This window comes from Streptomyces sp. CBMA152, from assembly GCF_014596475.1.
GTDB lineage: Bacteria > Actinomycetota > Actinomycetes > Streptomycetales > Streptomycetaceae > Streptomyces.
The window spans coordinates 569160-626830 of record NZ_MECJ01000033.1 but is presented as its reverse complement, the minus strand read 5'-3'; the positions used below and the strand labels follow the sequence as shown (position 1 = coordinate 626830).

The following is a 57671-nucleotide window of genomic DNA, read 5'->3' as shown; positions in this document are numbered from 1 at the left end:
CCCTCCCAGGGGTCGCCGAAGCACATCGACAGATAGCCCCGGACATGGACCTTCTGCTCCTTGGCGCGGGCCACGACCGGTGCGAACACGGCCAGCGACTCGTCGACCGTACGGTTCAGATTGGCCTTGGCGAACGACTCCGTGGCGCTGGCGAACACCGCGATCCGGCGGGCGCCGAGCGCGAGCGCCCGGTCCAGGCCCCGCTGGTTGGGCACGAGGACGGGCAGCGCCACGCCCTTCATGTCGTCCAGCATCGGGAACAGCTGCTCGGCGTCGGCCAGTTGGGGCACCCACTCAGGGCGTACGAAACTCGTCGCCTCGATCGTGGTCAGGCCCGCCTCGGCCAGGCGGTGGATGAACTCCGCCTTGATCTCGGTCGGGATGACGCCCTTCTCGTTCTGCAGGCCGTCGCGGGCCCCGACCTCGTGAATGCGCACCGAGGCGGGCAGATCCTGCGCCGGTACGACCATGGGCAGCGTCACTGCTCCTCCTCCTTGGGCTCCGGGCTCTCTTCCGGGGTCACCACGGCCAGGACCTGGTCCATGGCGACGGTCGAGCCGGGCGAGACGTCCAGCTCGGTGACGGTGCCGGCGTGTGGGGCGGAGATGACGTGCTCCATCTTCATCGCCTCGACCACCAGCAGGCTCTGGCCCGCCGCGACCTGGTCCCCGACCGCCACCTTGACGACGGTGACCGTGCCGGGCATCGGTGCGGCCAGCGTGTCGACGCCACCGCGCGCGGTGCCGCTGAGCGCGGCCTCCACCGGGTCGTGGTCCAGGACGTGCCAACTGTCGCCGTCGCGGCCGAGCCAGGTCCCCTCCGGGGAGGGGGCAGTGGTGAAGGTGTGGGTGACACCGTCGAGCTCCACGGTGACGTGGTCGGGGGTGACCCGTCCGGTCGTCCCGCCGCGCACCACGTGAGTAACGGGTTCGAGTCCCGCGATACGGAACGGGAAGGCCAGCGGGGCCGGTTCGCCTCCGAGGCGCCAGCCGCTCACCGCCGAGAACGGGTCCTGCCAGGCACCCGTGGGCGCGGGGCGCAGCGCCTCCTGCCGCACCGCGGCGGCCGCCGCGTACACCTCGTCCGGCACCCCCTCGGGCACCAGCCCGTCGGCCTCGCGCTCGACCAGGCCCGTGTCCAACTCGCCCGCGACCACGGCCGGGTGGGCGAGCAGCCTGCGCAGGAACCCGGCGTTCGTGGGCACGCCGAGCGTGACCGTGTCGGCGAGCGCCGCCCGCAGCCGACGCAGCGCGGTGGCGCGGTCCGGCCCGTACGCGATGACCTTGGACAGCATCGGGTCGTACAGGCTGCCGACCTCCGTGCCCTCGCTCAGCCCCGAGTCGGTGCGCACCCCGTCGCCCTGCGGCTCGTGCAGCGCCAGGACCGTACCGCCCGAGGGCAGGAAGCCGCGCGAGGGGTCCTCGGCGCAGATGCGGGCCTCCACGGCGTGGCCGGTGAGGGTGATGTCGTCCTGTCCGTACGGCAGTTCCTCGCCCGCCGCGACCCGCACCTGCCACTCCACCAGGTCCAGGCCGGTGATGAGCTCGGTGACCGGGTGCTCCACCTGGAGGCGGGTGTTCATCTCCATGAAGTAGTACGAGGACGGGTCGTTGCCCGGGACGATGAACTCGACCGTGCCCGCGCCCGCGTAGCCGCAGGAGCGGGCCGCCTGGACCGCAGCCTCGCCCATCGCGGCCCGGGTCTTCTCGTCGAGCAGGACCGAGGGCGCCTCCTCGATGATCTTCTGGTGGCGGCGCTGGAGCGAGCACTCGCGCTCGCCGAGGTGCACCACATGGCCGTGGCCGTCGGCCAGGACCTGGATCTCGATGTGGCGCGGGCGGTCGATCCACCGCTCCACCAGGAGCGTGTCGTCGCCGAAGGAGGCGCGGGCCTCGCGCCGGGCGGCGGCGATCTCGTCGGCCAGCGCCGCCTCGTCGCGCACCAGGCGCATGCCCTTGCCGCCGCCGCCCGCGCTGGGCTTGAGGAGCACCGGCATGCCGATCTCCCGGGCGGCGTCGGCCAGTTGGGCGTCGGTGAGGCCGCTGCCCGAGGAGCCGGGCACCACCGGGACACCGGCCGCCTTCACGGTCTCCTTGGCCCGGATCTTGTCGCCCATCAGGGAGATCGCGTCGGCCGGGGGCCCGATGAAGACCAGGCCCGCCTCGGTGCACGCGCGCGCGAACGCCGCGTTCTCCGCGAGGAAGCCGTAGCCCGGGTGGACCGCCTGGGCGCCCGACTTGGCGGCCGCCTCCAGGAGCCGGTCGACGCGGAGATAGCTCTCGGACGCGGCCGCCGGGCCGATCCGGACGGCGGTGTCCGCCTCCCGTACGTGCTTGGCGTCCGCGTCGGCGTCGCTGAACACCGCGACCGAGCGGACCCCGAGGGCGCGCAGGGTGCGGATCACGCGGACCGCGATCTCGCCGCGGTTGGCGACGAGGACTGTGTCGAACATCGTCATGGTCCGCCTCACATCCGGAAGACGCCGAAGCCGGGCGCCGAGAGGTCCCGCTGGGGGAGGGGGGCGTTGGCACAGGCGGTCAGGGCGAGCCCGAGGACCTGGCGGGTCTCCATCGGGTCGATCACCCCGTCGTCCCACAGCCGGGCCGTCGCGTAGTAGGCGTTGCCCTGCTGCTCGTACTGGGCGCGGATGGGGTCCTTGAAGGACTCCTCGGCCTCGCTCGGCCACTGTTCGCCGCGCGCCTCCAACTGGTCGCGCTTGACGGTGGCCAGCACGGATGCGGCCTGCTCGCCGCCCATCACCGAGATCTTGGCGTTGGGCCACATCCACAGGAAGCGCGGCGAATAGGCCCGGCCGCACATCGAGTAGTTGCCCGCCCCGTACGACCCGCCGACGATCACCGTCAGCTTGGGCACGCGCGTGCTCGCCACCGCCGTCACCATCTTGGCGCCGTGCTTGGCGATGCCGCCCGCCTCGTAGTCCCGGCCGACCATGAAGCCCGAGATGTTCTGGAGGAACACCAGCGGGATGCCGCGCTGGTCGCACAGCTCGATGAAGTGAGCGCCCTTCTGGGCGGATTCGGAGAACAGGATGCCGTTGTTGGCGACGATGCCGACCGGGTGGCCGTGGATCCGGGCGAAGCCGGTGATCAGCGTCTGCCCGAACTCGGACTTGAACTCCTGGAAGCGCGAGCCGTCCACCACGCGCGCGATGACCTCGCGTACGTCGTACGGAGTGCGCGAGTCGACCGGCACCGCGCCGTACAGCCCGTACGGATCGACCTTCGGCTCCTCGGCGGGCTCGACGCTCCACGGGAGCTCGCCGCGCGCGGGGAGCGTGGCCACGATGTTGCGCACGATCCGCAGCGCGTGCGCGTCGTCCTCGGCGAGGTGGTCGGTGACGCCGGAGACGCGCGAGTGCACCTCGCCGCCGCCCAGCTCTTCGGCGGTGACGACCTCGCCGGTGGCGGCCTTCACCAGCGGCGGGCCGCCCAGGAAGATCGTGCCCTGGTTGCGGACGATCACGGCCTCGTCGCTCATCGCGGGCACATAGGCGCCGCCCGCAGTGCACGAGCCGAGGACCGCGGCGATTTGCGGGATCCCCGCGCCCGACATCCGGGCCTGGTTGTAGAAGATCCGCCCGAAGTGGTCGCGGTCGGGGAACACCTCGTCCTGCATGGGCAGGAAGGCGCCGCCGGAGTCGACCAGATACAGGCAGGGCAGCCGGTTCTCCAGGGCGACTTCCTGGGCGCGCAGATGCTTCTTGACGGTCATCGGGTAGTACGTGCCGCCCTTGACCGTGGCGTCGTTGGCCACGATCACGCACTCGCGGCCGCTGACCCGCCCGATCCCGGCGATCACACCGGCGGCGGGCGCCTGGCCGTCGTACATCCCCTCGGCCGCCAGCGGGGCCAGCTCCAGGAAGGGCGAGCCGGGGTCGAGCAGCGTGTCCACCCGGTCGCGGGGCAGCAGCTTGCCGCGCGCGACATGGCGCTCGCGGGCCCGCTCACCGCCGCCGAGCCGGGCCGCCGCGAGTCTGGCGCGCAGCCCGTCGCCGAGCGCGCGGTGCGCCTCCTCGTTGGCCCGCCACGCCTCGGACGCGGGATCGGCCGCGCTCCCAAGGACCGGTGCCTGCTGCATCGTGTCGAGCCCCCTTGCCCGTACGCCGTGGTTCCCACGGCCCGATGTCCGTACCGCGATGTTAATGAGCGTTAACATCGTTTCCTTCAGGTTAACGAGCGCTAACCGCGTTGTCTAGAATGAATTTCCATGAGCACCCGCACCGATGCCCCGACCCGACGCGAGCAGATCCTGCGCGAGGCCGCGCGCCTCTTCGCCGAGCGCGGCTTCCACGGCGTGGGCGTCGACGAGATAGGCGCGGCCGTCGGCATCAGCGGCCCCGGCCTCTACCGGCACTTCGCTGGCAAGGACGCGATGCTGGCGGAGCTCCTGGTGGGGATCAGCGGGCGGCTCTACGACGGCGGGCGCAAGCGGGTCGCGGCGGCCGACGGCGGCCCGGAGGCGGTCCTCGGCTCGCTCATCGACGGCCACATCGACTTCGCGCTCGACGACCGGGCGCTGATCACGCTCCACGACCGCGAGCTGGACCGGCTGCGCGAGAGCGACCGCAAGCTGGTGCGGCAGTTGCAGCGGCAGTACGTGGAGCTGTGGGTCTCCGTGGTGCGCGAGCTCTACCCGGACGGGTCCGAGGCGGAGACCCGCGCGGCCGTCCACGCGGTCTTCGGCCTGCTCAACTCGACGCCGCACCTGGGTTCGTACGGTCTGGGCCTGCCGGGCCGCGCGGCCACCGAGGAGCTGCTGCGGCGGCTCGCGCACGGGGCGTTCGCGGCGCTCGCGAACCAGTCGGCGAACTAGTCGGCGTACCGGGGGCGCACGCGCGCGTGGACGCGTCCAGTGCGCGGGACGGCGGGGCCCCGCGCCCCGCACCGGGGCAGAATGGGCGCATGCCGATACCCAGCCGTGCCGCTCTCGTCGACCACCTCGTCCGCACCCGTATCGCCGGAGACGTCGCCACCCCCCGCGACAACAACCTCTCCCACTACCGCAAGCTCGCCAACGGCGACCGCCACTACTGGCTGGGCCTGGAGCTGGGCGAGCGCTGGAGCGACGAGCAGGACGTGCTCGCGGTGATGGCCGAGCGCTGCGGTGTGGTGGACGACCCCGAGTACCGCACCGGCCAGGACACCATCGACCCCGAGCTCACCGTCGACGCGCTCGACCGGATGGCGGCGCGGCTGCGGAAGGCCGCGGCGGGGCGGGAGCGGGTGCTGTTCGCGACCGGGCACCCCGGGTCGCTCATCGACGTGCACAGCCGGACCGCGGCCGCGCTGCGGGCGGCGGGGTGCGAGATCGTGCGCATCCCCGACGGTGTGCGGGCCGATGAGGGGTGTGTGGTGCAGTTCGCGGACGTCTCGCTCTTCGAGCGTGGTGCGTCGCTGTGGCACACGCACTCGCCCGCGCCGATGGCCGCGATTCTGGACGCGCTGGCGGGGGAGGGGCGGCCGCTGCCGGATCTGGTCGTCGCGGACCACGGGTGGGCGGGGTGTGCGGCGCAGCGGGGTATCGATGCGGTGGGGTATGCGGACTGCAACGATCCCGCGTTGTTCCTTGCGGAGGCGGAGGGGACGCTTCAGGTTGCCGTCCCCATGGATGACCATGTTGCTGATCCGCGGTTCTACGAGCCGATGACGGAGTATCTGCTGGGTGCCGCCGAATTGGTCTGAGGTTTCGGCTGCGGACCGTGGGTGGCTGGTCGCGCAGTTCCCCGCGCCCCTTAAGTTGCTCGGGACCGCAGCGCGCCGCCACACGTGAGTGGCTCCCGACAGCTGCGGACCGTGCTGGGCTTGTCGTGCAGTTCCCCGTGCCCCTAAAGACGGCTTACCGGGGTACTCGCACAACCCCCTCCTGGATCACCGTTACCGCCAAGTTGCCCGCCTGGGTGTAGATCCTTGCCTGGCCGAGGCCCCGGCCCGCCGAGGCTGATGGGGACTCCTGGTCGTAGAGGAGCCATTCGTCGGCTCGGAACGGGCGGTGGAACCACATCGCGTGGTCCAGGGACGCGCCGACCACGTCGCCGACCGCCCAGCCGCCCCGGCCGTGGGCGAGCAGGACCGAGTCCAGGAGCGTCATGTCGGAGACGTACGTGGCGAGCACGACGTGCAGCAGGGGGTCGTCCGCGAGCTTGCCGTTGGTGCGGAACCAGACCTGGGAGCGCGGCTCGCGCGGGATGCCGACGCTGCCCCACGGCGGGACCTCGGCGTAGCGCAGGTCGACGGCGGCGCGGGCCTCGATCAGCCGCTGGGCGATGTCCGGCGGCAGATGGCGCGGCAGCATCTCGGCGGCCGTCGGCAGCGACTCCGGGTCGGGCGCGGCGGGCATCTCCGCCTGGTGCTCCAGGCCCTCCTCGTACGTCTGGAACGACGCCGAGAGATGGAAGATCGGCTTGCCGTGCTGGACGGCCACCACCCTTCGGGTGGTGAAGGAGCGGCCGTCGCGGATGCGGTCGACCAGGTAGACGATCGGCGCGCCGGGGTCGCCGGGGCGCAGGAAGTACGCGTGCAGGGAGTGCGGCGTGCGGTCCTGCGGGACGGTGCGACCCGCGGCGACCAGCGCCTGGGCCGCCACCTGGCCGCCGAACACCCGGGGCACCAGCGCCGAGCGCGAGCTGCCCCGGAAGATGTCCTGCTCGATCCGCTCAAGGTCGAGCAGATCGAGCAGGGCGTCGAGGGCCTGGGTCACAGACCCATGTCCTTGGCGATGATCGTCTTCATGATCTCGCTGGTGCCGCCGTAGATCCGGTTGACGCGGTTGTCGGCGTACAGCCGGGCGATCGGGTACTCGTTCATGAAGCCGTAGCCGCCGTGCAGCTGGAGGCAGCGGTCGATGACGCGGTGCGCGACCTCGGTGCAGAACAGCTTCGCGGACGCGGCCTCGGCCGGGGTCAGCTCGCCCGCGTCCAGGGCCTCCAGGGCGCGGTCGGCGACGGCCTCGGCGGCGTCCACCTCGGCCTGGCAGGCGGCCAGTTCGAACTTGGTGTTCTGGAACGTGGCGACCGGCTTGCCGAAGACGGTGCGCTCCTGGACGTACTCCTTGGCGAACCGGACGGCCGCCTTGGCCTGCGCGTACGCGCCGAACGCGATGCCCCAGCGCTCGGAGGCGAGGTTGTGGCCGAGGTAGTAGAAGCCCTTGTTCTCCTCGCCCAGCAGGTCCTCGACGGGGACCTTGACGTCGACGAACGCCAGCTCGGCGGTGTCGGAGGTCTTCAGGCCGAGCTTGTCGAGCTTGCGGCCGATGGAGTAGCCCTCGGACTTGGTGTCGACGGCGAAGAGGGAGATGCCGTGGCGGCGGTCCTCGGCGGTCGGCGCGGAGGTGCGGGCGCAGACGATGACGCGGTCGGCGTGCACACCGCCGGTGATGAACGTCTTGGCGCCGTTGAGGACGTAGTGCGTGCCGTCCTCGGAGAGCTTCGCGGTGGTCTTCATGCCGGCGACGTCGGAGCCGGTGCCCGGCTCGGTCATCGCGAGCGCCCACATCTCCTCGCCGGAGACGAACTTCGGCAGGAAGCGCTTCTTCTGCTCGTCGCTCGCCAGCATCTGGATGTACGGCAGGCCGAGCAGGACGTGGACGCCGGAGCCGCCGAAGTTGACGCCCGCGCGGGCCGTCTCCTCGTACATCACGGCTTCGAACTTGTGCGAGTCGATGCCCGCGCCGCCGAACTCCTCGTCCACGCGGATACCGAAGACGCCCAGCTCACCGAGCTTGTAGTAGAAGTCCCGGGGCGCCTGGCCCGCCGCGTACCACTCGTCGTAGACGGGCACGACCTCGGCCTCGATGAAGGCCCGGATGGTCTCCCGGAACGCCTCGTGGTCCTCGTTGAATACCGTACGGCGCACGGGACGCCCTCCTCACAACCAGTGGCTAAGCGCTTGCTCAGATTGAATAATGAAGTTACCCGGCGGTCACTCGCACTGTCCAGAGTGAGACTCAGCACTCCCGCCCGCACCCCGGAGCGCCAGCCACAGCTCGGTGCGTACGTCCATGTCGTCCAGGTCGGCGTCGAGCAGGGCCGCGCAGCGGGCCAGGCGCTGGCGCACGGTGTTGCGGTGCACGCCGAGCGCCACGGCCGTGCGGTCCCAGCTGCCGTGCAGCGAGAGCCAGGTGCGCAGGGTCGTGAGCAGCGGCTCGGAGAGCGGCGCGAGCAGCTGACGCGCGTACGCGGCGGCTTCCTCCGGATCCACCAACGAGGCGTATCCGCCCGTGCGATGGCGCACCAGCGCGGTCCGGGCGGCCTCCGCGCGGCGCAGGGCCCGGGCGGCCTGGGCGTCGGCGGCGGCCAGGCCGTCGGCCGCCACGGGCGCGCTGACGCCGAGCGTCCAGCCGGGGCGCGGGCCCACCTCCTGCCCGCCGGGGACGAGCACGCGCGCGTGGCCGTCGTCCGCGTCCACCAGAGGGCTGCCGAGATCGGGCGGGGCGCCCTCACCGCGCGCGTGGACGACGGTCCAGGGCGCGGCCCCGAGCAGCGGCGCCACCTCGCCGGGCGCGGCCCCGAGCAGCAGCCGTACGAGCGCGGCCGAGCGCGCGGCCTCGCCCGCGCCCTGGCGGGGTGCGGTGAGCAGCGAGAGCAGCACGGAGGCGACCCCGGCGATGGTGTGGTCGCCGGGTTCACGCCCCTCGGCCACGATCCCGAGCACCAGGCCCTGCGGCCCGGCCAGCGCGTACGCGGCGAGGTGCGCGTCCGCGCTCGTGTCGGTGGCGGACGCGGGGGAGCCGGGGGTGCCCGGGGCGACCACGGCCGCGAGGTGGCGCAGCGCCGCCGACGCGCGCGGGGACGGGTCCCGGCCCGCCGCCTGGAGGGCCGCGCCCTCGGGGGCGAGCAGCCCCGCCCAGCCGCCGAGCCGGGTCGCCAGCTGGTGCAGGACCGCCGGAACGGGGTCGGGCCGCGCGGCCGCCGAGGCGAGTCCCTGCTGGGCCTGCGAGACCCGGCGCAGCTCATGGTGGCGGGCCTGCGTCATCAGGCCCCACACCGCACGGGCGATCGCGGTGAAGGTGGTGGTCGGCGGCACTTCGAGCAGCGGCAGCCCGTGCCGCTCACAGGCGTCGACAAGCGCCGCCGGGACCGTGTCGTACACCGGCGTGACACCGAAGCCGAGCGCCGCCGCACCCGCCTCCGCGACCCGCGCCGCGTACCGCTCCGGGTCGGTGAGCTGCACGCCCGCCGTCAGCAGCAGCTCCCCGCCGAGGAGATACGGATACGGGTCGGCCATCTCCGAGGTGTGCACCCAGTGCACATCGGCCTCGGGCGGCCCGGCGATCTGCCGCAGGCCGAGATCCGTGCGGGCCAGCAGGGCGGAGAGCGGGACGGGAGTGGTGGGTGGGACGGGGGTGTCCGGCATGGTGGATGGTCCATCCATCATCGGCGTCAGGAGTGTGCGAAACGTACACTTCAATGTCGCCTTTCGGCCACCTATCGTCGTGGTGAACTGCAGGAAGTGCATGAAATACGTGAACGGCACAAACTGCATGAATCGCTGAAACGAAGGGCAATTCACATGAGCAGCAACGAAACGCCGCGCGGTCCGATCGACTCGTCCCGCGTCCCGCGGTACGCCGGGCCCGCGACCTTCGCCCGGCTGCCGCGCCTGGACGAGGTCGGCACCGCCGATGTCGCCGTCATCGGCGTGCCCTTCGACAGCGGGGTCTCCTACCGCCCCGGCGCCCGCTTCGGCGGCAACGCCATCCGCGAGGCCTCCCGTCTGCTGCGCCCGTACAACCCGGCGCAGGACGCCTCGCCCTTCGCGCTCGCCCAGGTCGCGGACGGCGGCGACATCGCCGTGAACCCGTTCAACATCAACGAGGCCGTGGACACGATCGAAGCCGCCGCCGACGACCTGCTCGGCACCGGCGCCCGCCTGATGACGCTCGGCGGCGACCACACCATCGCGCTGCCGCTGCTCCGCTCGGTCGCCAAGAAGCACGGCCCGGTCGCGCTGCTCCACTTCGACGCGCACCTGGACACCTGGGACACCTACTTCGGCGCCGAGTACACCCACGGCACCCCGTTCCGCCGCGCCGTCGAGGAGGGCATCCTCGACACCGAGGCGCTCTCGCACGTCGGCACGCGTGGCCCGCTCTACGGCAAGCAGGACCTGACCGACGACGAGAAGATGGGCTTCGGCATCGTCACCTCGGCCGACGTCTACCGCCGGGGCGCCGACGAGATCGCCGACCAGCTGCGCCAGCGCATCGGCGACCGCCCGCTCTACATCTCGATCGACATCGACTGCCTCGACCCGGCGCACGCCCCCGGCACCGGCACCCCCGAGGCCGGCGGCATGACCTCGCGCGAACTCCTGGAGATCCTGCGGGGCCTGGCCTCCTGCAACCTGGTCTCGGCCGACGTCGTCGAGGTCGCCCCGGCGTACGACCACGCCGAGATCACCTCGGTGGCGGCGTCCCACACCGCGTACGAACTGACGACGATCATGTCCCGGCAGATCGCGGCGGCCAAGGCGTCCAAGTGACCCATGACCACGACGTGGTGCTGCGCCCGACGGCGGCGCAGACCGCGGCCGCGTTGAACCCGCCGCCGGGGCGCACCGGCGGTGACCTGGTGATCGAGACCCTCCAAGGCCTCGGCGCCACCACCGTCTTCGGGCTGCCCGGGCAGCACGCGCTCGGGATGTTCGACGCGCTGCGGCGCTCCGATCTGGACTACATCGGGCTGCGGATGGAGAACAACGCGGGGTTCGCGGCCGACGCGTACGGCCGGGTCACCGGGGAGGCGGCCCCGCTGCTGCTCTCCACCGGGCCCGGCGCGCTGACCTCGCTCGCCGCCCTCCAGGAGGCGGCCGCTGCCAGCGCCCCGGTCGTGGCGATCGCCAGCCAGATCCCCACGGCGGGCCTGGGCGGCGGCCGCCACGGGTATCTGCATGAACTCCGCGACCAGCAGGCCTCGTTCCGGGACGTGGTGAAGTCGGTCCACCCCGTCCGCAGCCAGTCCCAGATCCCGTCCGCGATCGCGGCGGCGTGGGAGTCGGCGCTGACCGCCCCGCACGGCCCGGTCTGGGTGGAGATCCCGCAGGACGTACTGACCGCCGAGACGTCCCTGCCGGTCGTCACGGCCGTCGACGCGACCCCGCACGACCTGCTCCCGCGCCCCGAACTGACCGCCGTGGCGGCCGAGTTGCTGTCGAACGCGGTCCGCCCGGTGATCATCGCGGGCGGCGGTGTCGTACGCGCCGACGCCTCCGGCAAGCTCCGCGCGCTCGCCGAGCGCATCGACGCCCCCGTGGTGACGACCTTCGGCGGCAAGGGCGCCTTCCCCTGGGAGCACCCGCTCTCGCTCCAGTCGTGGCTGGAGGACCGGCACACCACCGACTTCCTTCAGGACGCCGACGTCCTCCTCGTCGTCGGCTCCGGCCTGGGCGAACTCTCCTCGAACTACCACACGTTCGCCCCGCGCGGCCGCGTGATCCAGATCGAGGCGGACCTCGGCAAGCTGGAGTCCAACCACCCCGCGCTCGGCATCCACGCGGACGCGCGCGTGGCGCTCTCCGCGCTCCTGGAGACGGTCCGCGAGCGCACCGACCCGGCCGCCGCCGAGTCCGTACGTACGGTCCTCGCGAAGGTACGGGAGCGGATCGCCGGGCAGGGCCTGGAGACCGAGCAGCGCATCCTGGCCGACGTGCGCGCGGCGCTGCCCGCCGACGCGCCCAGCTTCTGGGACATGACGATCCTGGCGTACTGGGCCTGGTCCGCCTGGCCGGGTGCGCTGCACTCGGCCCAGGGCGCGGGCGGCCTCGGCTACGGCTTCCCGGCGGCGATCGGCGCGGCGGCCGCCGACCGCAGTCGACCGGTGCTCGCGGTCTCCGGCGACGGCGGCGCGATGTACTCGATCGCCGAGCTCGCCACGGCCCGGCAGTACGACCTGCCGGTGACCTGGCTGATCGTCGACGACGGCGGGTACGGCATCCTGCGCGAGTACATGACGGACGCGTACGGCGCGGCGACCGGCACGGAGCTGGCGCGGCCGGACTTCGTCGCGCTCGCCGAGTCGTTCGGTGTGCCCGCGGTGCGTACGAGCGTGGAGTCGTTGCGCGCGGACCTGGCGAAGGCGCTGGCGGAGCCCGGGCCCTCGGTGGTCGTGCTGCCCGCCGTACTGAAGATGTTCGCTCCGACGCATCTGTGACGGCGGCGCACGGTGTGGCCCCGGTGGCCAAACTGTGATCTCGTTCAACATTTTCTTCGTGCAACTTTTCGCCTCCTGATGAGTCATGTGAGGCGAGCACATCAGGGCGATGTGCTCGTCTCGGTACTCACAGGGGGCGGGAAGCTTTGTTCAGACACTCCGGCACTGCCGGACGAATACGCCGTGGCGCGCTCGGCGCCGCCGTCGCCGCGAGCGTGGTCGCGCCGCTGCTGGCGGTTGCCACGCCGGCCGCCGCCGCGTCCTCGGTGACCTGCACCTCCTACGACCCCGCCCTCGCGGCCAAGCTGTCCAAGGACATCACCTCGGCGCTTCGCGGCCGCTCCTCGCTGACGGCCGTGGCGCTCTACGACCGCTCGACCGGCACCCGCTGCGAGCTGGGGGCGACCGCCACGTACGACTCCGCGAGCGTCGTCAAGGCGACCGTGCTCGCGACGCTGCTGTGGGACGCGAACAGGCACGACCGCTCGCTCACCCAGCGCGAGCGCGGCCTCGCCACCAAGATGATCACCGAGTCGGACAACGCGTCGACCACCGAACTGTGGAAGCAGCTCGGCGCGGGCAAGGTGCGGTCGTTCCTTGCCGCCGCCGGGATGACGCAGACGACGCCGGGCGCGGACGGGTACTGGGGGCTGACCCGGATCACCGCGCGCGACCAGGCCAAGCTGCTCGCGCTGCTGACCTCGCGGAACTCGGTGCTGAGCGATGCCGCGCGGTCGTATCAGCTGGGTCTGATGAGCCAGGTCGTGGCCGGGCAGCGGTGGGGTACGCCTGCGGGGGCGCCTGCCGGGGCGGTCGTGTCGCTCAAGAACGGGTGGCTGTCGCGGGCGACGCACGGGTGGCGGGTGCACAGCATTGGTGCGTTCACGGGGAACGGCCATGACTATGCGATGGCTGTTCTCACCGAGGACAACTCGACGATGAACCAGGGCGTCGACACGATTCAGGCCGTGGCCCGGGCCGTGCATGGTGATCTCGGCACCCCGGGTGTGGTGGCTCGGCCTTGGAATCCGCCTAAGTGGCAGAGGCCTGTGCCGGTGCTGCCGCAGGAGGCTGTGCCGCCGGTGCCGGAGGCTCCTGCGGGCCGTCGTCTGGTGACGGCTGTGCCGGGTCGCTAGCCGCTTCGCGTGGGTGCAGGGTTTTTTCTGCGGACCGTGCTGGGCTGGTCGCGCAGTTCCCCGCGCCCCTTAAGTGATCCCGGACCCCCCATCGCTCGGGCAACCCACCCCCCCCGTGGCCCTAAAAGCCTGCCAATTGTTGCCGCGGGATGAAATCCGCCGGTCGTGGCGTTGGGGCCTTGCGGTGGTTCGGACTACGGGAGGCAACCAGTGGCGGCGGCAGATCAAGGGTGGGCGCGGCGGCTGACCGGGTACGCCTGGCGGTACCGGCGCGATGTCGTGCTGGCGCTCGGGTCGTCCCTGGCCGGTATGGCGGTGATGGCTCTGGTCCCGCTGGTCACCAAGGTGATCATCGACGACGTGGTCGGCTCCCACACCCGCTCGCTCGCGGTGTGGACCGGGATGCTCATAGCCGCGGCGGTCGTCGTGTACGTACTGACGTACATACGTCGCTACTACGGCGGCCGCCTCGCCCTCGACGTCCAGCACGACCTGCGGACGGAGATGTACGCGACGATCGCCCGGCTCGACGGGCGGCGTCAGGACGAGCTCTCCACCGGGCAGGTCGTCGGCCGGGCCACCAGTGACCTCCAGCTCATCCAGGGTCTGCTCTTCATGTTGCCGATGACCATCGGCAACATCCTGCTCTTCCTGATCTCGCTCGCGATCATGGCGTGGCTCTCGCCGGTGCTGACCCTGGTCGCGCTGGCCGTGGCGCCCGCGCTGTGGTTCATCGCCAAGCTCAGCCGTACCCGTCTCTTCCCGGCCACCTGGTACGCCCAGGGCCAGGCCGCGGCCGTCGCGGGCGTCGTCGACGGTGCCGTCTCCGGCGTACGCGTGGTCAAGGGCTTCGGCCAGGAGGAGCAGGAGACCGGCAAGCTGCGGGAGGTGGGGCGAAAGCTCTTCGCCGGGCGGCTGCGGACCATCAAGCTCAACTCCCGTTACACCCCGGCCCTCCAGGCCGTCCCCGCGCTCGGCCAGGTCGCCATGCTGGCGCTCGGCGGCTGGCTCGCCACGCGCGGCGAGATCACCCTCGGCACGTTCGTGGCGTTCTCCACGTATCTCGCGCAGCTCGTCGGACCGGTCCGGATGCTCGCGATGGTGCTGACCGTCGGCCAGCAGGCGCGGGCCGGTGTGGAGCGCGTTCTGGAGCTGATCGACACCGAGCCGTCCATCGAGGACGGCACCAAGGAACTGCCCGCCGACGCGCCCGCCACCGTCGAGTTCGACGACGTGCGGTTCGGTTACGAGGACGGGCGTCCGGTCCTGGACGGGTTCTCCCTGGAGATCCGGCCCGGCGAGACCGTCGCCGTCGTCGGCTCCTCCGGCTCCGGCAAGTCCACCGTCTCCCTTCTGTTGCCGCGCTTCTACGACGTCACGCACGGCGCCGTCCTGGTCGGCGGCCACGATGTGCGCGAGCTGACCATGGCCTCGCTGCGCTCGGCCATCGGCCTGGTGCCCGAGGACAGCTTCCTGTTCTCCGACACCGTGCGCGCCAACATCGCGTACGGGAAGCCGGACGCCACCCAGGAGGAGATCGAGAAGGCCGCGCGCGCCGCGCAGGCGGACCGGTTCATCGCCGAGCTGCCCGACGGGTACGACACCACGGTCGGCGAGCACGGCCTGACCCTCTCCGGCGGCCAGCGCCAGCGCGTCGCGCTGGCCCGCGCCATCCTCACCGACCCGCGGCTGCTGGTCCTGGACGACGCCACCTCGGCCGTGGACGCGCGCGTGGAGCACGAGATCCACGAGGCGCTCAAGTCCGTGATGGCCGGGCGCACCACGCTGCTCATCGCGCACCGCCGCTCCACCCTCAACCTCGCCGACCGCATCGCCGTCCTCGACGGCGGCCGCCTCGCGGCCATCGGCACCCACGACGAGCTCCAGCGCGACTCGGCGCTCTACCGGCGCCTGCTGACCGACCCGGACGAGCTGGGCGCGGTCTCGCCCGGCCACATCGTCCCGGCCGAGGTCGTGGAGGACCACACCGTACGGGACGAGCTGGACGCCGAGTTCGACGCCGAGCGGGGCATCACGCCGCCGCTGTGGATACGTCCGGACAAGCCCGAGTCGGCCGCCCCCGGCGGGATGCCGGCCACCCCCGAACTCCTCGCCCAGGTCGAGGCGCTGCCCCCGGCCACCGACACCCCCGGCGTCGACGAGGCCAGAGCCGTACAGCCCGAAGCCTCCTACGGTCTGCGCCGACTGCTGCGCGGCTTCGGCAAGCCGCTGGCCATCAGCCTCACCCTGGTCGCCGTCGACGCGGGCATGTCCCTGCTGCTGCCGGTCCTCATCCGGCACGGCATCGACAAGGGCGTGAGCCAGCTCGCGCTCGGCGCGGTGTGGGCGGCGGCGGGCCTGGCCCTGCTGACCGTGGCGATCCAGTGGGCCGCCCAGTTCGGCGAGACCCGGATGACCGGCCGGACCGGCGAACGCGTCCTCTACAGCCTCCGTCTGAAGATCTTCGCCCAGCTCCAGCGGCTCGGACTCGACTACTACGAGCGCGAGTTGACCGGCCGGATCATGACCCGGATGACGACGGACGTGGACGCCCTCGCGACGTTCCTGCAGACCGGTCTGGTCACCGCGTTCGTCTCGGTCGTCACCTTCTTCGGCATCATGCTCGCGCTGCTCGTCATCGACCTCCAGCTCGCCCTCGTCGTCTTCGCGACCCTGCCGCTCCTGATCGTCGGCACGTACTTCTTCCGCAAGCAGAGCGTGAAGGCGTACGAACTGGCCCGTGAGCGGGTCGCCGTGGTCAACGCCGACCTCCAGGAGTCGGTGAGCGGGCTGCGGATCGTGCAGGCCTTCGGGCGCGAGCGCGACGGCGGCGAGCGGTTCGCGGCCCGCAGCGCCGACTACCGCACGGCCCGCATCCGGGGCCAGTGGCTCATCTCGGTCTACTTCCCGTTCGTCCAGCTCCTGTCGTCGGTCGCCTCGGCGGCGGTGCTGATCGTGGGCGCCCACCGGGTCGACGCGGGCAGCCTGACGACGGGCGCGCTCGTCGCGTACCTCCTCTACATCGACCTGTTCTTCGCCCCCGTACAGCAGCTCTCGCAGGTCTTCGACGGCTACCAGCAGGCGGCCGTCTCGCTCAAGCGCATCCAGGAGCTGCTGCGCGAGCCGACCTCCACGGAGTCGGCCGCGAAGCCCCAGGACGTCCGCTCGCTGCGCGGCGAGATCGCCTTCGAGGACGTGGACTTCGCGTACGGGGACGAGGAGGAGGCACTGTCGGGCGTGGCGCTGCGGATACCGGCCGGGCAGACCGTCGCCTTCGTCGGCGAGACGGGCGCGGGCAAGTCGACGCTGGTCAAGCTGGTCGCCCGGTTCTACGACCCGACGGGCGGGCGGGTCACCGCCGACGGCATCGATCTGCGCGACCTGGACCTCACCGCCTACCGGCACCGCCTGGGCGTGGTCCCGCAGGAGGCGTATCTGTTCGCGGGGACGGTCCGGGACGCCATCGCGTACGGGCGGCCCGAGGCGAGCGACGCCGAGGTCGAGGCGGCGGCGCGGGCCGTCGGCGCCCACGACATGATCGCCACCCTCGACGGCGGCTATCTGCACGAGGTCGCCGAGCGCGGCCGCAACCTCTCGGCGGGCCAGCGCCAGTTGATCGCGCTGGCGCGTGCGGAGCTCGTCGACCCCGACGTCCTGCTCCTCGACGAGGCCACGGCCGCGCTGGACCTGGCCACCGAGGCCCAGGTCAACCAGGCCACCGACCGCCTCACCGGTCGGCGCACCACGCTGGTCGTCGCCCACCGCCTCACCACGGCGGCCCGCGCGGACCGGGTGGTCGTGATGGACCACGGCCGGGTCGTCGAGGACGGCACCCACGACGAACTCCTGGCCCAGGACGGCCGCTACGCCAGCCTGTGGCGCACGTTCATCGGCGAGGACGAGCCGGCGGCGGTCTGAGTATCCGCGCCCGAGAAGATGAGTACCGGGGACGGTCCGCGCGGCGGGCCGTCCCCGGTTTGATCGGGGCATGAAGACGAAGACCGAGTTCACGCCCGCCCCGACCGCCGAGTCGCTGCCGCGCCTGCGGACCGCCGCGGTGATCTCCGCGTTCCTGCTGATCCCGGGTATGTTCCTGGCCTGGCTCGCGGTCCTGTCCAGCGGGCGGTTCTCGGCGTGCTTCGAGAACGGCGACAACTGCACCAACCCCGGCGCCGCGACCGGGACCCAGATGCAGTGGGCGCTCGTCTTCGCCGCACTCGCGTTCGTCCTGGTCGTCGCCACCCCCGACCGCGCCCGCCGGGTCTATGAGCTCCGGGTGACGGGCCTGTGCTTCCAGATCGCCGCCGAGTTCTGCTTCCTCTCGATGATCGTGAGCCAGGCGTGACCCGGGCCGCGTGACGCGGCCGTGATCGTCGAGCGCATCCGGAATCCGCGCAACCGCAGGGTGGGCCGCCGCGTCCGTACACACATACGTTCATGTGACGGAAGGAGGCAAGCGTGTTCGGTGGGGGGTCTCACAGGCGGGCGGGCTGGGGGCTTGCCGTATTTCTGGCGACGGGTTCCCTGATCGTGCTCGGGCCGGGCACCGGCAGCGCCGACGCGGCGGCCGCGTGCGGCGGGCGGCAGGTCAAGACGGTCCCGTTCGCCACCGGTGAGCTGCGGGTCTACAAGACGCACGGCTACGCCTGCGCGGTCACGGTCGCCAAGTCGCCGGGTGCCAGACGGCAGATGGCGGTCACGCTCCAGGCGCGCGGCGGCGCCCCGGTCTCCGACAGCGGGCAGTTCACCCAGCAGGCGGGCCCGGTCACGGTGCACGCGATCAACCGCTGTGTGCGGGCGGCGGGTTCGGTCGCGGGATCCGGGGCATCTACAGGATGGATCTTGTGCTGATACTGAGCTGCCGTTGACAACGATGCCAGGTCCAGTGGGGCAACTGGGTCTGGTGGTGTGGGTGTTGCTCCCGTTAGGTTCACGACGATCGCGAAACATCGTGACCACAGGGGAGAACGCATGCGCAAGACGTTCAGATGGCTCCTTTCGCTCGTCGTGCTGATAGGCACGGTGAGCGTGGCGGGAGCCACCGCCGGGGCGGCCACCGCCGCCGAGCCGGACATCAAGGACCGCATCCTGGCGATACCCGGGGTGAGCCTCATAGAGGAGAAGCCGTACGCCGGCTACCGCTACTTCGTCCTCGACTTCACCCAGCCGGTCGACCACCGGCACCCCTCGCAGGGCACCTTCCAGCAGCGCGTCACCCTGCTGCACAAGGACACCGGCCGCCCCACCGTCATGTACACCAGCGGCTACAACGTCTCGACCAACCCGAGCCGCAGCGAGCCGACCCAGATCGTGGACGGCAACCAGGTCTCGGTGGAATACCGCTACTTCACCCCGTCCCGGCCGCAGCCGGCCGACTGGAAGAAGCTGGACATCTGGCAGGCGGCCAGCGACCAGCACGCCATATACCAGGCCCTCAAGCCGATCTACCGCAAGAACTGGCTGACCACCGGTGGCTCCAAGGGCGGTATGACGGCGACGTACTACAAGCGCTACTACCCCCGGGACATGGACGGCGTCGTCGCCTACGTGGCCCCCAACGACGTCGTCAACGACGAGGACTCGGCGTACGACCGCTTCTTCCAGACCGTCGGCACCAAGGAGTGCCGCGACAAGCTGGAGGCCGTGCAGCGCGAGGCGCTGGTGCGCCGCGAGCCGCTGGAGAAGAAGCTGGCGCAGTACGCGACCGACAACAAGTACTCGTTCGCCACGGTCGGCACGCTTGACAAGGCGTACGAGGCGGTCGTCCTCGACTACGTGTGGACGTTCTGGCAGTACAGCCTGGTCTCCGACTGCGGCACCATCCCGGCGGACGCGCCGCACGCCACCGACCAGGTGATCTGGGACTCCGTCAACAAGATCGTCGGCTTCGACTCCTATGCCGACCAGGGCCTTGAGAAGTACACCCCGTACTACTACCAGGCGGGCACCCAGCTCGGCTCGCCCACCATCAAGCAGCCGTGGCTCGGCGGTCTGAGCCGCTACGGCTACCAGCCGCCGCGCAACTTCGTCCCGCGCAGCATCCCGATGCGGTTCCAGCCGTGGGTGATGCCGCAGGTGGACAACTGGGTGCGCCACCACGCCGACCACATGCTGTACGTGTACGGCCAGAACGACCCGTGGGGCGCCGAGCGCTTCCGCCTCGGCTCCGGCTCGCGCGACTCGTACGTCTACACGGTCGCGGGCGGCAACCACGGCTCGAAGGTCGCCGGCCTGGCCGCTTCGGAGAAGGCCACGGCGACGTCCGCGATCCTGCGCTGGGCGGGCCTGCCCGCCACGACGCCGAAGCCGCTGGCGTCGTACGACGCGCGTCTGGACCGCCCGCAGGTGGAGCGGGAGCGGACGCTGCGTCCGTGAGTGATGGGGGCCCGGGGGTACGCCCCTGGGCCCGCGTCGCTTCACAACCGCCGCGCGCACCCCACCCGTTGCGCCCCGCCCGTCAGCTCCACGTACATCGCCGTCGTCGGTGGGCAGTCGGTCCGGCGGGTCACCGCCTTCGTCACGTTGTACGCCGGGGGCTCGGGGCCCGAGCCGTCGCACGGTGTTTCCTTCACCTGGCCCTCGCCCGCCTGGTAGACGCAGTCGCCGACGACCGTGAAGGGGCCGCCGCCCATGCCCGGGTCGCCGGGGTGCGGTGCCTCCAGGTTGCGCATGCAGGCGTAGCCCGCGGTGGCCCGGCCGTCGATGTACAGGACGAAGTCCGTGTTCAGGGGGCACCCGGCGGCCGTGTGTGCCGTGCCCGCGCGGCGGACCGAGACCCGCGCCACCGCGCGCTCGCTGGTGCAGGGCACCTCGGTGAACGCCTGCCCGTGCGCCGCGCAGGCCCCGGGTCCCAGGAACGTCGCCTTCGACGGCGCGGGCGGTACGCGCTCGGCCGGGCCGCCCGCCGCCCGTTGACAGCCCGCCGTGAGCAACAGGGCGGCGGACACCGCCAGAACCGCCCTGACCGAACCGTACGCGCGCATGACCGACCCCCGCACCAGCGTGACCTGCGGCCCGGGCGGCTCGCCAGGGGATGCGAGGGGTATCTCTAGTACGACAGTCCGTAGCCGATCGGGTACAGAACCTGGGTCGGATCGTCCCCGCGCGGCACGGCCACCGGCAGCCGTCCGACCGGTGCCGCCCTGCCCGCCAACACCCGTACCGCCGCGCGGAGTTCGACGTCGGTCCAGGAGTAGGTGGCGAGCGAGGCCGTGAATCCGCTGAGATGCGCGATGTCGTACGGGTTGCGGATCGCGAGGTGGATCACGGGCACGCCGGTCGCGCCCAGCGCCGCCATCAGCCGGGACTGGGCGCCGCCCGCCCCCGCGTTGTAGGTGGCGACGACCACCGCGTCCTTGCCCCGTGCGGCCGCCACCGCCTTGTCGATCTGGGTTTGGGAGGGCAGCGAACCGGTCGGCAACGTGCTTGCCGTGAAGCCCAGTCCGGTCAGCGCCTTGGCCAGGACCGCCGTGGGCGGGCCGGTCGTCCCGGACGGCGAATCGGGGTCGGCGCCCACCACCAGGATGTTCCGGCGATGCTTGCGTGACAGCGGCAGCAGCCCGCCCTTGTTGACCAGCAGCGTCGTGGTCCGCTCGGCCACCGCGTCGGCGGCGGCGAGATGCGGCCGGGTGCCGACCACCCGGTCCACCTCGCGCTGGGAGACGTACGGGTGGCTGAACAGGCCGCGCCGCTCCTTGAGTTCGAGGATCCGCAGGATCGACACGTCGAGCCGGGCCTCGGTGAGCTCGCCGCTGTGGACCGCCGAGAGCACCCCGTTCCAGGCGACGTCCAGCTTCGGCGGGTCGAGCAGCTGGTCGGCGCCGGCCTTCAGGGCGAGCACCGGCACCCGGTCGTCGCCGTACTTGTCCCGTACGCCCTGCATATTGAGCGCGTCCGTCACGACCACCCCGGCGAAGCCCAGCTGCTCGCGCAGGATGCCGGTGAGGATGGGGTGCGAGAGCGTCGCCGGGTCGTTGGTCGGGTCGAGCGCCGGGAACTGGATGTGGGCCGTCATCACCGAGTCGATCCCGGCGGCGATCGCGGCCCGGAACGGCGGCGCGTCCAGCTTCTCCCACTGCTCGCGGGTGTGGGTGATGATCGGGATACCGGTGTGGCTGTCGACGGTCGTGTCGCCATGCCCCGGGAAGTGCTTGGCGGTCGCCGCGATCCCGGCGCCCTGGTAGCCGCGTACTTCGGCCGCCACCATCCGCGCCACGGCCGCCGGATCGGCGCCGAAGGACCGTACGCCGATGACGGGGTTGGCCGGGTTCACGTTGACGTCCGAGACGGGCGAGTAGTTCTGCCGGATCCCGATCGCGCGCAGCTCGGCCCCGGCGATGCGTCCGACGGTGGTCGCGTCGCGCGCGGAGCGGCCCGCGCCGAGCGCCATCGCGCCCGGGAAGAGCGTGGCCGGGTAGCCGACGCGGCAGACGATGCCGTGCTCCTGGTCGGTGGCGATGATCAGCGGTACGGGCGTGGGCTGGGCGAGTCCGGCGCGCTGGATGCCGTTGGAGAGGTCGGCGATCTGGTGCGGGTCGCGGGTGTTGTGCGCCCAGGTGAAGTAGATGATGCCGCCGACGTGGTACTTCGCGATGAGCTCGGCGGCGGTGCGGACCCCGATCTCGCTCAGGTTGGCGTCGATGTCCACCTGGTCGGGTGCGGTCGCGGAGTGTCCGTAGACCCGCATCACGAAGAGCTGGCCGACCTTCTCCTCGATCGACATCCGGGCGATGATCCGCCGCAGCCGCTCGTGGTCACGCCGCTCGCCCGCGTACGCGGGGAGGGCGGACCCGACGGCGGCCGCCGCGCCTGCGGCGGCGGCCGCGGTGAGGAGGGTGCGTCTGGAGGTGCGGTGCGACACGTGCGCTCCATCCGTAGGCGTGGAAGAAACTTCCAACGCCGAACGGATAACCGGAAAATTATTACCGGTCAAGAGGGCGCGCATCGACGGGCTCCGAGTGGCCCCGGAAAAGGGACCGCCACCGGCGCAGTCGGAGGGGGGCGCACCGGTGGCGGTGTGCTGCCGGCCGCAGGCGGTTGGAGAGGGGAGTCGGCCGTTCGCAGCCAGCAGCGATCGCCGACACCGCATTGCGGAGACTCACCGGCAGTACGGACGTTGGACGGAGCCCGCCGCCGGTGGGTTCCCGGCCGGGGCCCGATTCGGAGAATTCGGTACGGAAGTCACCGGTGTGTTCAGAGTCGTACGGGAGGCGGCGCGGCGGTCGGCCACTGCGACTGGAGCGCCGACACCGCCGCCGTGATGGCCGGGCGGCGGGCGGCCCCCGTGCGCCACAGGGCGTACAACCGGCGCACCGGAGCGGGCTCCAGCCGGACCGCCACCACGCCGTCGGGCAGTGGACCCCGGCCGAGGCGGGGAATCAGCGCGATGCCCAACCCGTGGGAGACCAGGGCGAGTTGGGTGTGGTACTCGGCGGCCTGGTGGCGCAGATCCGGCTCGTATCCGTCGGCCCGCAGCGTCCGCACCAGCCAGTCGTGGCAGACCGACCCGGGCGGCTGGCAGATCCAGTGCTCCCGGGCGAGCTCGGCGCGGCGCACCGACCGCCGCCCGGCGAGCCGGTGGTCCTTCGGTACGAGCAGGTCGCACAGGTCGTCGCCGATCACCGCGTGCTCCACGCCCTCGGGGGCGGGCAGCGGCGCGATGTCCCAGTCGTGCGTCACCGCCAGATCGACGACGCCCTTCGCCACCAGGTCGATGGACAGATGCGGGTCGATCTCGGACAGCCGGGTGTCCAGGTCCGGGTGCTCGCGGGCGAGTTGGGCCAGCACGCCCGGCAGCAGCCCGCGCGCCGCCGTGGCGAACGCCGCGACCGTCAGCCGCCCGGTGGGCAGTCCCCGGCGCTCCTCCAAGGTGGTCTCGGCGCGCTCGACCAGCGCCAGCAACTCCTGTGCCGTTGCGGCGAGATGCAGCGCATCCTCGGTGAGCGCGACCCCGCGCCCGCGCCGCTCCAGGAGCGTGGTGCGGGTCTCCCGCTCCAGCTTGGTGATCTGCTGGGAGACGGCGGAGGGGGTGTAGCCGAGGGCGGTGGCGGCGGCCGCCACGGACCCGTGGACGGAGACGGCGTGCAGCGCGCGCAGCCGGGCGAGATCGAGCACGACGGCCTCACCTTCCCAAGATCCGTCCACAGGGACTCATTACGTCTGCTCAATCCAACCATGAAGAAATACGCGCTGGTGCTACATGGTCCACCCGGAGATCCTCGACGTATGCGTCCCGTACACATCGTGCTCGCCGTGCTGGTCACCGCCGTCTGGGGGGTGAACTTCACGGTCGTCGAGGTCGGCCTCGGCCACTTCCCGCCGCTGCTCTTCTCCGCCCTGCGCTTCCTGGTCGCGGCGCTGCCCGCCGTGTTCTTCGTGGGGCGCCCGAAGGTCGGGTGGAAGTGGCTGGTGGCGGTCGGACTTGTCCTAGGGGTCGCCAAGTTCGGGCTGCTCTTCACCGGTATGAACGAGGGGATGCCGGCTGGGCTCTCCTCGCTGGTGCTCCAGATCCAGGCGGTGTTCACGGCGGTCGTGGCGATGGTGGCCCTGGGTGAACGGCCCGGCCGCACACGGCTGTTGGGGATGCTGGTCGCTCTCGCCGGGATCGCCGTCGCCGCCGTGGGCGAGGGCGCGAGCGGGCCGCTGCTCGGCTTCGCCCTCACCGTCGCGGCCGCCGCCTGCTGGGGCGTCTCGAACGTCCTCACCCGCAAGGCCGCCCCGCCCGACGCGCTCAACTTCATGGTGTGGGTCTCGACGGTCCCGATCCTGCCCCTGATCGGCCTCTCCCTCCTCTTCGAGGGCCCGGGCCGGGACGCGGCGGCGCTGCGGTCGTTCGACTGGAGCGGCGCGGGCGCGCTCGTCTATGTCGCCTGGGGCAGTACGGTCTTCGGGTTCGGGGCGTGGGGGTATCTGCTGCGCCACCACCCGGCGTCGTCGGTGGCGCCGTTCAGCCTGCTGGTGCCCGTCTTCGGGATGTCGTCGGCGGCCCTGTTCCTGGGCGAGCCGGTCAGCCCGCTGCGGTGGTGCGCGGCGGTGCTGCTGGTGGGCGGGGTGGCGCTGACGTCGCTGCCCCGGATCCCTGGGTTCCTGACGAGGCGAGCAGCGCGTCCAGATGCTCCCGCCCCGCCGTCAGCAGCCCCGGCAGCTCCGCCGCGTCCGGATACCACCGCTTCTCGTACTCCCAGCACAGCCAGCCGTCCGGCCTGAGCCGCGCCAGGCACGCGGCGAGCGGGAGCACCCCGGCCCCGAGCGCGAGCGGTGTGGTGTCCTCGGCCGATGCGATGTCCTTGACCTGTACGTATCCGAGGTGCGGGGCGAGTGCGGTGTGGGTGGCGGCCGGGCTCTCGCCGCCGAGCCAGGTGTGCATCACGTCCCACAGCGCGCCGATGTGCGGCGCGCCGACCCGGTCCAGGATGCGGGCGACGGCCGCGCCCGTGCGGTGCGAGTCATGCGTTTCGAGCAGGACGCGCACACCGCGCTCGGCGGCCAGGTCCGCGACCTCCCGCAGCCGCCGTACCGCGATGCCGTCGTCGTTCGGGGAGCCGTCGCCGCCGGGGAAGACACGTACGTACCGGGCGCCGAGGTCGTGCGCGAGGAACACCAACTCGTCGAGCCGCTCGGGGTCGCCGGGACCGGCCACGCGCGCGTACCCGGCGACGGCGAGGATGTCCACACCCTGCGCGGCGAACTCCCTTACAGCGGCGGCCCGTTCGCGCATCCCGATGCCGGTGTGCACGGGCTCCTCGGGATGGGCGCGCAGCTCGACGCCCTGGTAGCCGTGCGCGGCGGCGAGCCGGGCGACCTCGGGGACGGGCAGGCCGGGCACCCCGAGCGTGGAGAACGCGTAGCGCATCGCGGTCACCCGTCCTTCAGGCTGAGCCGCCAGTCCTGCCCGACCAGGTCGGCGCCGTACGAACGGTGCGCCTCCTCGGTGACCAGGGTGAACCCGTGCCGTTGGTAGAGGGCGCGGGCGGTGGCGAGCGCGTCGTAGGTCCAGAGCACCAGATCGCGGTACCCGGCCTCGCGGGCGAACGCCACGACCTCCCCGACCAGCCGGTCCCCGAGCCCGTGGCCGCGCGCCTCGGGCTCCACCAGGAGCAGGCGCAGCCGGGCGGTGCCGGGGGCGTCGTCGCGTACGCACATCACCGAGCCCACCGGCCGCCCGTCGAGCTCGGCGATCCAGACGCGTTCGAGGTGCGGGTCGTGGTCCTGGGCGAAACCGGCGACGATCCCGGCGACCATGCCCTCGAACTCGGCGTTCCACCCGTACTCGGCGGCGTACAGCGCCCCATGTCGCTGCACCACCCAGCCCAGGTCCCCCGGGCGGGGGTCCCGCAGGACGGGTTCGGGGGGCGGGGGAGTGGCGTGTGTGTCGGACACGGGGCCAGTATGCCGGGCGGGTACGACATCGCGTACGCCATCACGAGCACGAGCACGAGCACGAGCACGAGCACGCGCGTGCCTCACGGCGCGCACGACCGGAACCGTTCGACCGTCTCGCGCAGGACCTCCACCCCGTCCCGCCGCCACAGCGCCTCGTTGAAGAGCTCCACCTCGACCGGGCCCGTGTACCCGGCCGCGTCCACCCGCCGCCACCAGTCCCGCAGATCGATCGAGCCGTCCCCGAGCTGGCCGCGCCCGGTGAGTACGCCCTCGGGCAACGGCGTGACCCAGTCGGCGAGTTGGAATGCGTGGATGCGGCCGGCGGCCCCCGCGCGCGTGACGGCCGCCGGGGCCAGGTCGTCCCACCACACGTGGTACGTGTCGACGACGACCCCCACCTCCTCGGCCGGGAAGCGTTCGGCCAGGTCGAGGGCCTGGCCGAGGGTGGACACGACACAGCGGTCGGACGCGTACATGGGGTGCAGCGGTTCGACCGCGAGGCGTACGCCCCGCACGCGCGCGTAGGGGCCGAGTTCGGCGAGCGCGTCGGCGACCCGCTCCCGCGCGCCCGCCAGGTCCCGGCTCCCCTCGGGCAGCCCGCCGCAGACCAGCACCAGGGTGTCCGTGCCGAGCGTCGCCGCCTCGTCGATCGCGGCCCGGTTGTCGTCGAGAGCCTTTACGCGCGCGTGGGGCTCGGCGGTGGTGAAGAAGCCGCCCCGGCAGAGCGAGGTGACGCTCAGCCCGGCGTCCCGGACGAGCTTGGCGGCGGCCTCCACGCCGTACGCCCGCACGGGCTCGCGCCACAGTCCGACGCCGGGAACGCCCAACTGGGCGCAGGTGTACACGAGTCGGGGCAGCGACAACTGCTTCACGGTCATCTGATTGAGGCTGAGACGGGAAAGGGCGGGATGTGCAGGGCTCACTGGTCGACTCCGTACACGTTCAGCAGGTTTTTCATCCGTGCCTCGGCCCGCCCGGGGTCGGGCAACAGGCCGAGCCCGTCGGCCAGTTCGTACGCCCGGGCCAGATGCGGCAGCGAGCGGGCTGACTGGAGGCCGCCCACCATCGTGAAGTGGTCCTGGTGCCCCGCGAGCCAGGCGAGCAGGACCACGCCCGTCTTGTAGAAGCGGGTAGGGGCCTCGAAGAGGTGGCGGGAGAGCTCCACGGTGGGGTCGAGGAGCCGCCGGAATCCGTCCGGGTCGTCCGCGTCCAGCGCTCGTACGGCCTGCGCGGCCAGCGGCGCGAGCGGGTCGAAGATGCCCAACAGGGCGTGGCTGAAGCCCTGTTCGTCCCCCGCGATGAGCTCCGGGTAGTGGAAGTCGTCGCCGGTGTAGCAGGTCACACCCTCTGGCAGCTGTCGCCTCAGCGCGACCTCCCGGGCCGCGTCGAGCAGCGACACCTTGATGCCGTCGACCTTGCCGGGGTGGGCGGCGATGATCTTCGTGAAGGTCTCGGTGGCGAGGTCGAGGTCGGGCGAGCCCCAGTACCCCGTCAGGGCCGGGTCGAACATCGGGCCGAGCCAGTGCAGGATCACCGGCCGGGCGGTCTGCTCCAACAGCCGCCCGTACACGGCGAGATAGTCCTCGGGCCCGCGCGCCACGGCCGCGAGCGCGCGCGACGCCATCAGGACGGCCTGCGCGCCGACGCTCTCGACGAGCGCGAGCTGTTCCTCGTACGCGCCTGTGACCTCGGCGATCGTGGCCGGGCCGGTCAGCTGGTCGGTGCCCACTCCGCAGGCGATCCGGCCCCCGGCCGCCTTCGCCTCGGCGGCCGAGCGCCGGATCAGCTCGGCGGCCCCGGCCCACTCCAGGCCCATACCGCGCTGCGCGGTGTCCATGGCCTCGGCGACCCCGAGCCCGTGCGACCACAGGTGGCGCCGGAAGGCGAGCGTGGCGTCCCAGTCGACGGCGGAGGTCGTGTCCTTATGAGGGTCCGCACAAGGGTCGGCGACCACGTGGGCGGCCGCGAAGACCGTACGGGAGGCGGGTGGGCCGCCCGGTGCGAACGCGATCGGGTCGGGGCGGGGCTCGTACCGTACGAGCGAGCCGTCGGCGCGGGGCAGCAGGATCGTCACAGCGCGATCTCCGGCACCTCGATGCGGCGGCCCTCGGCCGACGACCGCAGCCCCAGCTCGGCCAGCTGCACCCCGCGCGCGCCCGCCAACAGGTCCCAGTGGTAAGGGGTGTTGAGGTAGACATGGCGGAGGAACAGCTCCCACTGCGCCTTGAAGCCGTTGGCGAAGTCCTCGTTGTCCGGGACCGGCTGCCACTGCTCGCGGAACGCCTCCGTCGCCGGGAGGTCCGGGTTCCACACCGGCTTGGGGGTCGCGCAGCGGTGCTGGAAGCGGCACTCGCGCAGCCCGGCGACGGCCGAGCCCTTGGTGCCGTCGACCTGGAACTCGACGAGTTCGTCGCGGTGGACGCGGACGGCCCAGGAGGAGTTGATCTGGGCGATCGCGCCGCCCGCCAGCTGGAAGATGCCGTACGCGGCGTCGTCGGCGGTCGCGTCGTACGGCTTGCCCCGCTCGTCCCACCGCTGGGGGAGGTGCGTGGTGGCCAGCGCCTGTACGGAGGTGACGCGTCCGAACAACTCGTGCAGCACGTACTCCCAGTGCGGGAACATGTCGACGACGATGCCGCCGCCGTCCTCGGTGCGGTAGTTCCACGACGGGCGCTGCGCGCTCTGCCAGTCGCCCTCGAAGACCCAGTAGCCGAACTCGCCCCGGATGGACAGGATCCGCCCGAAGAAGCCGCTGTCCACCAGCCGTTTGAGCTTGAGCAGGCCCGGCAGGAAGAGCTTGTCCTGGACGACGCCGTGCCTGATCCCGGCGGCGGTGGCGAGCCGGGCCAGCTCCAGGGCGCCGGGGAGCCCGGTCGCGGTCGGCTTCTCGGTGTAGACGTGCTTGCCGGCGGCGATCGCCTTACGGATCGACTCCTCGCGGGCGGCGGTGACTTGGGCGTCGAAGTAGATCTCCACACTGTCGTCTGTGAGGACGGCGTCCAGGTCGGTCGACCAGTGGGCGAGGCCGTGCTTGTCAGCGATGGCCCGTAGCGCGGACTCCCGGCGGCCCACCAGGACGGGCTCCGGCCACAGGACCGTGCCGTCGCCGAGGTCGAGGCCGCCCTCGTCGCGCAGGGCGAGCAGCGAGCGTACGAGGTGCTGGCGGTAGCCCATACGGCCGGTGACGCCGTTCATGGCGATGCGGACGGTCCTGCGGGGCGGGGTGGCGGGGGGCACGGCCTTGTGCGTCGCGGTCCGGTCCGTCGCGATCCTGTCTGTCACGTGATGTCCCTTCCGGGCTCGTGGCAATGTGCCCGCAACGGCCTGTGGAGACACGGCTTTTGCCTGTTGCAGACGAGGTAGTAAGCGCTTTCTACCCACAGGAACGCTAGCCTGCGCAGAGCGCCACGGACAAGAGGCGCGCGGCGGTCCACGAGAGGTTCGGCGGAGGCAGAGATGACAGCGACCCTGGCGGATGTGGCGGCGCGCGCCCAGGTGTCCCCGGCGACCGTCTCTCGGGTGCTCAACGGCAACTATCCGGTGGCCGCGGCGACCCGTGAACGCGTCCTGCGCGCGGTCGACGAGCTCGACTACGTCCTGAACGGGCCCGCCAGTTCGCTCGCCGCCGCCACGTCCGACCTGGTCGGCATACTCGTGAACGACATCGCCGACCCGTTCTTCGGGATCATGGCGGGCGCGGCCCAGTCCGAGATCGGCGGCGAGCGCGGGGCCCGCGAGAAACTGGCGGTCGTCTGCAACACGGGGGGCTCTCCCGAGCGCGAACTCACCTATCTCACGCTGCTCCAGCGCCAGCGCGCGGCTGCGGTGATCCTCACAGGTGGGGCCCTTGAGGACCCCGAGCACGCGGCGGCGGTCGCGGCGAAGCTGGGGCGGCTCGCGGAGGCGGGGACGCGGGTGGTGCTGTGCGGTCGGCCGCCGGTGTCGTGGTCTGTGGAGGGGTCGGGGTCGGGGGGCGGGCCCGTCGCCGCCACGCTGACCTTCGACAACCGTGGCGGCAGCCAGCGCCTCACCGAGCACCTGCTCGCCCTCGGCCACCGCCGTATCGGCTACATCGCGGGCCCCGAGGAACGCACCACGACCCGGCACCGCCTGGAGGGCCACCGGGCCGCGCTCGCGACGGCGGGGGTGGCGCCCGGGCCCGTGGTGCACGGCTCGTACGACCGCCGGTCCGGGTACGACGCGACCCTCGAACTCCTGCGCCGCGACCAGGAGTTGACGGCGGTGGTCGCCGCCAACGACACGGTCGCCCTCGGCGCCTGCGCGGCCCTGCGTGACCGGGGCCTGGCCGTCCCCGGCGACGTCTCGGTGGCGGGCTTCGACGACCTCCCGTTCAGCATGGACGCGGTGCCCGCGCTGACGACCGTACGGCTGCCGCTGTACGAGGCCGGGGCGCGGGCGGGGCGCCTGGCGATGGGCAAGGAGCCGGTGCCGCCGGGCGGGATCGCCACGGTGCACGGGGAGTTGATGGTGCGGGGGTCGACGGGACGGGCGCGCGCGTAGGGCGTGGGTCGGGCGTGCGGGGACCGGCGCGCGTAGCACGTGTTTCCGGCCGTTCCGGGTGGGCAACTCGGTGCCGGATTCCCGCCAGCGGTGGGCGTCGCGCCGGAACAGGATCGTGTCCATGGCCTCCGGCTCGCCCGTACGGGGCGAGCGCCGTCGCATTGTGGAGACACCCCATGGACCTGCACCTTTCCGGCCGTACGGCCGTGGTCACCGGCGCTTCGAAGGGCATCGGGCTCGCGGTCGTCCGGACGCTGCTCGACGAGGGCGCGCGCGTGGTGGCCGCCTCGCGCAATTCCAGCCCGGAGCTGGAGAAGCTGGCCCGCCCCGAACTCGTCCACGTCTCGGCCGACTTCATGGATCCCGACGCCCCCGCGCGCGTGGTGGCCCGCGCCGTCGAGGAGTTCGGCGGTCTGGACATCCTGGTCAACAACGCGGGTGGGCCGCCGCCGGGTGTGACCCTGCCGCGCGCCTCGTTCCTGGACGCGCCCGACGCGGACTGGCCGGCGATGTTCGCGTTCAACGTCTTCTCGGCGGTACGCGCCTTCCGCGCGGCCCTGCCGCATCTGCTCGTCGGGGGCGGCGCCGTCGTCAACATCTCGTCGGTGCTGGCCCGTCAGCCCGCGGTGGGCAACGCGGAGTACAGCGCGGCGAAGGCGGCCCTGTCCAACCTCACTCAGGTCCTGTCCGAGGAGTACGCGCCGCAGGGCGTCCGGGTCAACACGGTGTCGCCGGGGGTGGTGCGGACGGCGTGGTGGACGCGGTCGGGCGGGGCGGCGGATGCCATCGCGGCGATGGCGGGCGCGGACCGTGCCACGGTCCTCGACACCCTGGCGCCCCAACTGAACGCCGCCACCGGCCGGTTCATCACGCCGGAGGAGATCGCGGACGTGGTGGCGCTGCTGGTGTCGCCGCGGTCGGGGAGTACGACGGGGCGGAGTTCGTGGTGGACGGGGGCTTCTTGAAGGCGGTGTGATCCCCCACCCCGCCCCTTCCCTAAACCCTCCGGGGGTGGGTGGGGGATGGGGACGGTTTCCCGGGGGCTACGCCCCCGGACCCCCGGGCGGGTGCTGCGCCCCCTGCACCCCGCTCTGTGGCCGCGCCCCTTAAGGGGCGCGGGGAACTGCGCGAGCAGCCCCCACCGGCCCGCAGACAAAACCGCCGCCGCCTACTTCGTCCGCTTCGCCGCCGCCCGCTTGCTCAGGACCGTGAGCGCCACCGGGATCAGGAGTTCCAGTGCGCGCGTGACCGTGGGTTCCGGGAGGCCCGTCTTCTTCGAGACCGTCCTCGCGACCGGCTTCGCGACCTTGGCCAGGACCGTGGCCATGACGCCGCCGCCCGCCATCCCGAGGCCGCCCAGGGTGGCGACGCCCTGGAGCGGGGGCTCGTCGGGGGCCGGTGACAGGCCCGGGAGTTCGCCCGCCAGCTCCGACGTCGCCGTGCCCACGACCGCCCGCGCCCCGGCGGGGTCCGTGCCGAGTTCCTGGGCGAGCTGCTCCAGCCCGTCGTCCCCCAGCTCGTTCAGTACGTCCTGCTCGAAGGTGGAATCGTCACTCATGGGCGAAACGCTACGGCCGCACCCCTCCATCGGCATGTCGGGATTCCGGAAAAATTACTTTCCGCAGTCGTGCAACCCTTCAGGCGTTACGGGTGTCGTACTTGTCATCGGCGCTCCAGGGGAGGGATCCGGGGGGATCGGGGAGTGCCGAGTGGGGAGGGATGGGGAGGGGAATCGGGGGGCCCGGTCATACGGACCGGGCCCCCTTGAGTTCCCGGGGGACCCGGTGAGTTATCCACAGGCACCCCACGCTGTCCGACCCCGCAGGTAGCGTCGGATCATGTCCAATCTCGCGGTGCTCGAAGGGGTCCTTGAGCGGATCACCTATGCCAATGAGGAGAACGGCTACACGGTCGCCCGGGTCGACACCGGGCGGGGCGCGGGCGATCTCCTCACGGTGGTCGGCTCGCTGCTCGGCGCGCAGCCGGGCGAGTCGCTGCGGATGGAGGGCCGCTGGGGCTCGCATCCGCAGTACGGCAAGCAGTTCACCGTGGAGAACTACACGACGGTCCTGCCCGCCACCATCCAGGGCATCCGCCGCTACCTCGGCTCGGGCCTGATCAAGGGCATCGGCCCCCGCATCGCCGACCGCATCGTGGAGCACTTCGGTACGGACACGCTGGACATCATCGAGCAGGAGCCCAAGCGGCTGGTCGAGGTGCCGGGCCTGGGGCCCAAGCGCACCAAGCTGATCGGCGCCGCCTGGGAGGAGCAGAAGGCCATCAAGGAAGTGATGGTCTTCCTCCAGGGCGTCGGCGTCTCCACCTCCATCGCCGTGCGCATCTACAAGAAGTACGAGGACGCCTCGATCTCGGTCGTGAAGAACCAGCCCTACCGGCTGGCGGCCGACGTCTGGGGCATCGGCTTCCTCACCGCCGACCGCATCGCCCAGGCCGTCGGCATCCCGCACGACAGCCCGGAGCGGGTGAAGGCGGGGCTGCAGTACGCGCTGTCCCAGTCCACCGACCAGGGCCACTGCTTCCTGCCCGAGGAGCAGCTGATCGCCGACTCGGTGAAGCTCCTCCAGGTCGACACGGGGCTGGTGATCGACTGCCTGGGCGAGCTCGTCGCCGAGGAGGGCGTCGTGCGGGAGGCGGTCCCGGGGCCGCGGGACGGGGCCGAGCGGGTCAACGCCGTCTACCTGGTCCCCTTCCACCGCGCCGAGCTCTCCCTCGCCGCCCAGGTGCTGCGGCTGCTGCGCACCGGCGAGGACCGGATGCCGGGGTTCCAGGACGTGGACTGGGACAAGGCACTGTCCTGGCTCGCCACGCGCACCGGCGCCGAGCTCGCCCCCGAGCAGCAGCAGGCCGTCCGGCTGGCGCTGACCAGCAAGGTCGCCGTGCTCACCGGCGGCCCGGGCTGCGGCAAGTCGTTCACCGTGCGCTCGGTCGTGGAGCTGGCCCGGGCCAAGAAGGCCAAGGTGGTGCTCGCCGCCCCCACCGGCCGCGCCGCCAAACGCCTCGCCGAACTCACCGGCGCCGACGCCTCCACGGTCCACCGCCTGCTCGAACTGAAACCCGGCGGCGACGCGGCGTACGACAAGGACCGGCCGCTGGACGCCGATCTGGTCGTCGTCGACGAGGCGTCGATGCTCGATCTGCTGCTCGCCAACAAGTTGGTGAAGGCGGTGGCGCCGGGCGCGCATCTGCTGATGGTGGGGGACGTGGACCAGTTGCCCTCGGTCGGCGCGGGCGAGGTGCTGCGGGATCTGCTCGCCGAGGGCGGTCCCGTGCCCAGGGTCCGCCTGACCCGGATCTTCCGGCAGGCCCAGCAGTCCGGTGTGGTCACCAACGCCCACCGCATCAACTCCGGTGTCCCGCCGCTCACCCAGGGCCTCAGCGACTTCTTCCACTTCGTGGAGGAGGAGACCGAGGACGCGGGGAGGCTCACCGTCGACGTCGCCGCGCGCCGCATCCCCGCGAAGTTCGGCCTCGACCCCCGGCGCGACGTCCAGGTGCTCGCGCCGATGCACCGCGGCCCGGCCGGCGCGGGGAACCTCAACGGACTGCTCCAGCAGGCCATCACCCCGGCCCGGCCGGATCTGCCGGAGAAGCGGTTCGGCGGCCGGGTGTTCCGGGTGGGAGACAAGGTCACCCAGATCCGGAACAATTACGAGAAGGGCAAGAACGGCGTCTTCAACGGCACCGTCGGCGTGGTCACCTCCCTCGACCTGGACGAGCAGCGCCTGGTGGTGCTCACCGACGAGGACGAGGAGGTGCCGTACGACTTCGACGAACTGGACGAGCTGGCCCATGCGTACGCGGTGACGATCCACCGCTCGCAGGGCAGTGAGTACCCGGCGGTGGTGATCCCCGTCACCACCGGCGCCTGGATGATGCTTCAACGGAACCTGCTCTACACGGCGGTCACCCGCGCCAGAAAACTCGTCGTACTGGTGGGGTCCCGCAAGGCGATCGGGCAGGCAGTGCGTACGGTTTCCGCAGGCAGACGCTTTACCGCACTCGCTCATCGGCTGTCAGGGGGCGTCTTGGTGTGAAACATCACCTGGGGCTTCCAGAACCGGGGCGAAGGGGGCAGGATGAGCAGGTTGACGGCACTGAGTGCCGCTAATAAGCCCAATGGGCGACCCCGAGTGCACTCTGCTGAGCCAAATGGGGGATGGTAGAGACAGTCAGGGCACCTCGAAGAAGAGGCACTACGTCGGTGAGGGATGACGTGAGCGACAACTCTGTAGTACTGCGGTTCGGCGATGGCGAGTACACCTACCCGGTGATCGACAGCACCGTCGGCGACAAGGGCTTCGACATCGGGAAGCTCCGGGCCCAGACCGGCCTCGTGACTCTGGACAGCGGGTACGGCAACACCGCTGCCTATAAATCCGCCATCACCTACCTCGACGGCGAGCAGGGCATCCTGCGGTACCGCGGCTACCCGATCGAGCAGCTCGCGGAGCGCTCGACCTTCCTGGAGGTCGCGTACCTGCTCATCAACGGTGAGCTGCCGACCGTCGACCAGCAGTCGACGTTCAAGAGCGAGATCACCCAGCACACGCTGCTGCACGAGGACGTCAAGCGCTTCTTCGACGGCTTCCCGCGGGACGCCCACCCGATGGCCATGCTGTCCTCGGTCGTCTCCGCGCTGTCCACGTTCTACCAGGACAGCCACAACCCGTTCGACGAGAAGCAGCGTCACCTCTCGACGATCCGGCTGCTCGCCAAGCTTCCGACGATCGCGGCGTACGCCTACAAGAAGTCGATCGGCCACCCGTTCGTCTACCCGCGCAACGACCTCGGCTACGTCGAGAACTTCCTGCGGATGACGTTCTCGGTCCCGGCGCAGGAGTACGAGCTGGACCCGGTCGTCGTCGCGGCGCTGGACAAGCTGCTCATCCTGCACGCGGACCACGAGCAGAACTGTTCGACCTCCACCGTGCGTCTGGTCGGCTCCTCGCAGGCGAACATGTTCGCCTCGATCTCCGCCGGCATCAGCGCCCTGTGGGGCCCGCTGCACGGTGGCGCCAACCAGTCGGTCCTGGAGATGCTGGAAGGCATCCAGGCCAACGGCGGCGACGTCGACTCCTTCATCCGCAAGGTGAAGAACAAGGAGGACGGCGTCCGTCTGATGGGCTTCGGCCACCGGGTCTACAAGAGCTTCGACCCGCGCGCCAAGATCATCAAGGCCGCCGCGCACGACGTCCTCTCGGCCCTCGGCAAGTCCGACGAGCTGCTGGACATCGCGCTGAAGCTGGAAGAGCACGCGCTCTCCGACGACTACTTCGTCTCGCGCAACCTGTACCCGAACGTGGACTTCTACACGGGTCTCATCTACCGCGCCATGGGCTTCCCGACCGAGATGTTCACGGTCCTGTTCGCGCTGGGCCGTCTGCCGGGCTGGATCGCCCAGTGGCACGAGATGATCAAGGAGCCGGGTTCCCGCATCGGTCGCCCGCGCCAGATCTACACGGGTGAGGTCCTTCGCGACTTCGTGCCTGTCGAGGCGCGCTAGTCGCTCCGCCAGGAGCGGCTGTTGTTCGGCTGCGGACCGTGCGTGGCTGGTCGCGCAGTTCCCCGCGCCCCTAGGGGGTTGGGAGCGTCCGGCGCCGAATCTCAACAAAATTTACAGAAGCGCCCCGCCCACCAATCCCCCCACGGGTTGGCGGGCGGGGCGCTTCCCTTTGCCCGGTGCGGATTCCCCCCACGGGATCCGGCCGGGGGTCTGGCGGTCTGCCGGGGTACGTACGTAACGGGTGGGCCGCTCAAAGCTCCCCGTTGTACGTGCCCCGGCCAACGCGCTGCCTGGAACGTCCCCCAAGACATTCCATGGACGTCCCCCAAGACGTCCTCGGCATCGCCCACTTAGACTCCCGAACCGGCCCGATGGTTACCTCATAATCTCTGTGATCTAGCTCTCTTTGTGGAGATCAGGTGAAGGAGCGCAACCGTAGGCTGTTGGTTACCACGAACACCGATGAGAACGCCATAGCCGCACCGGCGATCATGGGATTCAGCAGCCCCGCCGCGGCCAGCGGAACGGCCGCCACGTTGTAGCCGAAGGCCCAGAACAGGTTGCCCCGGATCGTGGCCAGGGTCCGCCGGGAGAGCCGGATCGCGTCGGCCGCGACCCGCAAGTCCCCCCGTACGAGGGTGAGGTCGCCCGCCTCTATCGCGGCGTCAGTGCCCGTGCCCATCGCCAGACCCAGATCGGCGGTGGCGAGCGCGGCCGCGTCGTTGATGCCGTCGCCGACCATGGCCACCGAACGACCCTCGCCCTGAAGGCGTTTGACGACCTCGACCTTCTCCTCGGGCAGCACCTCGGCGTACACGTCCTCGGCGGCGATCCCGACCCGGGCCGCCACCGACTCCGCGACCGCACGGTTGTCGCCGGTCAGCAGGACCGGCCGCAGCCCGAGCCCGCGCAGCCGCTCGACGGCCTCGGCGCTGGTCTCCTTCACCGCGTCGGCGACGGTCAGGACGCCACGCGGCACCCCGTCCCAGCTCACCGCGACCGCCGTACGCCCCTCGGCCTCGGCGGCCTCCTTGGCGGCGGCGAGCCCGGCGGGCAGGTCGACGCCCCGGCCCACGAAGACCGCGCGGCCCTCCACCACACCTTCGACACCGCGTCCGGGCAGCGCGCGGAAGGACTGGACCGCGGACAGCTCGCCGACCCGGGCGGTGGCCGCGTCGGCGATGGCGCGGGCGATGGGGTGCTCGGAGGCGTGCTCCAGGGCGCCCGCGAACCGCAGCACTTCCTTCTCGTCTACGCCCTCGGCCGCGTACACGTCGTACAAGGTCATGCGGCCGGTGGTGACCGTGCCGGTCTTGTCGAGGACGATCGTGTCGACGCGGCGGGTGGTCTCCAGGACTTCGGGGCCCTTGATGAGGATGCCGAGCTGGGCGCCTCGGCCCGTGCCGACCATGAGGGCGGTGGGGGTGGCCAGGCCCAGGGCGCAGGGGCAGGCGATGATCAGGACCGCGACGGCCGCCGTGAAGGACGCGGTGATGTCGTCGGTGGCGAGCAGCCAGCCGACCAGCGTGCCGAGCGCGATGAGCAGGATGACCGGGACGAAGATCTCGGAGATCCGGTCGGCCAGGCGCTGGACCTGGGCCTTGCCGTTCTGGGCGTCCTCGACGAGGCGGGCCATCCTGGCGAGTTGGGTGTCGGCGCCGACGCGGGTGGCCTCGACGACGAGGCGGCCGCCCGCGTTGACCGTGGCGCCGGTGACCGCGTCGCCCACGGCCACGTCGACCGGGACGGACTCGCCGGTCAGCATCGACGCGTCCACCGCGCCGAAGCCCTCGACGACCGTGCCGTCGGTCGCGACGGTCTCACCGGGCCGGACGACGAAGCGGTCTCCGACGTGCAGATCGCCCACCGGAATACGTATTTCGGCGCCCGCGCGCAGCACGGCCACGTCCTTGGCGCCGAGTTCCAGCAGTGCCCGCAGGGCCGCGCCCGCCTTGCGCTTGGAGCGGGCCTCCAGATAGCGCCCGAGCAGGATGAAGGAGATGACCCCGGCGGCCACTTCGAGATAGATGGTGGACGCGCCGCTGGTCCCGCTCGCGGTGAGCTCGAAGCCGTGGCGCATACCGGGCATTCCGGCGTCCCCGAAGAACAGTGCCCACAGCGACCAGCCGAACGCGGCCAGCGTGCCGACGGAGACGAGGGTGTCCATCGAGGCCCCGCCGTGCTGGAGGTTGACGGCGGCGGCGCGGTGGAACGGCAGCCCGCCCCACACGACGACCGGCGCGGCCAGCGTGAGGCTCAGCCACTGCCAGTTGTCGAACTGGAGGGCCGGGACCATCGCGAGCAGGACGACGGGCGCGGCGAGCAGGGCCGAGACGATCAGGCGCTGGCGCAGCGCGGCGAGCTCGGGGTCGCGTCGCTCGGCCGGGCCGTCGTCGGAGGCGACCGGCTCGGGCTCCGGCGGCGGTGGCTCCTCGGCGGTGTAGCCGGTCTTGACGACGGTGGCGATCAGATCCGCGACCTCGATCCCGGTCGCGTACGAGACCTTGGCCTTCTCGGTCGCGTAGTTGACCGTCGCCTCGACGCCCTCCATCCGGTTGAGCTTCTTCTCGATACGGGCCGCGCACGAGGCGCAGGTCATCCCGCCGATGGTCAGCTCGACCAGCTGGGGTGGGGCGCTTTCCACGGTGTTCACGGTGTCCACGTCGGGCTCCAGAAAAAGGGGCCGGGCCGTACGGAGCCGATGTGTCGCTCGTACGGCCCGGACAGGGAAACCGTGGCTCAGGCCAGGCCGACCAGCTCGTAGCCGGCCTCGTCGACGGCGGCCCGGACGGCCTCCTCGTCCAGCGGCGCGGCGGAGACGACGGTGACCCGGCCGGTCGCGGCGACGGCCGTGACCGAGCCGACGCCGTCGATCTCGGAGATCTCGCTCGACACCGCGCCCTCGCAGTGCCCGCAGGTCATGCCGGAGACCTGGTAGACGGTGGTGACGGAGCCGAGCTGGACGTCGGCCGGGCCGTCGCTGTGGCAGGAACCGGCGGGCGAGCAGCAGGAGCCGGTCGTGGTCGTGGCGACGGCGGCTTCGGTCTCGGCGGTCATGGCGTTCTCCTCCTTGGGGCGGTACGGGTCCATGGTGCACCAGAGGGCCACGGGGAAGCCGGGACGCCCTGACTATGAACACGTTATACCCCTAGGGGGTATTAATCCAGTCCCCTCGGTGCATCCGTCCCACGGTCAGTCGTCCTTGCGGGTGCTCCGGTTCCCGGGGCGGCGTGCGACCCAGGTGCGGATCGTGTCCGCGTACCAGAAGGGTTTGCCGTTCTCGACGAGGTCGGGCGGGGGGAGCAGTCCGTGTTTGCGATACGAGCGGACCGTGTCCGGCTGGACGCGGATGTGTGCGGCGATTTCCTTGTACGACCAGAGCCGTCGGTCGGTCATGGTGCACCTCCCTGCGTGCGCCGCAGCGGCGGTCCGGTGGCCGTCGGGGGAGCCGGGCGCGGGAACTTGACGATCACTCAGCCTGTGCCCGTTGAACGACGGAGAGTGAGGGCAGGGGTGTGGCTGTCGACTGTCTGTGACGCAAGACCCGCGTAATCGAGACATGTGTGACGACGGGCGCATGGTTGTGACAGGGGTGGCATACGGGGTGAATGGAGCGGGTGGGCAGTGCCGGGCGTGCCCCGGCCCGGCCCCGGCTCACAGCGCGCGCCCTGTGCCTATGGCGCCACTCCTACGCGTACAGCTCCGGCCGTTCCCGCTCCAGCTCGACCGGCACCCGCTCGCCCGTCCGCTGGGCCCGCACGCCCGCCTCGCAGACGACGGACGCCACATAGCCGTCCCACGTGCTCGGCCCCTCGACACGGCCCCGGCGGGTCGCGTTCACCCACGCCTGCACCTCGCGGTCGTACGCGTCGGCGAAGCGGACCGTGAAGTCCTGCGGGATCCGCGCGCCCACGCGGCCGCCGGTGCGGACGACCGGGCCGGTCCCGGCGCCGATCGAGGCGGCGCCGCGCTCGCAGACGGCCTCGCAGCGCACCTCGTAACCGAAGCCGCAGTTGACGAAGATCTCGACGTCGACGACCGCGCCGCCGGCGGTCTCCAGGAGCACCAGCTGCGGGTCGCCCAAGCCCTCCGGGGCGTACGAGGAAGGGCGCGGGCGGAGCACCTGGACCGCGGTGATCTCCTGGCCGAGCAGCCAGCGGGCCGCGTCCACCTCATGGGCGACGGAGTCCCGGATCAGCATCTCGGTGGTGAAGAAGGACGGGGAGGAGGCGTTGCGGTGGCGGCAGTGCAGGAACAGCGGGCGGCCCAGCTCGCCGCCGTCGAGCAGCGCCTTGAGGTCCGCGTACTCCGTGTCGTACCGGCGCATGAAGCCGACCTGCACCCGGCGGTGGCCGAGGCGGCGCTCGGCCTCCATGACGCGCAGCGCCCCGCCCGGGTCCGGGGTGAGCGGCTTCTCGCACAGGACCGGCAGATCGAGCTTGAACGCGTCGAGCAGGGCCGCCTCGTGGGCCGGGCCCGAGGAGGCGATGAGTACGGCGTCGACGCCCGGCGCGGCCATCGCGGCCGCCGGATCGGTGTGGACCGTACAGCCGTCGATCCCGGCGGCGACGGACTTGGCGCGCTCGGCGTCCAGGTCGGCGACGGCGGCCACGCGGGCGCCGCCGATGACCGTGGAGAGGCGGCGGACATGGTCGGCGCCCATCTTCCCGGTGCCGATGACGGCGACACCCAGCGTCCCGTGCGTCATCGTCAGGCCCCGCAGGAGCGCAGGAACGCGCGGGTGCGTTCGGCGATGGGCAGCGGGCGGTCCGGATCGCACGGGTACATGTCCTGCTCCACGATGGCGAAGAGGTCGACGTCGAGGGCCTGCGCGGCCGCGAGGACCGGTTCGAGCGCGGGCACCCCGGTCGGCGGCTCGCACATCACGCCCCGCGCCACGGCGGGCCCGAACGGCAGCTCCTCGGCGTGCACCTGGGCCAGGATCTCCGGGTCCACCTGCTTGAGATGGAGATAGCCGATCCGCTCCCCGTACGTCTCGATCAGCTTGACGCTGTCGCCGCCGCAGTAGGCGTAGTGGCCGGTGTCGAGGCACAGGTTGACCAGGTCGGGGTCGGTGGCGTCGAGCAGGCGGGCCACGTTCTCCTCGCTGTCGACATGGGTGTCGGCGTGCGGATGGACCACGATCTTCAGCCCGTAGCGCTCGCGCACCTCGCGGGCCAGGCGCTCGGTCTGGGTGGCCAGATCGCGCCACTGCGCGGCGGTGAGTGTCGAACTCTCCAGGACCTCGCCCGTCTTGTCGTCGCGCCAGAACGCCGGGATGACGACGAGGTGTTCGGCGCCGGTGGCCCGGGTCAGCTCGGCCACGTCCGCGACGTGCTCCCAGGTCGCGTCCCACACGGCGGGCCCGTGGTGCAGCCCGGTGAAGACGGTCCCGGCCGAGACGCGCAGGCCCCGGCGCCCGGTCTCGTCGGCGAGGCGCGCCGGGTCGGTGGGGAGATAGCCGTACGGTCCGAGCTCGATCCACGCGTACCCCGCGTGCGCGACCTCGTCGAGGAACCGGGACCAGGGAACTTGGCGCGGGTCGTCGGGGAACCAGACGCCCCAGGAGTCGGGGGCCGAGCCGATCCGGATACGAGTCCTGTCCGTCGTCATGGGAGCCAGCCTTCCGGGGGCGCCGGAACAGTGTCAAGACTACGTCCGAATGTCAGGACAAAAGATTGACAGGGCCGGGCCGGGGCGGCTAGACCTGGGACCGGCCGAGGTCACCCATGAAGGGTCCACCGATGAAGGGGGCGTGCATGGAGGCGGATCCGTACGGGGTTCCGTACGACGTGATCACCATGGGCCGGATCGGGGTGGACCTCTATCCGCTCCAGACCGGTGTGCCGCTCTCGCGGGTCACGTCCTTCGGCAAGTTCGTCGGCGGCTCGCCCACCAACGTGGCGGTCGCGGCGGCCCGGCTCGGCCGGCGCACGGCGGTCATCACCCGCACCGGCGAGGACCCCTTCGGTGAGTATCTGCGGGCGGAACTGGTCGAGTTCGGGGTCGACGCCCGCTGGGTCACCCCCGTCCCGGGCCTGCCCACCCCCGTCACCTTCTGCGAGATCTTCCCGCCGGACGACTTCCCGCTCTACTTCTACCGTGAGCCGAAAGCACCCGATCTGGAGCTGTACGAGGCGGAGTTGGACCTCGATGCGATCCGCGCGGCCCGGATCTTCTGGGTGACGGGGACGGGCCTGAGCGTCGAGCCCAGCCGGTCCACCACCCTGGCGGCGCTCGCGGCCCGGGCCCGCGCGGGCATCACGGTCTTCGACCTCGACTGGCGGCCGATGTTCTGGAAGACCACGGAGACCGGAACGGAGACCGAAGAGACCACCCGCTACTACCGCGACGCCCTGCGGTACGCCACCGTCGCCGTCGGGAACCTCGACGAGTGCGCGGTGGCCACCGGTGAGCGCGAGCCGTACGCCGCCGCGCGGGCGCTGCTCGTCGCCGGGGTCGAGCTCGCGGTCGTCAAGCAGGGGCCCAAGGGGGTCCTCGCGATGGGCCGGGACGGGCGGGCCGTCGAGGTGCCGCCCGTCGAGGTGGAGGTGGTCAACGGGCTCGGCGCCGGGGACGCGTTCGGCGGCGCGCTCTGCCATGGGCTGCTCGCCGGGTGGGAGACCGAACGGATCGCGCGGTACGCCAACGCCGCCGGCGCGATCGTCGCCTCCCGGCTCGCCTGCTCCTCCGCGATGCCGTTCCCGGACGAGGTCGAGCGCGTACTGGCGGGGGGAGCGGCGTGAGCATCCGCGTCAGCCCCGGCGAACTCGCCCGGGTCCGCGCCCGGCACCCGCAGGCGATCGCCGAGGCGGCCGCGCGGCGCGTACGGCGTCCGCTCGTCCGGGGCGGCGGGCGCCTGTTGATCATCGCCGCCGACCACCCCGCCCGGGGCGCGCTCGGCGTCGGCGAGGACGCCTTCGCGATGGCCGATCGCCGCGTCCTGCTCGAACGGCTCTGCCTCGCCCTGTCCCGGCCCGGCGTCGACGGGGTGCTCGCCAGCGCCGACATCCTGGAGGACCTGCTGCTGCTCGGCGCGCTCGACGACAAGGTCGTCATCGGGTCGATGAACCGGGGCGGGCTCGCCGGGGCCGCCTTCGAACTGGACGACCGGTTCACCGGCCACCGCGCCCAGGACCTCGCCCGCCTGGGCTTCGACGCGGGCAAACTGCTGCTGCGCGTCGACTACGACGACCCCGGCTCGCTCGACACGCTGCACTCGGCCGCCCGCGCCATCGACGAGATGGCGGAGCGTCGGCTGCCGGTCTTCGTGGAGCCGTTCATCTGTCACCGGCGCGACGGGCGGCTCCGGAACGATCTCCGTGCCGAGCCCGTCACGCGCTCGCTCGCCATCGCCTCCGGTCTCGCCGGGACCTCGGCGTACACCTGGCTGAAGGTCCCCGTCACCGAGGATCCGGACGACATGGCCCGGGTGATGGCGACCACGACGCTGCCCGCCGTGCTGCTCGGCGGCGACGTCGGCGGGACGGCGGCCGAGCAGGAGGCGGCGTACGAGAAGTGGCGCTCGGCACTCCAACTACCCACGGTGCAGGGTCTGGTGGCCGGGCGCACGCTGCTCTATCCGGCCGACGGGGACGTGGCGGGCGCGGTCGATACCGCGGTCGGGCTGCTGTAGGGGGTAGGGAGGACGCATGGACGAGCTGTTCGTACGGGCGGGCTCCACCGCCCAGGGGGCCTACGCCCTCGACATCGGCCCCGAGCGGGCCGGCTGGGACCACTCCGCGCTGCGCGTGCTGGAGCTGGCGCCCGGCGGCACGCATGAGTTCACCACCGGCGACAGCGAGTGGATCGTGCTGCCGCTCAGCGGTGGATGTACGGTACAGACAGAAGATCGAATCCTGGAACTGCTGGGCAGGGAGAACGTGTTCGGCGGGGTCAGCGACTTCGCCTATCTCCCGCGTGACGCCCATGCGCAGATCGCCTCCGGCGCGGGAGGCCGCTTCGCCCTGGCAGGAGCGAGATGCGAGCGCCGACTCCCCGCTCGCCGCGGCCCCGCGCCGGAGGTACCCGCCGAACGGCGGGGTGCGGGCGTCAGCGCCCGCGAGGTCCGCAACTTCGCCGCCGCCGACACCTTCCTGTGCGACCGGCTGATCGCCGTGGAGGTGATCACGCCCGGCGGCAACTGGTCCTCGTACCCGCCCCACAAGCACGACGAGCACATCCCGGGGCGGGAGTCGGTCCTTGAGGAGATCTACTACTTCGCGTTCGAGGACCCCAAGGGCTTCGGCTACCAGCGGGTCTCGCCGTCGCGGCCCGGTGGCGCGGACGTGCTCGCCGAGGTGCGTACGGGTGACGCCGTGCTCGTCCCCGACGGCTGGCACGGCCCGTCGATCGCCGCACCCGGGCATCCCATGTACTACCTGAACGTCATGGCGGGCCCCGGCGAGGAGCGCGCGTGGCGGATCAGCTTCCACCCCGACCATGTGGAGGGTTACCGATGAGCGCGACGACGAGGCGGCTCACCACCGCGCAGGCGCTGCTCGCCTTCCTCTCGCGGCAGTACACCGCCCGGGGCGGCACCGAACAGCGCCTGATCACCGCGACCTGGGGCATCTTCGGCCACGGCAACGTCGCCGGGATCGGGCAGGCGCTCCTGGAACCCGGCAGCGACATGCCGTACCACCAGGGCCGCAACGAACAGGCCATGGTGCACGCGGCGGTCGGCTACGCCCGCCAGTCCCAGCGGCTCTCGGCGCACGCGGTGACCACCTCGATCGGCCCGGGCGCCACCAACCTGGTCACGGGCGCGGCGCTCGCCACCGTCAACCACCTCCCGGTCCTGCTGCTGCCCGGCGACGTGTTCGCATCCCGCCCCGCCGACCCCGTCCTCCAGCAGCTCGAAGTCCCGTACGCGGGCGACGTGTCGGTCAACGACTGTCTGCGCCCGGTCTCGCGCTACTTCGACCGGATCACCCGGCCCGAGGCGCTGATCCCGGCCGCGCTCGCCGCGATGAGCGTGCTCGCCGACCCGGCCAGGACCGGCGCGGTGACGCTGGCGCTGCCGCAGGACGTGCAGGCGGAGGCGTACGACTGGCCGGAGGAGTTCTTCCGGCGGCGGGTGTGGCAGGTGCGGGCGACGCCGCCCGAGTCGTACGAGCTGAACGCGGCCGTCCAACTGCTGCGCGGTGCCCGGCGCCCGCTGATCGTCGTGGGCGGCGGCGTTCACCACAGCGGGGCCGAGCAGGCCCTGCTGTCCTTCGCCGACCGGACCGGCATCCCCGTCGCCTCCACCCAGGCGGGCAAGGGCTCGCTCCCGTACGACCACCCCTGTGACGTGGGCGGCATCGGCCACACCGGCACGGCCACCGCCGACGAACTGGCCCGCACCGCCGACGTCGTGCTCGGCGTCGGCACCCGCTGGACCGACTTCACCACCGCGTCCTCGACGCTCTTCCAGCACCCCGACGTCCGCTTCGCGAACATCAACGTCAACGCCGCCGACGCCCACAAGATGGGCGGCCTGCAAGTCCTCGCGGACGCGCGCGTGGGACTCCAGGCGCTGGCGAAGGCGCTGGGCGAACACCGCGTCGAGCCGTCGTACGAGAGCGAGTACGCGGAGCTGAAGGCTGCGTGGGAGAAGCGGGTGACCCTCGCGTACACCCCCGAGAGCGAGGACGCCCAGCCCACCCAGGCCCAAGTCCTCGGCGTACTCGACACGTTGGTCACCGCGGACGACATCCTGATCAACGCGGCGGGCTCGCTCCCCGGCGATCTGCACAAACTGTGGCGGACCCGCTCGCGCGACCAGTACCACGTCGAGTACGGCTACTCCTGCATGGGATACGAGATCCCGGCGGCGATCGGGGTCGCGATGGCCGCGCCCGGGCGGCCGGTGTGGGCGCTGGTCGGCGACGGTACGTATCTGATGAATCCGACGGAAATCGTCACCGCCGTGCAGGAGAACATTCCGCTCAGGGTGGTGATCCTGCAGAACCACGGGTATGCCTCGATCGGCGGGCTTTCGGAGTCGGTGGGCGGCGAGCGGTACGGCACGGCGTACCGCTTCCGGGCGCCGGACGGCAGCTATACAGGGGAGCCGCTGCCGGTGGATCTCGCGGCGAACGCGGCCTCGCTCGGGATGGCCGTGCTGCGCCCCGGGACCATCCGTGACCTGCGCGAAGCCCTCGCGACCGCGCGTGCGGCGGACCGTCCCACATGTGTCTACGTGGAGACCAAAACGGCAGACACTGTGTCGGGCCCGCCCCCGGCGCAGGCGTGGTGGGATGTTCCTGTGGCCGAGACCGCGACCCGTCCGTCGGCGGTCGAGGCGCGTGAGGAGTACGACCGGCAAGTCGCAGCCCGACGCCGCCATCTCTGAGGGAGTTTCCTGTCATGACGAAGACCGTCAACCACTGGATCGGTGGCAAGGCCGTCGAGGGCGTCTCCGGTACGTACGGTCCGGTGACGGATCCCGCGACCGGTGCCGTCACGACGCAGGTCGCCTTCGCGAGCGTCGACGAGGTGGACGCGGCGGTCGCGGCCGCCCGGGAGGCGTACGCGACCTGGGGCCAGTCCTCGCTCGCCCAGCGCACCACTGTGCTGTTCAAGTTCCGCGCGCTGCTCGACGCCAACCGGGACGCCATCGCCGAGCTGATCACCGCCGAGCACGGCAAGGTGCACTCGGACGCGCTCGGCGAGGTCGCGCGCGGCCTGGAGATTGTGGACCTGGCCTGCGGGATCACCGTCCAGCTCAAGGGCGAGCTCTCCACCCAGGTGTCGCAGCGCGTGGACGTCTCCTCGATCCGCCAGCCGCTCGGCGTGGTCGCGGGCATCACGCCCTTCAACTTCCCGGCCATGGTGCCGATGTGGATGTTCCCGATCGCCGTCGCCTGCGGCAACACCTTCGTGCTGAAGCCGTCGGAGAAGGACCCGTCGGCCTCCATGAAGATCGCGGAGCTGCTGAGCGAGGCCGGGCTGCCCGACGGCGTGTTCAACGTCGTCCACGGTGACAAGGTCGCGGTCGACGCGCTGCTCGCCCACCCGGACGTGGCCGCCGTCTCCTTCGTCGGCTCCACCCCGATCGCCCGCTACATCCACACCACGGCCTCCGCGAACGGCAAGCGCGTCCAGGCCCTCGGCGGCGCCAAGAACCACATGCTGGTCCTGCCGGACGCGGACCTGGACGCGGCCGCCGACGCCGCCGTCTCCGCCGCGTACGGCTCGGCGGGCGAGCGCTGCATGGCGATCTCGGCCGTGGTGGCGGTCGGTTCGATCGGCGACGAGCTGGTGGAGAAGATCCGCGAGCGCGCCGAGAAGATCAAGATCGGCCCCGGTAACGACCCGGCCTCCGAGATGGGCCCGCTGATCACCGCCGTTCACCGCGACAAGGTCGCCTCGTACGTGACCGGCGCCGCCGCCCAGGGCAGCGAGGTCGTCCTCGACGGCACCGGCTACACGGTCGACGGCTTCGAGAACGGCCACTGGATCGGCCTCTCGCTCCTGGACCGGGTGCCGGTGACGGCGGACGCGTACAAGGACGAGATCTTCGGCCCGGTGCTGTGCGTGCTGCGCGTGGAGTCGTACGACGAGGGGCTCGCCCTCATCAACGCCTCGCCGTTCGGCAACGGCACCGCGATCTTCACCCGGGACGGCGGCGCCGCCCGCCGCTTCCAGATGGAGGTCGAGGCCGGCATGGTCGGCGTCAACGTGCCGATCCCGGTGCCGGTGGGCTACCACTCCTTCGGTGGCTGGAAGGACTCGCTCTTCGGCGACCACCACATCTACGGCAACGACGGCACGCACTTCTACACCCGCGGCAAGGTCGTCACCACCCGCTGGCCGGACCCGGCCGACGGCCCGGCCGGCGTCGACCTGGGCTTCCCCCGCAACCACTGACCACGGCTCGGCCGACCACCACGGCTCAGCCCTTCGATGCGGCCCGCACGGTTTCCCCCGCCGTGCGGGCCGCTGCCGTTGCCACGGCCGCCGCCGCCAGGCCCCGGATGACCGGGTGCGGGCGGGTGCCGTCGCCGGACAGCTCCGGCTGGAAGAGCGTGGCCAGGAAGAACGGGTGATCGGGGAGCTCGGCGATCCGGACGCCGCCCTCGGCGTCGGTGCCGGTGAAACGTAGACCGTGGGCGCGCAGGGTGTCGAGGTGGCGGGGGTTGGGGCCGAAGTGGCAGTGGTAGCGCTCCACCGTCCGCTCGGCACCGAGCAGTTGCTCGGCCAGCGAGCCCGGGGCGAGCTCGACCGTACCCTCGTGGCCGACCAGCGAGCAGGCCAGCGGCACGATCAGCGCGTCCCCGAGGTCGGCGTCCGGGTTGTTCTCGGCGTGCGCGATGTCGTCGAGGCCGCACACGTCACGGGCGAATTCGAGCAGCGCGTGCTGGAAGCCGCCGCAGGTGCCGAGGAAGGGGATGCCCTGCTCGCGGGCGGTGCGCACGGCGGCGACCACACCCGCCTCGCTGCGGTACGGGCTGCCGGGCAGCAGCCAGACCGCGTCGAACCCGTCGACACCGCCCTCGGCCTCCTCAGTGGGGATCCAGTACGCGTCGAGGTCGAGCCCGTCGCGCTCGCGCAGGGCGTCGAGCAGCAGCGGGACACGGGTGTGGGAGCGGACGTTGGGGGAGTGGTCGCCGACCAGGGCGATCCGTGCGGTGTGGTTCGTCATGCGTCCATCGTGGGCGGCCGCCTCGCATCACGTCCAACGATGATCAATGCATCGAGCATTAGTGATACTGATGCCCTCGCGTTTTACTGATCCGCATGGATCCCCACCTCCTGCGCACCTTCGTCGCCGTCGTCGAGCACCGCTCCTTCTCCGGCGCCGCCCAGGCCCTCGGCTATACGCAGTCGGCCGTCTCGCAGCACATCGCCGCCCTGGAGGCCGACCTCGGCGCCCGGCTCGTGGAGCGCAGGCCGGTCGGGCCGACCGAGGCGGGCGAGCGGCTGATGGAGCACGCCCGGCCGCTGCTGCTGCGGCTCGACGCGGCCCGCGCGGACATCGCCCGGCTGCGCGGGGTGCGTGGCGCGCGTCTGGCGCTCGTCTGCACCCCGGCCGCGCTCACGCTGGCGCTCGCCGCAGCCCTGGCCGGGGTGCGGCGGGACGCGCCGGGGCTCGCGGCCGAGGTGCGGGTGCTCGGGCGGGACGCGGCCGTACGGGCGGTGGTGACCGGGGAGGCCGACCTGGGGCTGGTGGACGGGGCCGCCGCCCCCAACGACCCGCTGCCCCTGCCGGACGCGGGCCCGATGGTCACCGTGGCCGTCGCCGAGACCCCGCTCGCGGTGCTGTTCCCGGCCGGGCACCCGCTGGCGCGCCGTACCTCGCTGCGGCTCGCGGACCTGGCCGACGCGCACTGGATCGACGCGCCGGACACGGCCGTGCCGCTCGCCCAGCTGCGCGCCGCCGCGCACGCCGACGGCTTCCGGCCCCGACTGACGTACGGGGGAGGGGACTTGAGGGGACTTGCCGAGCTGGTCGCGGCCGGACACGGGCTCGCCGCGACGGGGCTTGAGGCGGCCGCAGGCCTCGCGGGCGCGGTCGCCGTCCGCGTCTCGGCGCCGCGTCTGGTGCACCGTACGGAGGTACTGCACCCGCGCACGCCGTCGGCGCCGGTGCGGGCGCTGGTGGCGGCGCTGGGCGGGGGCGCGTGACGGTCGGGGGGGACCGGGGGTAAACGCGTCCTGGTGACCCGGGGTAACCGCAAGCGCCGTCTCGGTCGTCGCGGCCGTTTCGACATGCGGAACCGGGCAAGATTTTTCCGCGCGCGGGCTGCGGTTCCCGTACTGCCGGATAGCGCTCTTTTATTGCGCTCTTAACGCCGGATCAGTGCCAGAAGGGCTTTGGAGCGACGAATTCCGTAGGTGAACAGCTATTGACCTGCGGATCGCGTGGAGATTGAAATGGCGCCCCGGGAGCGACACACCACTCAACCCCGGGGCCGGACGGGCCCCGGAGCACCACCCGGAGGTCGATAGCGCTCCCCGCTCACACCCCGCACCTTGCCGATCGGATGCGCATCGATGACCGAAACGCTCAGCCCGCCCCACGTCCTCTCCCCGGCGACGGGCGAAGCCCCCAAGAAGCTCAAGCGTTCCATCGGCGTCGTGGGCGGCACCCTGCTCACGCTGTCCTGCGTGACGCCCGCGTCCACGCTCTTCGTGGTGGTGCCGGACCTCTTCGCCGGCCTCGGCACCTACACCGCGCTCACCATCGCCATCGGCTCGCTGCTCTGTATCGGCGTCGCGTTCTGCTACTCGGAGCTGGGCACGCTCATCCCCAGCGCGGGCGGCGAGTACGCGATGGTCTCCACGCTCGCGGGCCGCCTCGCGGGCTGGCTGGTGTTCGTCCTGTCCCTGCTCGTGGTGATGATCGTCCCTCCGGTCATCGCGATGGGCACGGCCGACTACCTGGCCCCGCTCGTCCACATCCCGGCGCCGGTCGCGGGCGGCGGCGTGATGCTGCTCGCCACCCTCGCCGGACTGCTCGACCTGCGGGCCAACGCCTGGATCACCGGCATCTTCCTGGTGCTCGAAGTCGTCGCCGCGGCCGTCGTCGCCGTCCTCGGCTTCTCGCACAGCCACCGGGGCGCCTCCTCGCTGGTCCACGGCACGGTCGCCGGTGACGGCGGTACGCACTCCACGGTGACCGCGATGATGGTCATCTCGGGCCTGGCCATCGCGCTCTTCGTCACCCAGGGCTTCTCGACGGCCGTCTACCTCTCCGAGGAGCTGGAGCACCCGCGCCGCAACGTCGCGCGGACCGTGCTCGCCACCCTCGCCATCTCCACCGCCGTCATCCTCGTCCCCGTCATCGCGATCACTGTCGGCGCCCCCGACCTCTCGGCGCTCAGCGCGGGTGACATCGGCTCGATGGTCACCGCCTGGTCCAACTCGGCCGTCGGCACCTTCGTCAGCCTCTGCGTCGCCCTCGCCATCGTCAACGCGGGCATCGTGATGGTCATCCAGAACTCCCGCGTCCTGTTCGCCTCGGCCCGCGACAAGGCCTGGCCGGAGCCGGTCAACCGCGCGCTCTCCCGCTTGGGCCGGTTCGGCTCCCCGTGGGTCGCCACCCTCCTGGTCGGCGTCCCGGGCGCGGCCCTGTGCTTCGTCAACCTGGACACCCTGTACGGCGTCACGGGCGTCTCGGTCACCGGGATGTACCTGCTGGTCGCGGTCGCGGCGCTGCTCAGCCGCCGGGGCGCGCACCGCGAGGTCCCGGCCTGGCGGATGCCGCTGTGGCCCACGGTCCCGGTGGTGCTGATCGCCGTCCTCGCGTACATCCTCACCCAGCAGGAGACGGCGTATCTGCTGTGGACCGGCGGCATCACCGCCGTCGCCACCCTCTACTGGGCGTTCTATCTGCGGCCGCGCCGCGAGACGCGCTGGCTGGTGAGCATTCCGGAGGACGAGCAGGTCTGAGGCGGGTCCAGGACAAGGGCGGTCGGGACCGGGCACTCTGTCCGGTTCCGGCCGCTCAATCAGGGGACGTAACGGGCGGACCGCGCCTAGGGTTCGGGGTATGACTGCCGCGGATTCTCCTCTGGACCACGACTTCTACTGTTCCGAAATCCTCCGCCAGACAGACGAGTTGAGGTCCCACCTGTCGGGTGCGGACCTCTCCGTCACCGTACCGACCTGCCCCGACTGGACGTTGCGCGAGCTCGCCGTCCATGTGAGCGGCGCGCACCGCTGGGTCGCCGAGATCGTACGGTCGAAGACCACCAGCGCTCCCGATCAGCTCTCGCTCGACTCCAAGGGCCCCGACAGCGAAGAACCGGCCGCCATGGACGCCTGGTTGGCGCAGGGCGCCGAGCTCTGCGCCGACGCGCTGCGCGCGGCCGGTCCCGACCAGGCGGCCTGGACCTGGGCGGGGGAGGCGACCACCGGGTTCTGGGCGCGCCGGATGACGCATGAGACGGTGGTCCACCGCGCGGACGCCGCGTTCACCGTCGGCGTCGAGTACCGGCTCGCGCCCGAGGTGGCCGTCGACACCATCGACGAGTGGCTGGAGATCATCACCTTCATCCAGGCAGCCAAGCTCGCCCCTCAGGCCGCCGAGCTGCGCGGCCCCGGACGCAGTATCCATCTGCACGCCACCGACGTGCCGGACGCGGAGTGGCTGATCGAACTCGGCGAGGAGGGGGTGAGCTGGCGCCGGGGCCACGAGAAGGCGACGGTCGCGCTGCGCGGCCCGCTGACCGACGTCATGAACGTCTTCTACCGGCGGCTGCCCGCCGACAGCCCCAAGGTCGAGGTGCTCGGCGACGCCGGACTCCTCGACTTCTGGCTCCAGCGGGCGTCGTTCGGCTGAGCGGTCCGGCAGCGCTTCTACTCCCGCTGCGGTACGGGAGACGGCGGCCGTACGCCGTGAGTACCGCCGCCACCTCCACCTGGCGGCAGGCTCGGTTGTCGGAGGCGGCACTTACGGTGGAGGCATGGAATTGCGCAGACCTCGTCTTCGCCGACCTCGTGGACGGGCGGCGGCCGCCATGGCCGCCGCTCTGGCCGTGCTGGCCGGGGCCGGTATCTGGACGGCCGCCGGCGCCGGCGGCTCGCCGGCGGTGCACCAGGAGGACCGGGTCCTCCAGATGCCCGGCGCGAAGATCGACACGTCCTTCTTCACGACGGGCGGCGCGGACAAGAGGCGCCCCGCCGTGCTGCTCGGACACGGCTTCGGCGGCAACAAGGACGACGTACGCCCGCAGGCGCAGAAGCTCGCGCGCGAGGGCTTCGCCGTGCTGACCTGGTCGGCGCGGGGCTTCGGCGACTCCACGGGCGAGATCGGCCTCAACGACCCGGCCTTCGAGGTCAAGGACGTCTCGCGGCTCGTCGACTGGCTGGCCAAGCGCCCGGAGGTGCAGCTGGACGCGCCGGGCGACCCGCGCGTGGGCGTCACGGGCGCCTCCTACGGCGGCGCGATCTCGCTGCTCGCGGCGGGCTACGACAAGCGCGTGGACGCGATCGCCCCCCAGATCACCTACTGGAACCTGGCGGACGCGCTGTTCCCGGACGGCGTCTTCAAGAAGCTGTGGGCCGGGATCTTCTTCTCCACCGGCGGCGGCTGCAAGACCTTCGAGAAACAGCTCTGCGAGATGTACGAGAGGGTCGCGGTCAGCGGGAAGCCGGACACGCAGGCGCGCGACCTGCTCGCGGCCCGCTCCCCGTCCGCCGTCGGCGACCGCATCAAGGTGCCGACGCTCCTGGTGCAGGGCCAGACCGACTCGCTGTTCCCGCTCAGCCAGGCGGATGCGGCAGCCAGGAAGATCCGCGCCAACGGGGCGCCGGTCGCGGTCGACTGGATCGCGGGCGGCCACGACGGCGGCGACCGTGAATCGGGCCGGGTCGACGCCCGTATCGCCTCCTGGTTCGACCGCTATCTCAAGGGCGACAAGGGCGCCGACACCGGCCCCGCCTTCCGGGTCACCAGGACCGGCGGCATCAGCTCCACCGACGGCGCGGCCCAGCTGCGCGGCGCGACCAGCGACAGCTACCCGGGTCTTGCGAACGGTACGCGCGCGGTGGCGCTGAGCGGCCGTGAGCAGACCTTCGAGAACCCGGCGGGCGCGGCCCCGCCCGCCATCTCCGCCGTGCCCGGCGTCGGCGGCGGCCTCGCGGGCCTGTCCTCGCTCGGCGTGGGCGGCCTGAACATCGATTTCCCGGGCCAGTACGCGGCCTTCGACTCGCAGAAGCTGAAGCCCGGCATCCGCATCACCGGCTCGCCCACGGTCAAGCTGAAGGTCAGGTCGAGCGGCGACGACGCGGTGCTCTTCGCCAAGGTGTACGACGTGGGGCCCGGCGGCAAGCAGCAGGTGCTGCCGTCCCAACTGGTCGCACCCGTCCGGGTGGACGGCGCCAAGGACGGCAGGACGGTCGAGCTGACCCTGCCCGCCGTCGACCACAACGTGGAGGCGGGCCACCGGCTGCGCCTGGTGGTCGCCGCGACCGACCTCGGCTACGCCTCGCCGACCGCGCCGGGGACGTACACCGTCTCGCTCGCCGACGGCACACTGACCGTGCCGACCGCGCCCGGTGTGAAGACCGACCCGGCCGGGGTGCCGTGGTGGTCGTGGGGGCTGCCGCTGGCGGGCGCGGTGATCGCGGTCGGCCTGCTGGCCACCCGCCGTAAAACGGCTCCGGCCCCCGATGCGGAGCTGGCCGAAGTCCCGCTCCAGATCACCGACTTGACCAAGAGGTACAGCAAGTCGAGCGACCGTTACGCGGTCCGTGATCTCTCCTTCCGGGTCGAGAAGGGCCAGGTCCTGGGGCTTCTCGGGCCCAACGGCGCGGGCAAGACGACCACGTTGCGGATGCTGATGGGTCTGATCCGGCCCGACGGCGGCGAGATCCGGGTCTTCGGCCACGCGATCCGCCCGGGTGCGCCGGTGCTGTCGCGGGTCGGGGCGTTCGTGGAGGGCGCGGGCTTCCTGCCGCACCTTTCGGGCCGCGCCAACCTGGAGCTGTACTGGCAGGCCACCGGCCGTCCCGCCGAGGACTCGCACATGGACGAGGCGCTGGAGATCGCGGGCCTGGGCGACGCGCTCCAGCGTGCGGTGCGCACGTACTCGCAGGGCATGCGCCAGCGCCTGGCCATCGCCCAGGCCATGCTCGGCATGCCGGATCTGCTGATACTGGACGAGCCGACCAACGGTCTGGACCCGCCGCAGATCCGCGAGATGCGGGACGTGATGATCCGTTACGCGCAGGGCGGCCGCACGGTCATCGTCTCCAGCCACCTCCTGTCGGAGGTGGAGCAGTCCTGTACGCATCTGGTGGTCATGGACCGCGGCCGCCTCGTCCAGGCGGGCCCGGTCGCCGAGATCACCGGCGAGAGCGACACGCTCCTGGTGACGGTGGACGGCCCGGTCGCGGAGGTGCTTGCCGACAAGGTGGCCGCGCTGCCCGGCATCGGCGCGGCGACCCGTACCGACGAGGGCATGCTGGTGCGCCTCGCGGGCGCCACCCCGACCGAACTGATCACCGAACTGATCCGTCTGGACGTGCCGTTGACGGGCGTGGGCCCGCACCGCCGCCTGGAGGACGCGTTCCTGACCCTGATCGGAGGATCGGGATGACGACGCCGACGCACACGGGGACACCGTCCGGGGCGGACCTGCGGGCGACGGCGCCCGGCTACCGGCCCGGCCGCACCCTGCCGCTGCGGGTGGAGGCGGCGCGCCAGCTGCGACGCCGCCGCACCATGGTGATGGGCGGCATCCTCGCCGCCCTGCCCTTCATCCTGGTCACCGCCTTCGCGATCGGCGGCACACCGTCCGGCCGCGACGGCCGGATCACCCTGATCGACACGGCGACGGCGTCCGGCGCGAACTTCGCGGCGACCGCCCTGTTCGTCTCGGCGGGCTTCCTGCTCGTGGTGCCCATCGCCCTGTTCTGCGGGGACACGGTCGCCTCGGAGGCCAGCTGGTCCTCGCTGCGCTACCTGCTGGCCGCGCCCGTCCCCCGGGCCCGGCTGCTGTGGAGCAAGCTGGCGGTCGCGCTCGGCCTGAGCGCGGCGGCGATCGTGCTGCTGCCGCTGGTGGCGCTCGCGGTCGGCACGGCGGCGTACGGCTGGGGCCCGCTGGAGATCCCCACCGGCGGCTCCCTGGGCGCCGGGCAGGCGATACCGCGCCTGGCCATCGCGGTCGCGTTCGTCTTCGTCTCCCAACTGGTCACCGCCGGTCTCGCGTTCTGGCTGTCGACCAAGACGGACGCGCCGCTGGGCGCGGTCGGCGGCGCGGTCGGTCTCACCATCGTGGGCAACGTGCTGGACGCGATCACGGCGCTCGGCAGCTGGCGCAAGGCGCTGCCCGCACACTGGCAGTTCGCCTGGGCTGACGCGCTCCAGCCGCATCTGGAGTGGAGCGGCATGGCCCAGGGCGCGGGGGTCTCGGTGGGGTACGCGCTGGTGCTCATGGCCCTGGCGTTCCGGGGCTTCGAGAAGAAGGACATCGTGTCGTAGCGAGTTCGCCCTATGCCAAATGGCATAGGGCGAACGGCAGCTGACGATCCCTTATCACGTTTGGCCGGAAGTCGACTCGGCGTGGCTCGATGATAGAGTCCGATCTTGTTCGACTTTGGAAAGCGTGTGCGGGGGTGGTCCGAGAACCCGTACGCCGGGGGGCCAGAGGAAGACTCTCCCCCGATAATGCGTGGGGGATTCTCTAGGTGTTCGGCGGATCGCAGTCTGCAGGCCATCCTTTGTCGACGGCGCAGGAGCGCGTCTGGTTCGCCCAGAAGCTGGCTCCGGACAGCCTTCTCTACAACCTCAACGGTTACGTCGAAATTCACGGGACGTTCGCCCCGGAATTGTTCGAGAGCGCGCTGCGCCAGGCGGTCGACGAGGCCGAGGCGCTGCGGGCCGTCTTCACCGAAGTCGACGGCGTACCACGGCAGTCGGTGCGCGACTGGCGCGACTGGCCGCTGCCCCATGTGGACCTGACACGCGAGAGCGACCCGCGCGCGGCGGCCTTCGCGGCCATGCAGGAGGACCTCGACAAGCCCTTTGACCTGCAAAACGGCCCGCTGTTCGTGCAGATGCTGTTCCAGGTCGCCCCGGACCGCTTCTTCTGGTATATGAGGACGCATCACATCGTGTGTGATGCCTATGCGTTCAACCTCCTTGTGCAGCGCGTCGCCGACTGCTACACCGCACTTGTCGCGGAAGAAGAGATTCCCCCCACTTCGTTCTCCCCGCTCGCCGAGTTCGTCGCCGAGCACGAGAAGTACACCGAGAGCGAACGCAGTACGCGGGACCACGACTACTGGCTCGAACGGTTCGGCGACGACCCGGAGATCCTGAATCTCCCCGACCGCGCCACCGGCCTGTGGGCCGAGTCCAAGCGGTACGAGGCGTGGCTGGAACCCGACTACTTCGCCGAGATCAAGCGGCTCGCCCGCGAGGCCCGCTCGACCTGGCAGGTCACCCTCACCGCCGCCGCGGCCGCGTATCTGCGCCACTTCACCCGCGCGGCCGACGTCGTCCTCGGCTTCCCCGTCACCGGCCGCCTGACCTCCGTCACCCAGGCCACCCCCGGCATGGCCTCCAACGTCCTGCCGCTGCGGCTCGCCGTACGCCCCGAGATGTCCTTCCTCGATCTGCACCGGCACGTCGGCCAGGAGATGCGCGGCCTGCTGCGCCACCAGCGCTACCGGGGCGAGGACCTGCGCAAGGACCTCGGGCTCGGCGGCCACTCGCGCCGGATGTTCGGCCCCTCCATCAACTTCCTGCCGCTCGACGAGGGGCTGCGCTTCGGCCCCTGCACGGCGGCCGCCCACGGCATGCCCAGCGGTCCCGTCGACGACCTGGTGATCGTCTTCGAGGGCGGCTCGGGCGAGGACGGCATCGGGGTGCGGATCGCGGGCAACACTGCCGCGTACGGCGCCGAGGACATCGACGGCCACGGCCGCCGCTTCGTCGCCTATCTGCGCGCCCTGACCGCCGACCCCACGCGCGCGATCGGCGCGGTCGACGTCATGGACGCGGACGAGCGCCACCGCGTCCTGACCGAGTGGAACCCCAAGGCCACCGGTCTCGACGCGGGCACCATCCCCGCCTGGTTCGAGGCGCAGGCCCGCCGCACCCCCGACGCGGTCGCGGTGGTGTACGAGGGCACGACCCTGACGTACGCGGAGCTCAACGCCTGGGCCAACCGGCTCGCCCACCGGCTCATCGCCCGGGGCGCCGGGCCCGAGCAGTTGGTCGGTCTGGTCCTGCCGCGCTCGGCCGAGCTGGTCGTGGCGGTCCTCGCCGTGCTCAAGTCCGGCGCCGGTTATCTGCCCGTCGACCCCGACGCCCCCGCCGCTCGCCGCGCCGCCGTGCTGGAGGAGGCCGGTCCCGTCCTCGTCCTCGACGGCGTCCCGGACGTCGCCTCCGCCAGGAACGAGGGCCGGGCCGACGACCCCACGGACGCCGACCGCACGACGCCGCTGCGGGCCGACCACCCCGCGTATGTGATCTTCACGTCCGGCTCCACGGGCCGCCCCA

At 71.8% G+C, this 57671-nt stretch carries 44 protein-coding genes and 2 pseudogenes (2 of these 46 cut by a window edge); 25 read left to right on the top strand and 21 right to left on the bottom strand.

Annotated features, from left to right (window positions below; all coding sequences use genetic code 11):
* The 3 genes in view from BG418_RS35675 to BG418_RS35665 are tightly spaced (at most 8 nt apart) and all read right to left on the bottom strand, a layout consistent with a single transcriptional unit that may run on beyond the window.
* Window positions 1-470, bottom strand: the 5' portion of a protein-coding gene (locus BG418_RS35675; RefSeq protein WP_188278358.1) for a hydroxymethylglutaryl-CoA lyase. It extends 460 nt beyond the left edge of the window; 470 of the gene's 930 nt are visible here — the first part of the coding sequence; its start codon is at window positions 468-470; the stop codon falls past the left edge of the window.
* 8 nt (window positions 471-478) lie between these two features.
* Complete coding sequence (locus tag BG418_RS35670) at window positions 479-2458, bottom strand: acetyl-CoA carboxylase biotin carboxylase subunit (RefSeq protein WP_188278197.1); 1980 nt, start codon at window positions 2456-2458, stop codon at window positions 479-481.
* Window positions 2459-2466: 8 nt separating this feature from the next.
* The gene (locus tag BG418_RS35665; protein WP_188278357.1) at window positions 2467-4098 is read right to left on the bottom strand and encodes a carboxyl transferase domain-containing protein; all 1632 of its coding nucleotides are present in this window, start codon (window positions 4096-4098) and stop codon (window positions 2467-2469) included.
* Window positions 4099-4227: 129 nt separating this feature from the next.
* Between BG418_RS35665 and BG418_RS35660 the strand changes: the two genes are divergently transcribed.
* The gene (locus BG418_RS35660; RefSeq protein ID WP_188278196.1) at window positions 4228-4833 is read left to right on the top strand and encodes a TetR/AcrR family transcriptional regulator; all 606 of its coding nucleotides are present in this window, start codon (window positions 4228-4230) and stop codon (window positions 4831-4833) included.
* Between the two features lie 89 nt (window positions 4834-4922).
* On the top strand, window positions 4923-5702 hold the full coding sequence (locus BG418_RS35655) for a phosphatase (protein ID WP_188278195.1): 780 nt from the start codon (window positions 4923-4925) through the stop codon (window positions 5700-5702).
* Between the two features lie 154 nt (window positions 5703-5856).
* Here BG418_RS35655 and BG418_RS35650 read toward each other — a convergent pair whose 3' ends face one another.
* From BG418_RS35650 to BG418_RS35640, 3 genes are all read right to left on the bottom strand, one after another.
* On the bottom strand, window positions 5857-6717 hold the full coding sequence (locus BG418_RS35650; protein WP_188278194.1) for an acyl-CoA thioesterase II: 861 nt from the start codon (window positions 6715-6717) through the stop codon (window positions 5857-5859).
* Window positions 6714-7871 carry an acyl-CoA dehydrogenase family protein gene (locus BG418_RS35645; RefSeq protein ID WP_188278193.1) on the bottom strand — a complete coding sequence of 386 codons (1158 nt, stop codon included), beginning with the start codon at window positions 7869-7871 and terminating at the stop codon, window positions 6714-6716. Before BG418_RS35645 ends, BG418_RS35650 begins: the two co-directional genes overlap by 4 nt.
* Window positions 7872-7937: 66 nt before the next feature.
* Entirely contained in the window at window positions 7938-9371 is a 1434-nt protein-coding gene (locus tag BG418_RS35640; protein WP_188278192.1) for a PucR family transcriptional regulator, read from the bottom strand.
* Between the two features lie 156 nt (window positions 9372-9527).
* Between BG418_RS35640 and speB the strand changes: the two genes are divergently transcribed.
* From speB to BG418_RS35605, 7 genes are all read left to right on the top strand, one after another.
* Window positions 9528-10499 (top strand): agmatinase, encoded by a 972-nt coding sequence (gene speB, locus BG418_RS35635; protein ID WP_188278191.1) that lies wholly within the window; start codon window positions 9528-9530, stop codon window positions 10497-10499.
* Window positions 10496-12166 carry a thiamine pyrophosphate-binding protein gene (locus BG418_RS35630; RefSeq protein ID WP_188278190.1) on the top strand — a complete coding sequence of 557 codons (1671 nt, stop codon included), beginning with the start codon at window positions 10496-10498 and terminating at the stop codon, window positions 12164-12166. Before speB ends, BG418_RS35630 begins: the two co-directional genes overlap by 4 nt.
* A gap of 146 nt (window positions 12167-12312) precedes the next feature.
* The gene (locus tag BG418_RS35625; protein ID WP_223185831.1) at window positions 12313-13302 is read left to right on the top strand and encodes a serine hydrolase; all 990 of its coding nucleotides are present in this window, start codon (window positions 12313-12315) and stop codon (window positions 13300-13302) included.
* 210 nt (window positions 13303-13512) lie between these two features.
* On the top strand, window positions 13513-17220 hold the full coding sequence (locus BG418_RS35620; RefSeq protein WP_188278189.1) for an ABC transporter ATP-binding protein: 3708 nt from the start codon (window positions 13513-13515) through the stop codon (window positions 17218-17220).
* A 70-nt stretch (window positions 17221-17290) separates the two neighbouring features.
* Window positions 17291-17647 carry a hypothetical protein gene (locus tag BG418_RS35615; RefSeq protein ID WP_188278188.1) on the top strand — a complete coding sequence of 119 codons (357 nt, stop codon included), beginning with the start codon at window positions 17291-17293 and terminating at the stop codon, window positions 17645-17647.
* Window positions 17648-17760: 113 nt separating this feature from the next.
* Window positions 17761-18153 carry a hypothetical protein gene (locus BG418_RS35610; RefSeq protein WP_188278187.1) on the top strand — a complete coding sequence of 131 codons (393 nt, stop codon included), beginning with the start codon at window positions 17761-17763 and terminating at the stop codon, window positions 18151-18153.
* Between the two features lie 120 nt (window positions 18154-18273).
* Window positions 18274-19677: a S28 family serine protease gene (locus BG418_RS35605; protein WP_188278186.1), complete on the top strand. Its 1404-nt coding sequence runs from the start codon at window positions 18274-18276 to the stop codon at window positions 19675-19677.
* 41 nt (window positions 19678-19718) lie between these two features.
* Here the strand turns inward: BG418_RS35605 and BG418_RS35600 are convergent, their stop codons facing one another.
* The 3 genes from BG418_RS35600 to BG418_RS35590 all read right to left on the bottom strand — a co-directional run bounded on the left by BG418_RS35600 (window position 19719) and on the right by BG418_RS35590 (window position 23415).
* Entirely contained in the window at window positions 19719-20285 is a 567-nt protein-coding gene (locus BG418_RS35600; RefSeq protein WP_188278185.1) for a hypothetical protein, read from the bottom strand.
* 65 nt (window positions 20286-20350) lie between these two features.
* Window positions 20351-22162 (bottom strand): glycoside hydrolase family 3 protein, encoded by a 1812-nt coding sequence (locus BG418_RS35595; RefSeq protein WP_188278184.1) that lies wholly within the window; start codon window positions 22160-22162, stop codon window positions 20351-20353.
* Window positions 22163-22494: 332 nt separating this feature from the next.
* Complete coding sequence (locus BG418_RS35590; protein ID WP_188278355.1) at window positions 22495-23415, bottom strand: LysR family transcriptional regulator; 921 nt, start codon at window positions 23413-23415, stop codon at window positions 22495-22497.
* 111 nt (window positions 23416-23526) lie between these two features.
* On the opposite strand from BG418_RS35590, the gene BG418_RS35585 reads away from it, so the two are divergent.
* Window positions 23527-24507 carry an EamA family transporter gene (locus BG418_RS35585; protein WP_188278183.1) on the top strand — a complete coding sequence of 327 codons (981 nt, stop codon included), beginning with the start codon at window positions 23527-23529 and terminating at the stop codon, window positions 24505-24507.
* Here the strand turns inward: BG418_RS35585 and BG418_RS35580 are convergent.
* From BG418_RS35580 to BG418_RS35560, 5 genes and pseudogenes are all read right to left on the bottom strand, one after another.
* Window positions 24389-25153: pseudogene (locus tag BG418_RS35580) on the bottom strand (sugar phosphate isomerase/epimerase family protein); the annotation flags it as partial. The gene BG418_RS35585 and the pseudogene BG418_RS35580 overlap by 119 nt on opposite strands.
* A gap of 5 nt (window positions 25154-25158) precedes the next feature.
* A pseudogene (locus BG418_RS35575) lies at window positions 25159-25644 on the bottom strand (GNAT family N-acetyltransferase); the annotation flags it as partial.
* Between the two features lie 119 nt (window positions 25645-25763).
* Window positions 25764-26561: a sugar phosphate isomerase/epimerase gene (locus BG418_RS35570; RefSeq protein WP_188278182.1), complete on the bottom strand. Its 798-nt coding sequence runs from the start codon at window positions 26559-26561 to the stop codon at window positions 25764-25766.
* Between the two features lie 41 nt (window positions 26562-26602).
* The gene (locus BG418_RS35565; protein WP_188278181.1) at window positions 26603-27757 is read right to left on the bottom strand and encodes a dihydrodipicolinate synthase family protein; all 1155 of its coding nucleotides are present in this window, start codon (window positions 27755-27757) and stop codon (window positions 26603-26605) included.
* Window positions 27754-28878: a Gfo/Idh/MocA family protein gene (locus BG418_RS35560; protein WP_188278354.1), complete on the bottom strand. Its 1125-nt coding sequence runs from the start codon at window positions 28876-28878 to the stop codon at window positions 27754-27756. Before BG418_RS35560 ends, BG418_RS35565 begins: the two co-directional genes overlap by 4 nt.
* Before the next feature lie 261 nt (window positions 28879-29139).
* Between BG418_RS35560 and BG418_RS35555 the strand changes: the two genes are divergently transcribed.
* The gene (locus BG418_RS35555; protein ID WP_188278180.1) at window positions 29140-30204 is read left to right on the top strand and encodes a LacI family DNA-binding transcriptional regulator; all 1065 of its coding nucleotides are present in this window, start codon (window positions 29140-29142) and stop codon (window positions 30202-30204) included.
* A gap of 176 nt (window positions 30205-30380) precedes the next feature.
* A complete protein-coding gene (locus BG418_RS35550; protein ID WP_317453868.1) occupies window positions 30381-31169 on the top strand; it encodes an SDR family oxidoreductase in 789 nt (262 codons plus the stop codon).
* Between the two features lie 203 nt (window positions 31170-31372).
* Here the strand turns inward: BG418_RS35550 and BG418_RS35545 are convergent, their stop codons facing one another.
* A complete protein-coding gene (locus BG418_RS35545) occupies window positions 31373-31762 on the bottom strand; it encodes a DUF937 domain-containing protein (RefSeq protein ID WP_188278179.1) in 390 nt (129 codons plus the stop codon).
* Between the two features lie 280 nt (window positions 31763-32042).
* On the opposite strand from BG418_RS35545, the gene BG418_RS35540 reads away from it, so the two are divergent.
* Both BG418_RS35540 and BG418_RS35535 read left to right on the top strand, forming a co-directional pair.
* Window positions 32043-34259, top strand: a complete 2217-nt coding sequence (locus BG418_RS35540; protein WP_188278178.1) for an ATP-dependent RecD-like DNA helicase — start codon at window positions 32043-32045, stop codon at window positions 34257-34259.
* A 179-nt stretch (window positions 34260-34438) separates the two neighbouring features.
* Window positions 34439-35728 carry a citrate synthase gene (locus tag BG418_RS35535; protein WP_188278177.1) on the top strand — a complete coding sequence of 430 codons (1290 nt, stop codon included), beginning with the start codon at window positions 34439-34441 and terminating at the stop codon, window positions 35726-35728.
* A 415-nt stretch (window positions 35729-36143) separates the two neighbouring features.
* Here the strand turns inward: BG418_RS35535 and BG418_RS35530 are convergent, their stop codons facing one another.
* The 5 genes from BG418_RS35530 to BG418_RS35510 form a co-directional block, all read right to left on the bottom strand.
* The gene (locus BG418_RS35530) at window positions 36144-38390 is read right to left on the bottom strand and encodes a heavy metal translocating P-type ATPase (protein WP_317453867.1); all 2247 of its coding nucleotides are present in this window, start codon (window positions 38388-38390) and stop codon (window positions 36144-36146) included.
* A gap of 77 nt (window positions 38391-38467) precedes the next feature.
* Entirely contained in the window at window positions 38468-38785 is a 318-nt protein-coding gene (locus BG418_RS35525) for a heavy-metal-associated domain-containing protein (RefSeq protein WP_188278176.1), read from the bottom strand.
* A 135-nt stretch (window positions 38786-38920) separates the two neighbouring features.
* Window positions 38921-39124: an AlpA family transcriptional regulator gene (locus BG418_RS35520; RefSeq protein ID WP_188278175.1), complete on the bottom strand. Its 204-nt coding sequence runs from the start codon at window positions 39122-39124 to the stop codon at window positions 38921-38923.
* A gap of 292 nt (window positions 39125-39416) precedes the next feature.
* Window positions 39417-40436, bottom strand: coding sequence for a Gfo/Idh/MocA family protein (locus BG418_RS35515; RefSeq protein WP_188278174.1), 1020 nt, complete (start codon window positions 40434-40436; stop codon window positions 39417-39419).
* 2 nt (window positions 40437-40438) lie between these two features.
* A complete protein-coding gene (locus BG418_RS35510) occupies window positions 40439-41341 on the bottom strand; it encodes a sugar phosphate isomerase/epimerase (RefSeq protein ID WP_188278173.1) in 903 nt (300 codons plus the stop codon).
* A gap of 146 nt (window positions 41342-41487) precedes the next feature.
* Here BG418_RS35510 and iolC point away from each other — a divergent pair, with 146 nt between their 5' ends.
* Genes iolC through mmsA form a run of 5 tightly spaced genes read left to right on the top strand, consistent with a single transcriptional unit; the run spans window position 41488 to window position 47584 of the window.
* Entirely contained in the window at window positions 41488-42474 is a 987-nt protein-coding gene (gene iolC, locus BG418_RS35505) for a 5-dehydro-2-deoxygluconokinase (RefSeq protein ID WP_188278172.1), read from the top strand.
* Window positions 42471-43364, top strand: a complete 894-nt coding sequence (locus tag BG418_RS35500) for a deoxyribose-phosphate aldolase (protein WP_188278171.1) — start codon at window positions 42471-42473, stop codon at window positions 43362-43364. Before iolC ends, BG418_RS35500 begins: the two co-directional genes overlap by 4 nt.
* 16 nt (window positions 43365-43380) lie before the next feature.
* The gene (gene iolB / locus BG418_RS35495) at window positions 43381-44190 is read left to right on the top strand and encodes a 5-deoxy-glucuronate isomerase (protein ID WP_188278170.1); all 810 of its coding nucleotides are present in this window, start codon (window positions 43381-43383) and stop codon (window positions 44188-44190) included.
* Window positions 44187-46067 (top strand): 3D-(3,5/4)-trihydroxycyclohexane-1,2-dione acylhydrolase (decyclizing), encoded by a 1881-nt coding sequence (gene iolD, locus BG418_RS35490; RefSeq protein WP_188278169.1) that lies wholly within the window; start codon window positions 44187-44189, stop codon window positions 46065-46067. Before iolB ends, iolD begins: the two co-directional genes overlap by 4 nt.
* Before the next feature lie 14 nt (window positions 46068-46081).
* Complete coding sequence (gene mmsA, locus BG418_RS35485) at window positions 46082-47584, top strand: CoA-acylating methylmalonate-semialdehyde dehydrogenase (RefSeq protein ID WP_188278168.1); 1503 nt, start codon at window positions 46082-46084, stop codon at window positions 47582-47584.
* Window positions 47585-47609: 25 nt separating this feature from the next.
* Here mmsA and BG418_RS35480 read toward each other — a convergent pair whose 3' ends face one another.
* The gene (locus BG418_RS35480; RefSeq protein WP_188278167.1) at window positions 47610-48359 is read right to left on the bottom strand and encodes a glutamine amidotransferase-related protein; all 750 of its coding nucleotides are present in this window, start codon (window positions 48357-48359) and stop codon (window positions 47610-47612) included.
* A gap of 95 nt (window positions 48360-48454) precedes the next feature.
* On the opposite strand from BG418_RS35480, the gene BG418_RS35475 reads away from it, so the two are divergent.
* The 6 genes from BG418_RS35475 to BG418_RS35450 all read left to right on the top strand — a co-directional run.
* Entirely contained in the window at window positions 48455-49342 is an 888-nt protein-coding gene (locus BG418_RS35475) for a LysR family transcriptional regulator (RefSeq protein WP_188278166.1), read from the top strand.
* 369 nt (window positions 49343-49711) lie between these two features.
* The gene (locus BG418_RS35470; protein WP_188278165.1) at window positions 49712-51109 is read left to right on the top strand and encodes an APC family permease; all 1398 of its coding nucleotides are present in this window, start codon (window positions 49712-49714) and stop codon (window positions 51107-51109) included.
* A 100-nt stretch (window positions 51110-51209) separates the two neighbouring features.
* Window positions 51210-52001 carry a maleylpyruvate isomerase family mycothiol-dependent enzyme gene (locus BG418_RS35465; RefSeq protein ID WP_188278164.1) on the top strand — a complete coding sequence of 264 codons (792 nt, stop codon included), beginning with the start codon at window positions 51210-51212 and terminating at the stop codon, window positions 51999-52001.
* Window positions 52002-52125: 124 nt separating this feature from the next.
* Window positions 52126-54762, top strand: coding sequence for an alpha/beta fold hydrolase (locus BG418_RS35460; protein ID WP_188278163.1), 2637 nt, complete (start codon window positions 52126-52128; stop codon window positions 54760-54762).
* Window positions 54759-55646, top strand: a complete 888-nt coding sequence (locus BG418_RS35455; RefSeq protein WP_188278162.1) for an ABC transporter permease — start codon at window positions 54759-54761, stop codon at window positions 55644-55646. The genes BG418_RS35460 and BG418_RS35455 overlap by 4 nt, the downstream gene beginning before the upstream one ends.
* Window positions 55647-55885: 239 nt before the next feature.
* Window positions 55886-57671: the start of a non-ribosomal peptide synthase/polyketide synthase gene (locus tag BG418_RS35450; RefSeq protein WP_188278161.1), read on the top strand. It continues 15428 nt past the right edge of the window; 1786 of the gene's 17214 nt are visible here — the first part of the coding sequence; its start codon is at window positions 55886-55888; its stop codon lies off the right edge, out of view.

Excerpts from the sequence above, each read along its gene's own strand:
- BG418_RS35545 (WP_188278179.1), bottom strand. The coding sequence starts at position 31,762 with ATGAGTGACGATTCCACCTTCGAGCAGGACGTACTGAACGAGCTGGGG.
- iolC (WP_188278172.1), top strand. The coding sequence starts at position 41,488 with ATGGAGGCGGATCCGTACGGGGTTCCGTACGACGTGATCACCATGGGC.
- BG418_RS35665 (WP_188278357.1), bottom strand. The coding sequence starts at position 4,098 with ATGCAGCAGGCACCGGTCCTTGGGAGCGCGGCCGATCCCGCGTCCGAG.
- iolB (WP_188278170.1), top strand. The coding sequence starts at position 43,381 with ATGGACGAGCTGTTCGTACGGGCGGGCTCCACCGCCCAGGGGGCCTAC.
- BG418_RS35515 (WP_188278174.1), bottom strand. The coding sequence starts at position 40,436 with ATGACGCACGGGACGCTGGGTGTCGCCGTCATCGGCACCGGGAAGATG.
- BG418_RS35615 (WP_188278188.1), top strand. The coding sequence starts at position 17,291 with ATGAAGACGAAGACCGAGTTCACGCCCGCCCCGACCGCCGAGTCGCTG.
- BG418_RS35480 (WP_188278167.1), bottom strand. The coding sequence starts at position 48,359 with ATGACGAACCACACCGCACGGATCGCCCTGGTCGGCGACCACTCCCCC.
- BG418_RS35475 (WP_188278166.1), top strand. The coding sequence starts at position 48,455 with ATGGATCCCCACCTCCTGCGCACCTTCGTCGCCGTCGTCGAGCACCGC.
- BG418_RS35655 (WP_188278195.1), top strand. The coding sequence starts at position 4,923 with ATGCCGATACCCAGCCGTGCCGCTCTCGTCGACCACCTCGTCCGCACC.
- BG418_RS35640 (WP_188278192.1), bottom strand. The coding sequence starts at position 9,371 with ATGCCGGACACCCCCGTCCCACCCACCACTCCCGTCCCGCTCTCCGCC.
- BG418_RS35525 (WP_188278176.1), bottom strand. The coding sequence starts at position 38,785 with ATGACCGCCGAGACCGAAGCCGCCGTCGCCACGACCACGACCGGCTCC.
- mmsA (WP_188278168.1), top strand. The coding sequence starts at position 46,082 with ATGACGAAGACCGTCAACCACTGGATCGGTGGCAAGGCCGTCGAGGGC.
- BG418_RS35605 (WP_188278186.1), top strand. The coding sequence starts at position 18,274 with ATGCGCAAGACGTTCAGATGGCTCCTTTCGCTCGTCGTGCTGATAGGC.
- iolD (WP_188278169.1), top strand. The coding sequence starts at position 44,187 with ATGAGCGCGACGACGAGGCGGCTCACCACCGCGCAGGCGCTGCTCGCC.
- speB (WP_188278191.1), top strand. The coding sequence starts at position 9,528 with ATGAGCAGCAACGAAACGCCGCGCGGTCCGATCGACTCGTCCCGCGTC.
- BG418_RS35560 (WP_188278354.1), bottom strand. The coding sequence starts at position 28,878 with ATGAACGGCGTCACCGGCCGTATGGGCTACCGCCAGCACCTCGTACGC.
- BG418_RS35670 (WP_188278197.1), bottom strand. The coding sequence starts at position 2,458 with ATGACGATGTTCGACACAGTCCTCGTCGCCAACCGCGGCGAGATCGCG.
- BG418_RS35585 (WP_188278183.1), top strand. The coding sequence starts at position 23,527 with ATGCGTCCCGTACACATCGTGCTCGCCGTGCTGGTCACCGCCGTCTGG.
- BG418_RS35550 (WP_317453868.1), top strand. The coding sequence starts at position 30,381 with ATGGACCTGCACCTTTCCGGCCGTACGGCCGTGGTCACCGGCGCTTCG.
- BG418_RS35470 (WP_188278165.1), top strand. The coding sequence starts at position 49,712 with ATGACCGAAACGCTCAGCCCGCCCCACGTCCTCTCCCCGGCGACGGGC.
- BG418_RS35465 (WP_188278164.1), top strand. The coding sequence starts at position 51,210 with ATGACTGCCGCGGATTCTCCTCTGGACCACGACTTCTACTGTTCCGAA.
- BG418_RS35570 (WP_188278182.1), bottom strand. The coding sequence starts at position 26,561 with ATGACCGTGAAGCAGTTGTCGCTGCCCCGACTCGTGTACACCTGCGCC.
- BG418_RS35660 (WP_188278196.1), top strand. The coding sequence starts at position 4,228 with ATGAGCACCCGCACCGATGCCCCGACCCGACGCGAGCAGATCCTGCGC.
- BG418_RS35460 (WP_188278163.1), top strand. The coding sequence starts at position 52,126 with ATGGAATTGCGCAGACCTCGTCTTCGCCGACCTCGTGGACGGGCGGCG.
- BG418_RS35600 (WP_188278185.1), bottom strand. The coding sequence starts at position 20,285 with ATGCGCGCGTACGGTTCGGTCAGGGCGGTTCTGGCGGTGTCCGCCGCC.
- BG418_RS35555 (WP_188278180.1), top strand. The coding sequence starts at position 29,140 with ATGACAGCGACCCTGGCGGATGTGGCGGCGCGCGCCCAGGTGTCCCCG.
- BG418_RS35520 (WP_188278175.1), bottom strand. The coding sequence starts at position 39,124 with ATGACCGACCGACGGCTCTGGTCGTACAAGGAAATCGCCGCACACATC.
- BG418_RS35540 (WP_188278178.1), top strand. The coding sequence starts at position 32,043 with ATGTCCAATCTCGCGGTGCTCGAAGGGGTCCTTGAGCGGATCACCTAT.
- BG418_RS35455 (WP_188278162.1), top strand. The coding sequence starts at position 54,759 with ATGACGACGCCGACGCACACGGGGACACCGTCCGGGGCGGACCTGCGG.
- BG418_RS35510 (WP_188278173.1), bottom strand. The coding sequence starts at position 41,341 with ATGACGACGGACAGGACTCGTATCCGGATCGGCTCGGCCCCCGACTCC.